The sequence below is a fragment of the Fibrobacter sp. UBA3718 genome, assembly GCF_002371935.1.
GTDB lineage: Bacteria > Fibrobacterota > Fibrobacteria > Fibrobacterales > Fibrobacteraceae > Fibrobacter.
This window is the reverse complement of sequence record NZ_DFHR01000013.1, coordinates 574,309-615,617: the sequence shown is the minus strand read 5'-3', so window position 1 is coordinate 615,617 and position 41,309 is coordinate 574,309. Positions and strand designations below refer to the sequence as shown.

The following is a 41,309-nucleotide window of genomic DNA, read 5'->3' as shown; positions in this document are numbered from 1 at the left end:
AGGTAGGGGATGGTCTTCAACAGGAAGTCCTTCTCGGGGACGAAGTCCGCGTCGAAAATCGCGAGGAATTCGCCCTTCGCGACGGCCATGGCTTCCTTGAGGGCGCCGGCCTTGAATTCCTTGCGGTTCGTGCGGTGGATAAGCTTGATATCGTAACCCTTCGCGGCAAGTTCGGCCACCTTCTTCTTCGCCACTTCGTAGCATTCGTCGGTGGAGTCGTCCAGAACCTGGATTTCGTGCTTGTCCTTGGGGTAGTCAATGGCGCAGACAGCGTCGAGCAGACGTTCCACGCAGTTCGCCTCGTTAAAGACGGGGAGCTGGGTCGTGACCTGCGGGAGGTCATTGATGGAATGCTCGCGGTAGAACTTGAGAATCTTTTTGCGGTCGGTGAGTCGCGTGGTTCGGCTGTTTTTGAGGAACAAGTAGATGCTGTAATAACAGCTAAAGCCGTAAATCACCAAACCCACACCGGCGATGACATATACTACGAACATTGCGTAGAGGAGAAATGTATTCATCGTATCAAAAACCTTTGCATTTGTGATGCTTGGCGCCAAATATAGAAATTGAACCAAAACTTTGCTATGTTCTAGGTCGATTTTTATGTTAAAAAAGTTGGTAGGATAGACTTTTTTGAAAAAAAATCATTTTTACGTATTTTTCTGAGAAAAAAACAGATTTTTATGATAAAAGGAATGAAACGATGGAAGAACGGCAACAGGCAGATGCTCGGGCGGTAGTCCGCTGGATGGAGGCGAACCGCGGTTCGGCTGGGTTTGCGGAGGCGCTTTCGAGGCTAGTTTCCTTTGCTTGTGCGGAGTGGCTCCGCCGGGGATTGGGGGTGCCAGTTCCGCCTGCGGAGGCCCTTTCCCGTGTCGCCCTTGCGCGCCTTCCCGACGTCCCGGTCAGCCGCTGGCTAGAGTCCCCGGAAGAACATCAGGCTGAAATTGCCGATTTTTGCGCAAAATCGAAGTCCGGACCTCTGCCGGAAGCCCTGCAGGGGGATTTGCCTGGCGAACTCGACCTGCGGGGGGTGAAGTGCCCCCTGAATGCGGCTCGGTCAAGGCTCGTGATGGCCGGTTTTCCGCCGGGAAGGGAACTTTCGATACTCCTTGACGAGGGATCCCCGATCGAAAATGTACCGGGAGCGCTGGTTGCAGACGGCTGCCGCATCGTTTCCCGCGAAAAAAATGCGGATTTTTGGAAAATTTCGGTGGTCAAACCCGCCGATAAGTAGTAGATTATAATCGTGGAAAACAGGATCCTCATCATAGGTGACGAATTGCTCGGCGAACAGGGCGAAGTGGCGACCCGCTGTGCCGAGATGCTCCTTTGCAGGGCGCCCAACCGCCCCATGCAGTTTTCCATCAATTCCCCGATTCCGCTCCTGCTTCCGCAGCTCCTGTCGCGTGCGGCGTCCGATATCATCGGCAAGAAGGCGGGGCGCATCGTGCTCGGCCTCGGGCTTCACGACTTGACGAGGGGGGAACACGGCAACGGGGCGAAAACGGCCGAAAACTATGGGAACCTGGTCCGTGAACTTGTTAGTAAGACCCAGTCCGACATCTTTGTCGAGACTATTCCGTGCGACCTGCTCCCGGATGCTTCCGACCAGATTGAGGTCATTAACGAGGCCATCCGAGGCTTCGAAAGCGAGTTCCCGGGACGCGTCAAGGTCCTCGATTTCGCCAGCCACGCGCAATTTTTCAAGGAAAAACAGGTGGAACGCGGCAAGTTTGCCCGGAGCCTCTATTCGGACGAGGCGAAACCCACTTCTTTGTGCATCACGCTGCATTCCCTTTTCCTGCAAGATTGTATATTGAAAGAGATTAAAGAAAACAAGGAGATGATATGAGCCTATTAGATGACGCATTTGCAAGGAAGATTGCCGCCCAGAAACGTGCCTGGGAAATGACCCATGACCAGGACAAGAAGGAACACGTGCGCCGTGAGCCTGCCGCTCCCAAGATGGGTATCTGCGACAAGTGCCACCGCGAGGCGCTGGTGAGGCCGTTCCGCTCCCGCCAGGCCGACAAGATGGACGGCGCTGCAAGCTACGGGACCGTCATCAAGCACTTCTGCGAGGAATGCGCCCCGAAGTCTAGGGCCCAGAAGGACGCTGAGGTTCCGCAGCTTTCCAAGAAGCAGGTGAAGAACCTGATGCGGTCTGCCAAGAAGGGCCTGTTGTAGCCTTCGCAAAGGTCTTCCATTATTTTTTCTTTTTACCCTTAACGGGTATTGTAAAGTTTTCTAAATTTGGCGCCGTTCTTCAATCTCGGAGTGCCAGATGACCAATATCCACGCCAAGGAATCCTTCAAGAATTTCCTATCGGGCGTTAAAGCGACCATTACCCCTGAATCTGTCCGGGTACTGCGTCGAGGCTACACCAAGAAAAACTTCGTGAGCGACCTCATGTCGGGCCTCATCGTGGGCATTCTCGCGCTTCCGCTCGCCATCGCGTTCGCCATCGCCTCGGGCGTGGGTCCCGAACAGGGCCTCTACACGGCGATTATCGCGGGTTTTGCGATTTCTTTGCTGGGCGGTTCCCGCTTCCAGATTGGCGGCCCTACCGGTGCATTCATTGTTATTGTCTACGGCATCGTCTCCCAGTACGGCTACGACGGCCTTGCTTCCGCGACGCTCCTTGCGGGTATTTTGCTCATCATTTTCGGTATCGCGAAACTTGGCGCCATCATCAAGTTCATCCCTTACCCGGTGACGGTCGGCTTTACGGCGGGTATCGCCATCATCATCGCGCTCGGCCAGGTCCCGAATTTCTTCGGACTCCGCTTTTTGGCCAAGGACCCCGCCGATGCTATCGGCAAGATCAAGCTTTACGCGACTTCTTTCGACACTATTAATATATATGCTGTCATCGTGGGCCTTGTGGCGCTTGCCGTATGCATCTTGTGGCCGAAAATTACCACGAAGGTGCCCGGCTCCCTGATTGCGATTATCGTCGCGACCGTGATGGTGAAGGTCTTGGGCTGGGACGACCCGATTACGGGCCACGGCGTGGTGACTATCGGCATGAAGAACCACATTCCGACAGGTTTTCCGACTCCGCACCTGCCGAACATTAGCCTCGAGATGATGCAGAAGGTGTTCCAGCCGGCTTTGACGATTGCCATCCTTGGTGCCATCGAATCCCTGCTTTCTGCGGTCGTGGCCGACGGCATGACCTCTACCAAGCACCGTTCCAACACCGAACTCTTTGGCCAGGGCGTGGCGAATATCCTTTCCCCGATTTTTGGTGGTATCCCGGCGACGGGTGCCATTGCCCGTACGGCGACCAACATCCGTAACGGCGCAGTGAGTCCGGTTTCGGGCCTTGTGCATGCGGTGGTGCTTCTGCTCATTATGCTCGTGCTCGGCAAGTATGCCGAAATGATCCCGATGGCGGCGCTTGCTGCAGTGCTTTTTCAGGTGGCGTTCAATATGTGCGGCTACCGGAGCTTCATCAAGATGTTCAAGGCCCCGAAGAGCGACGTCATCGTGATGCTCGTGGCCTTCTTCCTCACGGTGATTATTGACCTCACGGTGGCCATCGAAGTCGGTGTGCTGCTGGCCGCGGTGCTCTTCATCAAGCGCATGAGCGATGTTTCCGAGATGGAGACGGTGACCGAAGCCCTCAAGGAAGACGACGAGGAGGCCGCCCACAACGAGCTCAGCCGCCAGGTGCCGAAGGGCGTGGTTGTGTACGAGCTTGCCGGTTCGCTGTTCTTCGGTGCGGTCGACAAGTTCAAGGACACGATGGCGCGCATTTCCGACAAGCCGAAAATCCTTATCTTGCGCATGCGTAGCGTGTCGAGCATCGATGCCGCCGGTATTCAGATGATTGAAGACTTGCTGAATCGTTGCAACCGCGAAGGGACGCAGCTCCTGCTCAGTGGCGTGCATGCTCAGCCCGTGGTGGCGCTCACCCGTGCCGGCGTCTTGAAACAGCTTGGCGAAGAGAATGCCCTTGGCAATATCGACGCCGCGCTCAACCGTGCGCGTGAACTCCTGGGGCTCCCCGTGGTGGATACATCGCACGAAGTCCAACCCGCGCCTACGGTTTCTTGGGAAAAGAGCCTCGACAAGCCCTGGATGCCCGAGGAATCTAACGCCGCGGTTGCCGAGGAAACGCCCGAAGTCATCGCCGAAAAGATGATGGACGAACCCATCAAGATTATCGAGAACGAGAAGAAGTAGCGAAAAATTGGGAACCTGGTTCCCGCTTGTCAAGGACCGTTCGTATTTCGCGTGACGCAAATCGCAGTGTGATTTCCATTACTTTGAAGTTGGAATATTCTAATCTATATTGAGACCGTAACCAAAAAAAGGGATAACGGATGATGACACGAATCTTCAAAGACCTCGCCTCCACAACGTTCCTCGCCAACTTCATGCTCGCCTTCATGGGCGTGACACTCTACCTTTTGCAGACACTTTCGTAACTCCTCCTAAAATCTATCCTACCAAAGGAACGTCCCCCATGCACGGGGGCGTTTCTTTTTTTTGCGGTAGGCGGGTCTTAGGCGAGGACCTGTAGCAGGCGCTTCTTGCCTACGGAATCGGGGAGCGGGTAGAACGTTTCCTTTGCAAAACTTGACATGAGCATCCGTTTGGCGGTCTCCTGCGGGATTCCGCGGCTCACGAGGTAGAACATCTGTTCTGCATCGAGTTCGCCCACGGTATTGCCGTGCGTGCATTCCACGTCGTCGTGGTAAATCTTGAGCACGGGCTTCACGGAGACGGAGCTGTCTCCCGAGAGGAGGATGGTGTTCACGAGTTGGCTTGATAGAGCCTTGGTGCAGTTGGCACCGACGATGACGCTGCCGTCGTAGCTCGCGCGGGAACTGCCGTCGAGCAGGTTCCTGGAAAGCTGCGTGCTCGTCGTCTCGGGGGCGTTGTGGTAGATATGCAACCTGTGGTGGCTTTCGGCCGTGCCGCCGAGCATGTTGAGCGTGCGGCATTCGAACTTTGCGCCCGGGGCGTTCAGGAAGTCGTCGATGCTTACGCGGCTAATGCCGTTACCGCGCTCGATGGAGGCAAAACGCACCTGGGAACCTGCCGCCTGTGTGATGCGGAAGTGCCTGAAGGCGAGCGGAAGGTCGTTTGCGGGGTTCGCGAAGAAGATTTCGACGTCGGCGCCTTCGCCCACGTTCACGTCGAAGCGTTCGGCGCATATGGGATGCTGCACCTTGTTGTCGAGAATCTCGATGCTTGCCTTCGCGTTCTTGCCGATGTTGAGTACCGTGCGCCCGAAGTCGTTGTTGCATTTGAGCATCGCGATTTCCTCGGCGTTGTCGGCGATGCTTTGGACCATCGTGCGGGCGTTGCTTGCGATGGGCAGGAGGGCTGCAAAATCCATTTCGTCCGAAAAGTCCTCTTCGCAGGCGCATGCGTCGGGGAATTCCGGCGCTGGAATCTTTGAAACGGGGAAGAATGTCCAAAGTTCGTCGTTACGGCGGGGCATCCCCAGTTGCTTGATGCGGGCAATGGCGTCCATCACTTCTCCTCGATCCAGTCGTAGCCTTGTTCTTCGAGCTTGAGGGCGAGTTCCGGGCCTCCGGAGAGGATAATCTTTCCGTGGCGGAGCACGTGCACGTAGGTGGGCTTGATGTAGTCCAGCAGGCGCTGGTAATGGGTGACGAGGATGACGGCCTTTTCCGGCGCCATGATGTGGTTGATTCCGTTAGCCACGATGCGGAGCGCGTCGATGTCGAGGCCGGAATCCGTCTCGTCGAGGAAGCTTACCTTCGGGTCGAGAATCGCCATCTGCAGGATTTCGTTCCTCTTCTTCTCGCCGCCGCTCATGCCGTCGTTCACGCCGCGTTCGCGGTAGCGCTCGTCCATTTCGAGGAGGGCCATCTTCTCTTCGCAAAGATTCTTGAAGTCGTCGTCACTCATTTCGGGCATGCCCAGGTAGGCGCGCTTGCTGTTGAGCGCCATCTTCAAGAAATCCACGTTGTTCACGCCCGGGATTTCGGTCGGATACTGCGTGCTGATGAAGAGCCCGGAGTTGGCGCGTTCGCTGATTTCCATTTCGAGCAGGTTCTTGCCGTCGAGTTCCACGGAGCCGCCGTCCACCTTGTATGCGGGGTGGCCCATGATGACTTTCGAAAGCGTACTCTTGCCCGAGCCGTTGGGGCCCATGATGGCATGGACTTCGCCGGGTCTTACCTCGAGGTCGATTCCCTTGAGGATTTGCGTTCCGTCTTCGATGCTTGCTTTCAGGTTCTTGATAGATAACATGGTTTTATCCTTGTGTGGCGGCTAGGATTTGTATAAGGGGTTTCTTGCTCTTTATGAGCTGGTCGGCGAGATTGTCGATGGATACGGCGCCGTTCCGGTACTGGTTCTCGAGTTTTTGCATGTTCTGCACGAACGTATTCAGCGAGATGCGCTTTTGCACGCCCTCGTTTGTGCTGAGGTCGATGGTTTTGCGGAACCGGTCGCACAGCCTGGAGGTGAGCACCAGGAGCGTCTCGTAGAACTCGTAGATTTCTTTCGGCGGGGTCCATGCTTCGTCAGGAAGCCCTTCCATGAACTGCTGCTGTAACGGCGAAAGCTGCTCGTAGAGGCTCTGCGGGGAAAATGTGCCTGTTTCGGAGTAGAAGGCGATGACAGTCATCACGAATTCGTCGACGAGGGAGGATTCGAAGAACTGTATGCCGGTCGCAGCGAGTTCCATGTCGAAATATTCGCAGGCACGGTCGAGAAGCGTCGGGTTTTTCACGAGGAGATTCGCGAACCGGGTCTCTACTTGGGCGAGGATGTTCCACGGGACACTTTCGGCTTCCTGCGGAGCAGCAGGCATCTCGCCATATTCCGCGAATTCCGGATCCGGTTGCGGCTGCGGTACGCTTACCTTGGGCGCCCTTTGCGGGCGGATGCTCTGGATGCCATCCAGTGAGCGCGACGTGTCGAAGCGCTCGGCGATGAGCTTTAGATACTGGTTCCTGAGTTCGCTGTCCTGGATGCTCTTGACGATAGACTTTGCGTAAGTGACGAACCTGGCCCTGGACTCGATACTTTGGAGGTCCGTCTTGCGGGCGAGATAGCTGAGCCAGTCATCGGCGTGCTTGAGTTCTTCGCGGAAAGCGTCGGCTCCTTGTTCGTTCACGAAATTGTCGGGGTCGATCTTGGTACCGTCGGGGCGCGACAGCGCAAAGATTCTCGGGTTGATGCCCTTGGGGAGTACGATTTCTAGCGAGCGCATGGTCGCTTTTTGGCCCGCGGCATCGCCGTCGAACACGAGGTAGGCGGTTTTCGCGTAGCGGGCGAGGATGCTCGCGTGAATTTCGGTGAGCGCCGTGCCCGAAGCGGCGACCACGTTCTGCACGCCGCCCTGGTAGAGGCTCATCAGGTCGAAGTAGCCCTCGACGATGATGACCGCGTTCTCCTTGGAGATGGCGGCGCGGCTGTGGTTGAGCCCGAAAAGGATCTCGCTCTTGTTGTAGAGTGCGGTATCCGGGCTGTTCATGTACTTGGGGCGTTCGAAGCCTTCCTGCTTGGGCGCGAGGTCGCGGCCGCCGAACGCGACGACGATTCCCGACTGGTTCTGGATGGCGATCATCAGGCGGTCGCGGAACTTGTCGGCGATGCCCCCGTTCTTCTTCTCGGTGGCAAGGCCCGCCTTCACGCAGTCGCGGGGCGAAAAGCCGTTCTTTGCCGCATAGCCGATAAAGCCTTCGCGTCCATCGGGAGCGTAACCGATGTGGAATTCCTTGCGCGTCTTTTCGCTGATGTTGCGCTTGTTGAGGTACTCGAGAGCCTTCTTGCTGAGCGGGAGCTGCTGCTCGAACCATTCGCAGGCGAGTTCATTCAGCTTGCGGACCATCGCGCGTTCTTCGGTGACCTCGGCATTTTCCTTCGATGTAAATTTCGGGAGGTCGAAACCCACGAAGTTCGCGACCCATTCCACGGCGCCGTTGAAGTCGATTTTCTCGTGCTCCTGCACGAACTTGAACACGTCGCCGCCCGCATTGCATGCAAAGCACTTGTAGATGCCGAGCGTGGGGTTCACGGTCATGGAGGGGGAGTGGTCGTCGTGGAAGGGGCATACGCCCACGTAGCGGTTCGTACCCGTGCGCTTCAGCGGCAAGAACTGCTGGATTACGAGCGAAATGTCCGCTTGGCTCTTGAGCTGCTGAATGACTTCGTTAGGGTAGAATGGCATGCGCCCAAATTTAGCTTTTTTTAGTAAAAATGTTGGCTTCGGGCACGCTCCGCACGCTCGCACAATCACTTCGTTTAAGTATTCGCTTTGTAAGGTTGCCTTCTACGCAAAAAATGACGAGGACTCCAGTAGAAAAATGCTTGTTGTTTTTGGCGCATGTGGGGGGCGGCGGGAGTAAAACCTCGTGACTGCTTGTCCTTTCGGTTTTCCTTTGAACTGCATTTTCTTATATTTCAAAAAAAATAGGAGGAAATATGAAGAACTTATTCTCTAGGTTGCTGCGGGAATTTGCTAGAGCCTGCCACGAGCGAAGCGTGGTGGCGGCAATCGTTTGCCTGACACTTGCTTTTGTCGCGTGTAGCGACGATGATAGCGATTTCGCGACTCGGCCTTCGGACGGGTCGTCGTCCAGCGCCAAGTCCAGCAGCAGTTCGTCTAAATCTTTGGATTCTGTCGTCGGTTGTAAGACCGAAACGGAAGACAACTGCGAATACGGCGAGTTGGTTGATGATCGTGACGGTCAGACTTACAAGACTGTGAAAATTGGTGACCAAGTATGGATGGCGGAAAACCTGAACTACGAAACGGACTCCAGTTTCTGCTATAACAACAATGAATCCAACTGCACCAAGTACGGAAGGCTTTACACGTGGGCTGCGGCGGTAGGCAAGTCGGAAAGCGAATGTGGCTATGGCTATACATGCTCTCTGCTATCAGGAAACATCCAGGGAGTATGCCCGGAAGGCTGGCACCTGCCGAGCAAGGCCGAATGGGAAACTTTGTTCAATGCAGTCGACGGACAATCGACGGCTGGCAGGGTGCTCAAGTCCACATCCGGATGGGAAAGTAATGGCAACGGCACGGATTCTTTCGGGTTCTCGGCGTTGCCTGCTGGTTACAGGGAGAATAATGTCGATTACTACAACGAGGGCGGGCTCGCGCTCTTCTGGAGTTCTACGGAGAATATTAGCTTCAGCGCGTACTACATGGGCTTAGACTTCAACCACGACGATGCGGGCCTGAACTACGACGATAAGAACTCCGAATTCTCCGTCCGTTGTATCCAGGACTAAACTACGGCCTTGCTTTTCCAACGGCCGCTACGCCAGCGCCAGATGTTCGCGAACGAGCGGTAGAATTCGTCGCTCGCCATGCCGAGCCAGAGGCCGGGGAGGCCTAGCCCCACGACAAACGCGAGGATAAGCGAAGTCGCAAGCCCGAGCGTCCACATCATGCCGCTCCCGACAATAGCGGGGAACTTGGAATCGCCTGCGGCACGCAGCGACGTGGTGAGGATGAAGTTCACCGCCTTGAACGGCTGCACGGCTACGTCGCACCAGAGGCATATTTTCCCGAGCCTAAGCACTTCCGGGTTGTCGGTGTAGAGCCGTAGCAGGTGCTCGCCCAAGAGTGCGACGATTATCGAGAGCAAGAGCCCGCTCGTGATGCCCACGGCAAGCGTCTGGTAAACGCGGCGGTTCGCCTTCACAAAGTCGTGGGCGCCTACGAGGTGTGCCACGAGAATCTGGTTTCCGCTGCCGAGGCCAACCCCGAGAATCACGGAAAGGGCGGCGAAGTTACCTGCGAACACGCGGGCGGTCATCGCGGTGGTGCCCACGTACACGACCATCGCGGTAATGAACACCTGGAAAAGCTGGAAACTGATGGGCTCCGCGGCGGCGGGGAGGCCGATGCGCACCCAGTCGGGGAGGAGTATGCGGGAGCGCTTCCAGTCGCGGGCCCTGCTCTGGTGCTTGACCTTGAACTTGAGCACCATCCACAAAATGCACGAAGATATCAGCCAAGAGAGCGCGGTGGCGAGGGCCACGCCGTAAACGCCCATCTTGGGGAGCCCGAAATATCCTTCGAGGAACACGACGTTCAGGCCGGCGTTACTCGCGATGGTGAGCGTGTTGCCCACGAGGTTCCATACGGTAAGGCCGTGCGTGGCGATGAGGGCGGTAAGGATGGTCTGCAGCGCGCGGAAGGCGAACCCGAACGAGACAACGCTCAGGAACATCATCGCGTATTTCGCGGGTTCCTCGGTGAGGCCCATCCATTGCGGGATATGGCCCGAAAGCGGGTAGATGACGAGCGTGAGGGCGACCCCGAGCAAGATGCTCCCGAAGAGGACCATGGTCTGCGTGCTGTTTGCGTGGCTGTTCTGCTTGGCGCCGATGTACTGCGAGACGATACTTGCGCCGGACTGCGCGAAGGCGTGGAGCGCGGTAAAGAGCGCCCCGAGAATCGGGAGCATGGCGCCGACGCCGGCGGCTGCGGTTTCGGAAGTGCGCGAGAGGAACCAGCTGTCCATCATGGGCTGGATCATGCCCACGGCGAACGTGAGGATAAGCGGCCAGGAAAGGCTTATCAGGGAGCGGTCTTTGACGTCTTTTTGGGGTCCGCGCATGGCACAATTTTAGAAATGGGAAGGGGCCCGCGAAAGAGCCCCGAACATAAATAATGGTTCCGCCTGTATACAGTCCGCGCCGCTGTTACCCGAGTTTCTTCCCCAATTCAATCCTTGCTTCGCGGCGGACAAGCGCCTGCTCGTAGCGGCGGCGGGCTTCGTCGGAATCGGGTTCCACGGGGGCCGTGGCGGTGGGCCTGCCGTTGTCGTCGATGGCGACGAACGTGAAGTAGGCGTGCGCGACCGGGAGCTCGGCTCCGTTCTCGGGGTCGGTCTCGGTTATCTTGAGCCCGATTTCCATGGAGGTGTTGAACACGCGGTTCATGCTCGCGTGGATATTGAGGATGGTGCCGACCGCCGTCGGGCGGAAAAACCGCACGCCGTCGATGGAGACGGTGTTCACCTTGCGGCCTGCGTGCTTGAAGGCGACGATGCAGGCGGCTTCGTCCATAAGGCTCATCAGGTAGCCCCCGAAGGCGTTGTTCAGCGCGTTCGTGTCGACGGGGTGCACGATGGCGTGCGATTCCAGCGCGGACTCCGAGACCTTGCGGGGAGTCTTGTCGTTGGCGATTCCGGGTATCAGGCCTGTGTTTCTCATAGGACGGACCTCAGCTTGTTTATGATAAAATCTACATCGGTAAACGCGCAGACGGGGAGGCTTACTGCCTTCTGGCTCGCCATGATGGCGTTCCTGTTTTCGCTGCCCTGTGCGAGCTCCCTGAAGCAGGGCTGTTCGTGCAGCGGCTGCGGATAGTGGATGCAATGGGGGATTCCTGCCTTGTCGAGCTTCTTGATAAAGGTTTCGCGGTCGTCGGCCAGCACGGTGTACTGCGCGTAGGTGCTGGTGCATCCGTGCTCGATGTATTGCGGCACGATTTTTGCACCGGCGCTTGCGCCCGAAATGCCCGCACCTGCGTTGTATTCCGCGAAAAACTCGCCGTATTTGCGGGCGTTCTCGCGGCGCACCTTCAGTTCTTCTTCGAGGTGGCGGAGCTTTACCCGTAGCACTGCCGCCTGCAGTGCGTCGAGCCTGCTGTTCATGCCCACGGTCTCGTGCAGGTAGCGTTCCCTGCTCCCGTGGTTCGCGATTTGCCGGATTTTTGCTTCCAACTTCGGGTCACTGGTGAACAGCGCACCGCCGTCGCCGTAGCAACCCAGCGGCTTCGAGGGGTAGAAACTCGTGATCGAGATGCTGCCGATGGTGCCGGCGCGCCAGGGCTTGTTTGGGGATATGCCTTCCCACGGAGCGAATGTCGCCCCGAATGCCTGTGCTGCATCTTCTAAAAGCCAGAGGTCGTTCGCGACGGCGATTTCCCATAGCTCGTTGAAATCCGCAACTTGCCCGAACAGGTCCACGCCGATAATCCCGCGCGTCTTGGGGCCAATCAGCGCTCTCACGCTTTCCGGGTCGATCAGGAGCGTTTCGGGGTCGATGTCCGCGAAACGCGGTATGCCGCCCAAAAACGCGACGCATTCCGCCGGTGCAATGAACGTGAAGTCGGGTACGATGACCTCGTCCCCCGGTTTGAGCCCGAGGGCCATGAGGGCGATGGTGAGGGCGTCGGTACCGCTTGCGCACGTGATGGCGTGAGTTTCGGGTTCCGCGCGGTCTTTTCCGGCAAAAGAGCCTTGCATTCCGGCGTCCGAATTCCCAGAATTGCAAAAATCCGCAAGTTCCTTCTCGAGGGCTGCCACTTCCGGCCCGCCGATGTAGCATCCGCTGTCTAGAACGGCGCGTTCTGCGGTCTCGAGTTCTTCTCGATAGGCCTCTCTTTGCGCTGTCAGGTTCACGAATGGCATCATAATGGCTAAAATTTAGCAAATTCGCCCAATTTGGGGGCTTGACAAATTCCCATTCTTTACTATCTTTGTCCCTACAAAAAATTTTAAGTAGGTTTTACCCGGAGATTTAAGGTGCCTCAACATCAATCTTGCAAAAAGCGTTTGCGTCAGGCCGAAAAGGCCAATGCCATGAACCGTGCAGCCCGCGCCGAAATTCGCGCAAGCCTCAAGGCCATCCGTACTGCTACCTCTAAGGATGCCGCCCTTGCCGAAATGCCGAAGCTGTTCCGCCTTCTCGACGTTGCTGCCAACAAGAGCCGCGCCGGCTTCAATGCTAACCGCGCTGCCAACTACAAGGCCAAGGTCGCTAAGGTCATTAACGGCTTCGCCTAATCGCGCACGCTAGTTCGACGAATTGCGTACCGGTGCACTTCTGTGCATCGGTATTTCGTGTTTTTTACGGATGCACCTCTCTATTCCGTTGTACGGCAATGAGTTGGACTTGTCTAAATGGGGCTAAATCGTTGCTTCTCATGCTCTTTCCGGCTCCGTTCCTGATAATTTTTTCTAGATTAGCGACAAGTATCAAGGATTAGAAATGTCTTCGATTAATTTTGCTACGCGTGAAATCAGCTGTAAGGTGGTGTATTACGGGCCCGGTCTTAGTGGTAAGACGACGAACCTGCAGGTAATCCACCAGAAAATGCCCCAGGACAAGCGCACGGACATGGTGTCGCTTGCGACCGAGGGTGACCGCACCTTGTTCTTCGATTTCCTTCCGCTCAATCTAGGTGATATTAAGGGCTTCAAGACCCGTTTCCAGCTCTATACGGTTCCGGGCCAGGTCTATTACAATAGTACACGTAAGCTTGTGCTTCGCGGTGTCGATGGAATTGTCTTTGTCGCCGACTCGCAGCGGTCGCGCCAGGCCGAGAATATCGAGAGCCTGCAGAACCTCCGCCAGAACCTCCAGGATTACGGCATGGACCTCGACGACATGCCCTTCGTGCTCCAGTACAACAAGCGCGACATGGAAAACGTGTTTACCCTCGACGAGATGAACGCCGAGCTTAATCCGCGCCAGGTTCCGTTCTTCCCGGCGACGGCTCACAACGGCAAGGGTGTCGTCACGACGCTCAAGACTATCGCGATGCTCGTTATCGAAAAGTTCAACGTGAAGCAAGGGTTCCTCCGCAAGGCCGCCGAAAGCGTGAACAACACGGGCGTGCACGACGTGAGCCTCACCAAGGAAGGGGTGTCCGTTTCCCAGCCCGCTCCCAAGCGCGAACCGCGCCCGGCGGAAGCCCCCGCTGCCACACCTTTCAAGATGCCCTCTTTTGCTGCAAGGCCTACTGCCGGCGCTATGCCGTCTGGCAATGCAGGTTCGGGGCTCTTCCAGAAAAACGTTGCCTCGTCCCCGTTCGGACGTCCCCGTGCGGTTCCGCAGGCTCCGCGCATGCCTTCATTCGGCCGCGTGGTCGACAAGGCGAACCAGGAGGTCTCGGACGACGAAATCGAACTTCGTCCGTATGTCCCGAAGAAGAAGTGATTTGCGGATTTTTCAGGAGTGTTGCTGAATGAGCGATTTTACGATTTTTTCCGATGACGTTGGCAAGGTTCGCCGCCTGATGCTTGCTTACCAGGCTAGCGTGAAGGCCAACTACATTGTGCTGTGCCATCGTGACGGTTCCATTATTGCCGAAGTGGGATCTCTCGGAATAGATGCGACTCCGCTTGCCGTCCTCAGTACGGCGTCGTTCGACTCCGCCCGCCAGGTGGGGATGATGCTCGGTGGCGAAAATTTCCAATCGGTATCGTATTCCGGCGAAAACCGTTCCATCTATATTTCGCCTGTCGATGAATCCCTGCTGCTGGTGCAGGTGTTCCCGGGTTCCAGACTCCCGAACCGTATCGACGATTTCAACCGCCTGCTTGTCGAAAAGCTGGTGGATGCCGTCCCCGCATTTACGCAGAACACGAGCAAGCTCAGGTAACAGGGGTTTTCCGTGGCAGGCATTCCGCCACTTCGCAATTTGAGGAAGACGACCTTCGTCGTTGTCATTGTCTTTTTTGGATTCTTCATCCACCGCTTCGTTGATTTCTTGACCGACGACCTCTCGTTGCAGAATTTCACGGGGACGGACCTCACTCCTGCGCAGAGTGTTGTGTGCCGCGATGTCGTGCGTGGAACGCCGTTCGGTGTCGACAGCGTCTTCGAGGAAAATACTCGACTTTACTTCTATTCTACCGTCTCCAGTTCGGTCCGTTATTCTGCCGATACGTTGCTGCACGTTTGGTACTGGGGCACGGACACTATCCAGAAGGCTCCCTGCGTGATGAAGGCTGCTGAAATCCATAAGGGAATCGAAGACAAGCAGTCTTCGCAGTCCAGCTTTAGCGTCTGCCATACCGAGATTTCCCCGAAACTCCTGAAACCGGGCGAATGGAGCGTGGACCTCGTTGCCGGCAGGGAGCTTCTGTCGAGCAAGCAGTTCCGCATCGAAGCCGATAGGTAGGGCCCATGAGGCGCTTGTTGTGGGCGGGCGTCCTTGTCGCGTGCAAGGCTTTTGCCTTGGATGTGGAACAACTTCCGGTATGGAATCCCGATTCGCTTTTTCGCGACAGCGTCCCTGTTGCTGTAGATTCGGCGAGGCCTGTGCAGTCGCTTGAGACCCATGGCTACAAGACCATGCAGGTGACCGTGGGGGACGACGATACCCAGGTTGACCAGCAGCTTAGGCTTTCCATTACGGGAATGATTGGGGATAGCGTCGAAATAGATGCTTTGCTTAGCGATGTGGACCGCAAGGCGGGAGACCAGACGACCGCGACGCTCCAGGAGGTGGATCAGGTCTATTTCAAGGCGACTTCCAGACACTGGATGCTTCATCTGGGCGACCTCACGTGGCAGGATTCCGACCTTGGACTTTTTTCGGTGGAACGGACCACACTGGGGGGAATGGTCGGGTTTAGGACGAATTTGTCTGAAGTTCGCGCCGTGGCCGGAACGGATGGTGTCCAGCGTATTTCTCGCACTTTTGCGGGCGTGAGTGGCCAGCGCGAGGGCTATTCCCTGAGCGGTGACGGAAGCTTCATTTCGGTGGTTCCGCAATCGGAATCCGTCTGGATCAACGGCGAGAAACTTTCGCGGGGCAAGGATTACGAGGTGAATTATGCTGGCGGCCTATTGAACTTCAGGGGGACGCGGATGCCGCATCCCGAAGACGAAATTCGCGTGGAATATGATGCCTACGAAGCGGACAACGTAATGGGCCTTTACGGCGTGGCGGGGGCGTTCCGGCATCCGAACCTGTATTTGGATTTGTCGGGGTTCCGGCTGGAGCACGATGTGGACCGCCTTAAAAAGGGCTTTTGGAGCGATGACGATTATAAGATGCTCAAGTTCGATGACGGAGGCGAGTTTGTTCGTGATGACTCCCTGGGCGAGTTGCGTCGTCCGATGCGTACCGAGATGGCCGGGGCGCGAATCCGTTTGCAGGGGATGCACCGCTATTTTGCGGATTTCGAGCTTGCGGCGAGCCGTCGCGACAGCAATACGGTTTCCGAAGAAGTGAACGGACCTTCGGGACGTGCCTTCCGCTGGTTCTTGACGACGGATTCCTCTGCCGCGATGCGCGCCCTTCCTGTGGCGTTTTCCGCATACGGAAACTACGTGGCGGAAGGTTTCGACTTTTCGGGATTCCAGGGCGGCGATAACGACTGGAATTCGTACAAGCTAAAGGACGAATGGGACCTGGATAGCGCGCTGCTTGCAAACGGCAGCTATCGCCACGATGAATTCGCCCTGCGCTTTCGTCTGGGGGCGGGCTGGTTCGGTAATGTCGCGTGGGGCTACCGTCAGGGCGACTTTGAACGCTGGAATTCTTCGCGCGTGAAGGGGGGACTCACTCGTAACGTGCAGGGGCATGCGACCGAGCTCTCGCTTATCCATGTGCAGAGCCAGACGGAGGCGGCCGGGGAGCGTTTCCAAGGGTATTTTTCCGAAAAATGGGAACGTGGGTTCGTGCGACCCTTTGCCGGTTCGGATGTGCGCTATACCGAACGCGATAGCGCCGGGCTCGTGGACGAGGAATTTTCGCTCAGGGCGAATGCCGGGATATCGCTGGTGAAGGATTCCTGGAACGTGCGCGAGGCTGCGGAATTCTGGAACGTGGACAGGCGTGGCGATTCCTATGGTGAAGAATGGAGCGATTCCCTGCGGCAAGTGAGGTGGAACCAGTCTGCCGAAATTCACCTGAAGCAAATTGAGTTGACGCATTTTTTGCAGTATGAATACCGCGACCTTGCAGAATCGGGAGACGAAAATAGCTGGGCGGGGGATTTGGCGGGCCGTTTCGGCGATGAAAAGGCGGGAATCCACGGGACAGTTTCGTACAAATTGGGGCTAACGGAAGAACAGACCTACACGCCGGTCTACAAGGCGGTGGCGAAGGGGACGGGCGACGTGCGTTACGATAGCCTGACGGGCGCGTTTATCGAGGGGGTCGACAACGGCGACTTTGTGTACGAGGGAATGGGGCGTAACGATTCCATCGGGGCGGTACTGGCGTCGAATTCGGGATTTACTGCGAGTATGGAAATGTGGCCTGGGCGCCTCTTCGGAGTAAATTCGGGTATCTTGCGCGATATCAAGCTGTCCGGTTCCTTCAATGCGCTTTCCGAGGATACGACGGGACGCAAGCTGTATTTCCCGGCATTGTTGCCTTCGGCGCTGCACCGGGTTTCCTCGGGTGCGCTATCTTGGAGCGGGAATGTGGAATGGGAGCATCCGTCAGGTGCCTTGGCGGTTTACCGTCCGTCGGCGAATTTCGACAAGAAACTTTCATCTATCGAGTATTATGAGTCCGTATTCCGTCACGAGGCGGAAATCGGCTACAAGATCAATGAAGACCATTACATGGGTTTGACCGGGTTTGTCGAGAGCGATGAACTGGATGCGCTGCAGGATCTGGAATGGGATATCAGGAGTGTGTCCGGCAAGTACCGTTTCCATTTTTTGGACGGCTTCAGCCTGGAACCCGGCGGCCGCTACCGCTATGGCGCGGGCGAGGAATCTACGGGTCGCGAGTTCGACGCCTACCTTTGGGAAGCGTCGTTGCGTTTCGGTTATCGACGGATTAACACCTTCGATGGGTTCGTGCGTTTCTCCTATGTGCAGGTGGAAACGGGGGACGACGTCGTTCCCTACCAGATGATGTCGGGCTACAGCGACGGCAATACCTTCAGGCTGGAGGCTTCCGCATCGCTTTCGGTGAACAAGAATATTTCTTTCGGCCTGCATTATGTGCTGCGGTTCGGTGATTCCGAAGAAAATGTTTTCCAGAAACTTTCAACCGAGGCCCGTGCGGTATTTTGATAATGGATGATGTGGAGTGTGAACTTTAAATTTGAAGATTAGGATATGAATCGATTGGTGTTGTACATATTGCTCTTGGCGGCCTTCGCTTTCGCGAAGGGCGAGGGCGCATGTACTATCGATAGCATCGCGTGGAAGGGTGAACATACCGCATTCGACGAGGCGCAAATCAAGGGCGCCCTCGGGCAACCTTGCGACGCGTGGAAGGCGCTGGCGGCGAAACTGGAACGCTATTACGAGGACCAGGGATTTGTCGCAGCGCGCGTGCAGGGTGAAGTCCGGCACGAGGGTGGAACGCATGGAAGGAATGTGCTGGAACTTGAAATCCAGCGGGGCGCGGCTTACGTATGGGCAACGCCCGAAAATCTCGATTCCGGCGGGACAAGGCGCGATGTGTTTGCAAGACTCACAGGCATCGAGGCGGGCGAGGCCGTGTCCCTCACGGACCTGGAACGCAGCGAGCGCAGGCTTTCGCGCATCGGGTACTACAACCGCACGGCTCCCACGCGCCTCTTCCGCGACCCCGCAAGGAACAGGATTGTGCCCGCGTTCAGCATGCGGAAGGCAAATGTGTCGGAAGCGGAAGGCGTACTGACGTATTCCAGCGAAGGCAATGTGTGGGAAGGAAAATTGGATGTTAATTTGTTCAATATCGCGGGGACGGCGCGCGACCTAGAACTGGAAGGCTTTACCGGTGAAAGCACGCGGCACCTCTCGGGCAGCTACAAAGAACCCTGGATTTTCGGGACCGCATGGAACGTGGTGGTGCGCGGTAACTTCGACGAGGAAACTGTCGAGGCAGATGGTTCGCAGGTATCGGATTCGTCTTCGGGAGAGGCCATCGAGAGGGTCGTCGTGGGCGAGGCGGGCATTACGCGCGATATCGGGTTCGATTTCAGCATCGGCGTGTTCCTCGGCATCAGCGAAGACGACAAGCACACCTCCCTCGAAATGTCTTACGTGTCGCTCGACAGGTTTGTGTTACCCCGTAGCGGCATGCGCTTGGATGCCTCCGCTTCATGGAAGATTGACCGGCCCGATTCACTCGACAACTACCTCTCGGCGAAGGCGAACGTGATGGCGTATTACCCGTTGTACGGCAATTTCATTGCGCGCTTTGCCGGCATGGCGGGCGGAATTTTCCCGACGGAGGCTGATCTCCGTCGCTCCGACCTGTTTGCGCTCGGCGGCCCGGGCGATTTCAAGGGAATGCAGTACCGCATGCTCCGCAGTCGCGCCTACGGGCTTTCGGAGTTTGCCCTACTGTGGCAGGACGGTTATGACCTGAGCATCGAGGTGTTCTTCCAGCCTGGGCTATATCGCCGTTTGGCTCCGGGGCATGGCTGGGCGCGCGAGCAGGGCTACGGAATCGGGTTTACGCAGTATCGCGGAAACTGGAGCGTGAACCTGTATTATGCGCTCCGCAACGGCTGCGATTATCTCGACGGTATAATCGGCTTCGGTGTAAAGACGTTGTTCTAGATGGAATTCGTCATGCTCGCGAAGGCGAGCATCTTTTACACAGGCGTCTTGCTCTTTTCGCCCGCAATTTCTCTCACCAGCTTCGGCACGAGGTATCCGGGCAGGCGCTTGCGGATTTCTTCAATCAGCGCGCGCGCTTTCTCGTCGCTCACTTCAAAATGCGCGACGCCGTTTGCGTGGTCCAGCTGGTGCAGGTAGTAGGGGAGTACTCCCTGCGTGAACAGCTTGCGGCTCAGTTTCTCGAGAGTCTCGGCGCTGTCATTTATTCCCTTCAAAAGCACACTTTGGTTTAAAAGCGTCCAGCCGGAGTACTTCAGCTGCCCGAAAACCATCTGCGATTCCTCGTCGAGTTCGTCCGGGTGGTCTACGTGTGCCGTAAGCACGCAGTCAAAGCGCGCGGGCAGTTCGCGTAGCAGTTCGAAGTGCTGCATCGCCACATCGGGCCGCATTACGGGGAGTCGCGTATGGATGCGCAGTGTGGTGACAGAACCATGCATGGCTATCGCCTCCACCAGGTCGCGGAATTCACCGGGGCCCAGCATGAGCGGGTCACCTCCCGAAAGGATGACTTCCCAGATGTCGCTGTGCGTGTCGAGCCAGTCGCTCACCTGCCGTGCCACGTCGGGTATGTTCTGGAAGGGGTAGTTCTTGCGGAAACAGAAGCGGCAACGCGCACCGCAGGTGGCGGTCGAGACAATCAGCGCCCTCCGGTCGTATTTCTGGATGACGCAGTCCGCCTTGCCCGCGGGCAGGTCGCCTACCGGATCGTCCACGAATCCGGCGACGTTCTCGCGCTCGTCGACATGCGGTAGGATTTCGCGCAAAAGCGCCTCGGGTTCGTTTGCCTTCTTGATTAGGTCGGCATAGTGCCTCGAACACACGAAGGGAAACTTAGGGCTTAAGTCTAGTTTGCCGTGCGGGGCCGCATTTGCGATGGCAGGGGAGCATTCCGGGCCCAGATATTCTAAAAATGCAGGAATTTGCGTGAAAATTTTTGGGGATTCGTCCATTGATTCTTCCATTATATTGCTAAATTTAGCTATCAAAAATCAACAAGAGGATAATATGGGTACTGTAAGCACCAACGAATTCCGCAAGAAACTCAAAATCATGGTTGATGGTCAGCCGTACGAAATCATCGAGAACCAGTTCGTGAAGCCGGGCAAGGGCCAGGCCTTCAACCGCGTTCGCATCAAGAACCTGGTGACTGGCCGTACTCTCGAACGTACTTGGAAGAGCGGCGACACTGTCGAAGAAGCCGACGTGACCTACACCGAAATGACTTACCTCTACAACGACGGTTCCACCTGGTACTTCCTCGACAATACCACGCAGGAAACCATGGAAATCGCGAAGGAAGCCCTCAACGGCTGCGAAGTGTGGCTGCTTGACGGTGCTACCGTCGAAGTCACGTGGTGGAAGGACCCGAAGAGCGGTTCTACGCTCCCCATCGAAGTCATCCCGCCGACATTTGTCGACCTGATGATCGTTGAAGCTCCTCCGGCAGTGCAGGGCAACACCAGCGGTAACGTGATGCGCGAAGCTACTCTCGAAACCGGCGCCAAGGTGATGATCCCGCTGTTCATCGAGAACAACACCAAGATCCGCGTGGACACCCGCGACGGTTCTTACCTCGAACGCGCCAAATAAGACCGCTCGTTCGTCGTTTTGTCATGCCCGCGAAGGCGGGCATCTCCCTTTCGCCTGCGCGAAAATGACGCTTTTGTCACCCCCGACTCGTTCGGGGGTCTTTTTTTTACCGCCAAAACGAAAAAATTCTATTATTTGATTGTGTTTTTAGGAGGAAATATGCGTTCCCTTTGGTTTGGTGTTTTTCTTTGTGCGACGATGCTTGTCGCCTGCGGTGACGACGACAGCGATTTTGCGACTCGTCCTTCGGACGGGTCTTCGTTGAGCAGTAGCTCGGCAATGTCGTCTGGTTCTGTATATAGAAGTGGGCCATGCAAAGTTGAAACTGACGAAAACTGCTTTAAGGATGACCGCGATGGTCAGACATACAAGACTGTGAAAATCGGCAATCAGGTATGGATGGCGGAGAACCTGAACTTTGAAACGGATGAAAGTGTCTGCTACAACGATTCTGTCGATTATTGTGACAAGTACGGTCGCCTTTACACATGGGGCGCGGCGATGGACAGTGCTGGCACATGGAGTGTGAACGGCAAGGGCTGCGGATATCTCAAGACATGCTCACCAACCGGTACTATACGAGGAGTATGTCCCAGTGGTTGGCACCTGCCTAGCAACGCAGAATGGGAAACTTTGTTCAACGCAGTCGGTGGAAAGACGATAGCCGGAAAAAAGCTCAAGTCTACATCCGGTTGGAATAGTAGCCGCAACGGCACGGATGCCTTCTCGTTTTCGGCGCTCCCTGCTGGCCGCAGGGACGACGATGGGAATTACAACTATGAGGGCAGCCTCGCGTACTTCTGGAGTTCTATGGAGCTCAATATCGACTACGCATGCTTCGTGAACTTGTACTACGACAACGACGATGCATTCCTGAACAACTACGACTATAAGTACGTCGGTTTTTCGGTTCGTTGTCTCCAGGACTAATTTTAGGAGGAAATATGCGCTCACTTTGGTTTAGTGTTCTTGTTTGTGCGGCGATGTTTGTCGCCTGCGGTGACGACGACAGCGATTTCGCGACTCGTCCTTCGGACGATTCGTCTTCGAGTGTCACACCGAAGTCGAGCGATAGCGAGACAAGTGTGTCCAGCAGCAGTTCAGTGACTGGAAGAACATCGTGCGATGTGAACACTGATAAGAACTGCTTTATGGATTCCCGCGACGGCCAAACGTACAAGACGGTCACCATCGGCACTCAGACTTGGATGGCCCAGAACCTCAACTACGCCTATACTGATGTTCCTTATAAACGTCTAGACTATACCTCTGATTCCACCAGTTGGTGCTACAAAGACAGTGCAAGCTACTGCACCAAATACGGCCGCCTTTATACATGGGCAGCCGCGATGGACAGCGTGGGCACATGGAGCACGAACGGCATGGGTTGCGGCTATAATAAGACATGCTCTCCGACTTATCCTGTTCGCGGTGTTTGCCCCGAGGGCTGGCATCTGCCTGATTCAACGGAGTGGGCAACACTGTTTGCTGCAGTCGGTGGATTATCGATTGCTGGTCAAAAGCTCAAGTTCGCGACTGGCTGGACGACGAAGAGCGGCATCACCAACGAGGATGCCTTCGCCTTCTCCGCGCTCCCTACCGGCGGCAGGGACTACTACGGGAGTTACGACGGCGAGGGCAACTACGCGGACTTCTGGAGTTCTACAGAGGACGGTAGCTACAACGCGTACTACATGTTCTTGTACTACTACTACGGCGGTGCGCACTTGGGCTACAATGGCAAGTACGACGGTTTTTCTGTTCGTTGCCTCAAGGACTAGGGCTAACCCCTTCAAAAATCACCTCATTGACAATCTGTCTATGGAATAAGGGCGCTTTGGGCGCCTTTTTCGCATTTTAGAGGGTAGATTTAGAATGTTGTTTGAAAGGAGTATGTATGGGAATGTTTAAACAACTCACCCGGTTTATGTCCGTGGCGTGCTTTGCCGCGGGCTTTCTTGCGTTCGGAACCGCGCCTGCTGGTGCCGCTCCGGACCCGAATTTCCACATCTACATCGCGTACGGGCAGTCCAATATGGGTGGCACTGCCGATGCCCAGAGCGCCGATAAGGCCGAAAACCCGCGTTTCAAGATTTTCGCCTCGCAAAAGTGCAGTGGCAAGGGCCGCAACACGCTGGGCGAGGTCTACCCGGCGGTGCCTTCGCTGTTCAACTGTGGCAACACGATTTCGATTGCCGACTGGTTCGGGCGCACGATGGCCGACAGCATGCCCGACGTGACCATCGGGATTATCCCGGTTGCGGTGGGCGGCGCAAGCATCAAGCTGTTCGACCAGGACCAATATGCGAGTTACCTCTCTACGGCGGAGGATTGGCTCAAGAACTACGCGAAGGAATACGCGAGCGATGGCAACGTCACCAAGACGATTATCGATATCGCGAAGAAGGCGCAACAGGTGGGCGTCATCAAGGGCTTCATCTTCCACCAGGGCGAAACCGATGGCGGCTATCCGGACTGGCCGAAAATCGTGAAGAAGACCCGCGACGATATCCTCAAGGCGCTCGACATGAGTTCCGACACGGTGCCGTTCGTGGCGGGCGAACTCCTGCGTTCGGGCTGCTGCTATTCCGACCGTGTGTCGAAACTCCCGAACACGATGGACAATACCTACTACGCGTCTTCCGAGGGCCTTGACGGCAACGGCGTGGACCGATACCACTTCGGTCACGACGCCTACGTGACGTTTGGCAAGCGCTATGCAGAGCAGATGCTCAAGGCAATAAACCGCGCCCCGGTGGTTCCCGAACCGCAAAAGCCTTTCAAGGGCAAACCGTTTGAAATTCCGGGCAAGATCGAGGCCGAAGACTTCGACATTCCGGGTGTCGGCTCGGGCAACGACTCCTTCAAGGAAAACGATTCCGAAGACCACGGCGGCACCAATTACCGCGAAGGGACGGGCGTCGACATTTACAAGAAGGCGACGGGTTACATCGTGGGTTACAACCAGGAAGGCGAATGGCTCGAATACAGCGTGAATGTCAAGGAAACGGGCGAATATTCCTTCTACGCGTCGGTCGCATCCGCAAACGAGACTTCGGGCTTCCAGATGTCGCTTGACGGCAAGAATATCACCGACGTGATCTCTGTCCCGAAAAACGAAGGCGAGGACAACTACGACGACTACAACAAGGTGCGTGCGACAGTGAACCTCCCTGCGGGCGAACACATATTGCGCTTTACGGTAACCGGTTCCTGGATGGACGTGGATTACTTTGTGTTCGGAGAAGATGAAATCGTTTGTGTTGACGGATGCACAGACTTTGTAAGGCCTGCGCTATTGCATGCGACCGGAGCCGAAAGCTACCGCATCTTCGACATGAACGGCAACTATCTGGGAATGGTGCGGGCCTCTGGAATGCAGGAACTCCGCGCCAACGCGAAAACCCTCGTGAAAACCGGCGGCACGTTCATCGCAAAATCCCGCGCAGGTTCTGCGACGATACGCGTGACGAAATAATTAGCGATTGTGCGTTCAGTTAGAGACCGAGCGATTTCCTGAACACCCGGGCGACTTCGTCCGGGTTGTCGCTTTTTAGCCAGCTGAGCGTCTCGGTGCCGCGGTAACTCCACGCGAAAATGTTGTCGATACCTGCGGCGCGACTCTCGGAAACGGCGATGGCGAGGTCGTTTTCACGGCCCGCTTCAATCTGGTACGCCTTCACCCACATCTGCACGGCCTTGCCGTACTTGGCGGCGACATCCGTCAATTTGCGGGCGGTCTCGGCGTATTTTTCGCGTACCCATTCCTCGGTGGCGCCGCGTTCCCAGTACGGGTCGCTGGCCACCTCGTCTACGCTTGCAAGGCCCGCGACGCGGCCCCAATCGTCGAGCCCCGCGGGGAACCAGGGCGGAAGCATGCACACGCAGTTGCGCTTGCCGCGCGCGTGAACGTCCTCGGTCATTTCTTTCAGAAAATCAATAAGCGAATCCTCGCGGAACTTCAACACGTCGTTGGTAAGTTCGGCGGGCATCTCGTAGCCGAAACGCGCCTTGAACAGCGCCCGGCACTTTTCACACCTGCAACTCCAGTTCTGCAGTCCGCCCTTCTCGAAATAGAAATGCGGCTCGTCCCAGAAAATCGTGTCGACCTTTGTCGCGCAAACGGATTCAATCCATTTGTGCATGTAGGCGCGGAATTCCGGATGGTTCGGGCAGGCGGCCACCTTGGGCTTGCCGTCGAGCGCCACCTGGCACATGTCGTGATTGCGGGCGGTAAGCTCCGAATATGCCTCGCCACCAAACACGCGCCCAACGCCCCACGGGTTCACGTAGACCTTGAGGCCCATTCCGGCGCTCCCGTCCACGATGTCCTTCATCGTTCCGTAGTAATACTGTTCGTCTTCTTCGCTCCACGTGTGGAGTACCGCGTTGTAGCCTGCTGCCTTGATGTCGGCCATGTCAGCCAAAACATGCTTGGGCGAGCGTACGCCAAAGTAGCTGACGCCCTTGATTTTGAGAATCGGATTTTCCATGTATGGAAATCTAGATTTCTGTGCTCGCCCATTGCGGGGTCGGTGTCTTGCACAGCACCTGTTCGAGCGTCTCGCGCCATTCGTCTTCGTCGAGCGGTCGGCGGATCCAGTAGAGGCTGTTGTCGATGTCCTTCTGGATAGGCATGGAATCCGGGACGATTTCCACAATCCACGATTCCGGGATGCTGCTGTGGAGCCTTTTGCTGAACTCGATGTTTACGTCTGTGGGGCGGTCGGCATGGTCGAAGATGATGAGAGACGGGGTCTCGCCTACGATGAGGGCCGTCTCCAGGATGCCGGAGGCCTCTTCCACGGAGTTGCACGTGTACATGGTGCAGTCCTCGGCCATGTCGTTTTCCAGGAGCCACCGGAGAGTCCACTGGCTCATGCGGTCGAGGCTGCCCGGGGAAGATGGCGTTATGAAGAATATGTGTCCCACGGATTAAAAGATAGGTATTTATTTTGAATTGTGAATAGATTTTTTAGGGTGTTTTGAACTTTTATTTTTTACCCCACGATTATTGCCAACTTATCCACCATTTGTCGCCAAGATGTTTTTTTGGAGGGGGCGCGAGTTATTTAAATTTGGGGTATGTTCCCTAATTTAGGCGAGTTTAATTTTGTTCGCAAGATTCTAGAAAACAGCGTTGCCCCGGACCCGAAAGCACCGGGGAACCGTGACTGGTTGCCCGCGGGAGACGATTGCGCGCTCTTTGACGGGTGGCTCGTGACGAAGGACCTCTCGGTGGAAGGTTCGCATTTTCGCCTGGACTGGTCCACTCCCGAACAGGCGGTCGAAAAGCATATTGTATCGAACGTCTCGGACATATCCGCGATGGGCGGCGTGCCGAAGCTCGCCGTATTCGGCATTTGCGTGAATAAGGCGTGGAATGCCGAGGTGCGAGACCGCATCTGCCGTGCCGTTTCCGAAGGCTTTGCGCGGCGCGGAATCGCCCTGATTGGCGGCGATACGGTTGCGGGGGAGTGCGGCATGTTCTCGACGACGCTTCTTGGCCAGATGGAAGGCGGTTCGCCGCTGCTGCGCAGCGGCGCGCGTCCGGGCGACGGCGTGTATGTCGCGGGAACGCTGGGCAAGTCGGCGGCGGGGCTCTGGCTTCTCATGAACCGCCCGGACGCTCGCGCGGATTTCGCGCGCCTCGCCGACTACCACCTCGCCCCTCAAATCGACGAACGCTGTGGCGCGGAACTCGTGAAGCATGGCGTGTGCGGGGCCTGCATGGATATCAGCGATGGCCTTTCCTCCGAACTGAACCACCTTGCCCTTTCGTCTGGGGTCGCAATCGAAATCGAAGAGGGCCTGCTGCCCGTGGATGCCGATGTTCGCAGGCTTGCGGACCGGTTCGGGCTCGATCCCCTGGAATTTGCGTTGAATGGTGGTGAGGAATATCAACTATTATGTGCATTTTCTTTAAAAAATGATATATTTTTAAAAAATGCCGCCTTGTCGCAGTGCTTGACGCGAATTGGTTCCGTAAAGGCCGGTTCCGGCGTGAGCATGGTGCGTAAGGACGGCCGTGTTGAAATTGTCAAAGCACAAGCGTGGTCGCATTTATGATAAGCAACGTGAAAATGAACTTGGGCGAATTGCTGCTCCGTCAGGGAGTCCTGGACGAAGACCAGCTGGCCCATGCCGTTTCTGAACACAAGCGCACGGGCATGGCCCTTGCGAAGATCCTGGTCCGTCTCGGTATGGTGACGGAAGACGCACTGACAAGCATCCTCGGCGTGCAGATGCAGTCGACGACCAAGATGCGTATCGGCGAGATGCTTCTTGCGCAGGGCTACATCAACCAGGAACAGCTGGAGAAGGCCCTCGAAATGCAGAAGGCGAGCGGCAAGCGTCTCGGCCGAACCTTGGTGGACCTCGGCTACATGCAGGAAGAACGCCTTATCGAGATTCTTTCCAGGCAGTTCGAAGTGCCCTATGTGAAGCTCGAAAACTTCGCCATAGATTCCGAGGCCTACACCTACTTGCCCGAAGACATGTGCAAGACCTACAAGGTGGTGCCGCTGTTCATCTCGAAGAACGAGGACGAACGCAAGGTTGTCCGTGAGGCGCTTACGCTTGCCATGGCGGACCCGACCAACATGCGCGTCATCCAGATCGTCAAGTTCAAGGTCAAGATGGAAGTGGATGTGGTGATGGCCTCCGAGGCCGACATCCAGAAGACTATCGAACGCGTGTTTGCGGGCCACGGCCCCGCCGAAGAATCCCTTGCCGAACTTATCGGCGAAACCAAGGATGGCGAGGAACTCGAAACGGTGGAACGCGGCCAGGGCGGTAACGACGAGCCCGAACTGACCGACGAAGAAGGACGCGCGGTGGTGAAAATCGTGACGACCTTGATTCACGAAGCGATTGCACGACACGCTTCCGATATTCACCTCGAACCGCAGGAGACCTTCCTCAAGCTCCGTTACCGTATCGACGGCGACCTGCAGGTGATGGCTCCGATTCCCGCGCGCCTCATGCCGCAGATCCTTTCGCGTATCAAGCTCCTCTCCAAGATGGACATCGCCGAAAAGCGTCGCCCGTTGGACGGACGCTTCACGGTGCGCTACAAGGGTTCCGAAGTCGACCTCCGTGTGAGCTCGTTCCCTATTTCGCTCCGCAAGCGCGGTGTCTGCGAAAAGATCGTTATGCGTATCTTGGACCCGAACTCGGGTCAGTTCCCGCTCCGCGAAATGGGTTTCGATTCCCGAGTGCTCAAGCAGTTCCTCGAGGCGATTAACCTTCCGAACGGCATTATCCTCGTTACCGGTCCTACGGGTTCCGGTAAGTCCACCACGCTTTACGCTTCCATCCGCGAGATTCTCGATTCTACGATCAATATTTCTACCATGGAGGACCCGGTCGAACTTAACATCGACGGCGTCAACCAGGGACAAATTAACAATGCCGCGGGCTTTACCTTCGCGGCGGGCATCCGCGCCTTGCTCCGTCAGGACCCGGACGTCATCATGATCGGTGAAATGCGTGACCAGGAGACATCGTCCATGGCTATCGAAGCAGCATTGACGGGTCACTTGGTCTTCAGTACGCTCCATACGAACGATGCCGCCGGTTCGTTCCCGCGCTTGCTGGAAATGGGCCTGGAACCATTCCTCGTGTCGACCGCCATCAAGGGCATCCTGGCCCAGCGTCTGGTGCGCCGCATCTGCAAGTACTGCAAGGAACCGGTGGAAATTTCGGACTCCCTGCGCGACGAGTTGCACCTCTCCCCGGACATGCAGTTCTACCACGGCAAGGGCTGCGAGAAGTGCGACGGTTCGGGCTACAAGGGCCGTTGCGGTATCTACGAGTTCCTGGTGCCGAACGAATCCGTGCGCAACCTCGTTATCCGCCGCGCATCCGGCGACGAGATCAAGCGCTGCGCCATGAAGGAATGCGACATGATTACGCTCCGCATGGACGGCATCAACAAGGCGCTGCAGGGCCTCACCACGCTAGAACAGGCGGTGGGTGCGTCCGCTGCGGACGACTGATTGCGGGGAGCACCGGCTCCCTCCTTCTTGCGCGATTCGAAACTGCAAAAGAAAAACGCTCGGCATTCGCCGGGCGTTTTCTCAAACTTTCGTTTGTATGGTTTACTACCTGGAGTAGTATTCCACGACGAGCTGTTCTTCGAGCTTGACGGGGATCTGTTCGCGGAGCGGGAGCTTCACGAGCGTGCCTTCCATCTTGCCGGCGTCGACAGTCAGGTATTCCGGAGCAGCCGGGGCGTTGGCGATGGCTTCCTTGATCTGCACGTGTTCCTTGGAACGTTCGCGCACGGAAATCACGTCGCCGGCCTTCACGAGGCGGCTGGGGGAGAAGCTACGGACACCGTTCACGGCGAAGTGGCCGTGTGCGACGTACTGGCGGGCAGCGAAGATGGTGCGGGCAAAACCCATGCGGTAGACGAGAGCGTCTAGGCGGGTTTCGAGCAAGATCATCAGGTTGTCACCGGCAGAGCCTTCGCGACGGTTGGCTTCCTTGTAAGCCTTGGCGAGCTGTGCTTCGGAAATGTTGTAGGTGAAGCGAAGACGCTGCTTCTCGACGAGCTGCTGCTTGTACACGGAAGCGGACTTCTTGCGGTTCTGGCCATGCTGGCCGGGCGCGAAGTTGCGGCGATCGAGAGCCTTTTGTGTCTTCTGAGAAACGGCGACTCCGAGGGAGCGCGCTACTTTACCTTTTGGTCCACGGAAGGAGGACATAGTTACCTCTTTGAGGAAGCTCTTTGGTTCAGCTTGCAGGTTGGCAGAGCTTGGCGCGACCTGCAAGATTAGGCCCCAAAAATAGTAAAATCGGGGCGGTCTTCAAGGGCTGGTCCGGGCTTTAGCGCACCTGGACGGTCAAAGTGTCCCTCATCAGGGGGTCTGCCATGCTCTGTGCGATGAGCCTGGCCGTCCTTTCTTCTGCACCATCCTGGGCAATCAGGTAGTACGAGGAGATTTCCTGTTCGCCCTTGCAGATTTCCATCTGGCTGATATAAGATTCGGTGCCGAGGGCGGTGAGGTCTTCGCAGGGCACGAACCACTTGACGTTGGAACTCGTCTTGTAGGGGACGGTCTGGAAGGAGAACTTGTCCAGGCGTACGGTGTCGCCGGAATTGACGCTCATGGTCTTGTAGGTGACGTCCTTGGCCTCGTTGTAGAACTTGAGGGAATCGAGCGAGCCCGGGCGCTGGATGAACGTCCGGAGGGTGAGGTTCGAATCGGTGAGCGCCTTCGAGTTGAGCTGGAGGTAGCGCAGGTAGAGCGCACCGTCCTTCTTGGCTTTGTAGCCGTGCTGGAGGCTGTTGATGGTGCCGACGGAATCTCCTTTCGCGTTGATGAGTGCATAGTAGGCTTTCGGCGTGCCGTTGCATTCCATGTACTTGCAGTAGCCCTGCATTTCGTGATAGACGACGATGGAGTCTCCCTTCTTGAGGTCGGCGAGCCACACGTAGTGGTCCTGGCGCAGGTAGTACTTGGTGGAATCGTTTGCCGGGCGCACGATGACGAGGGTGTCGCCGGGATAGACGATGGAATCGGGGTTAGCGAGGTATTCTCCCTGGTTCAGCCTGCGGAAGCGCGTGGCGGCTTCGAAGGTGGCGAAAGGCCCGGAGAGGAAGCTTACCACGTTGCTCGGATTCAGCCTGAGGGTCCATGCGGAAGAATCGTTGGTGACGAGCAGGGTGTCGAGCGCGTTTGTCTCGGGGGAGTAGACATTGCTGTCCTTGTCAATCAGTTCGTACTTGTTGATTCCATCTCCCTGCACGGAGAGGTTCACGCTGAAGCCGGTTTCGACCTTGAAGGCGATTTCGATGCTCTTGGGGGCTTCGCCGATGACGAGGATGCCGCGGACGGTATCGCGCAAGTCGATGTCGATATGGGAGGAGTCTCCGGTGTAATTGTAGTAGGAGGTGTCGACGTCGACCTTGATGCGCAGGTGGGCGGAAGTGTCGAATTTAGCCTTGAGGTCGAGGTAGTAGAAATCCTCGTTGAACACGACGAAGCTGTTTTGGAGCATGTCGGCTCCGGAGCCGGAATGCATGTAGTCCGAGTAGACGGAATCCTTTTTCGTGGAGTTCCAGACGGGTCCGGTCGTCCTGAGATTGACGGATTTTTCGCTCCGGACGCGGATGGTGTCTTCCTCTGTGCCGCTGGTCGCTGCGGCAACGTTGATGCGGGTTCCCTTCGGGAACGATCCGAGGAATAGCGAAACGGTCGTGCTCGAACTGTCGAGACAGACTATGTCGTCGTGGCAGACCTTCTCGACGTAGGTGGAATCTTCGGACTTCTTGTCGGTGGAATCCTTCTTGACCTTGACGGTGTCCCACGTGGCCATTTCCATGTAGAAGTTCATCGTCTCGCCGATGTCGATGGTGTCGCGGTAGTCAATGTCGAGGCGCGTGCTGAGCGAGGAACTCGAACTGAACGATTCCCCCGCAAAGCTTTCGTTGCCGTCGGTGACGGACGATGTGTTTGTATGCGTTGTCTCGCTGCACGCGATAAGGAGTGCGGCAAGGAGGATGAGTGCAGAAAGAAGCTTGTTCATAGGGATACCGGGGAATCGCGTTAGTTGAGGATGAAGAACTTCTGTTCGGCGTTGAAGGCTTCGCCGTTAATCTTGAGGGTGTATTTGCCGGTGGGGAAGGCCTTCGCCTTGAACTTGAAATTGATTTTCTTTTCGCCGGGGACTTCGCGTGCAGCAACCGTGAGCATGCGCTTGCCCGATTCGTTGATAATCTCGATTTGCACGAACTGCGGGTAGCCCACGGTCAGGTCGAAGTTGCATTCCAGGTTCACGATGTCGATGTTGACCTTCGAAAGCGTGTAGCCGCCGTCCATGGCGTCGCCGCCGACGGAACGCGTGTTGTCGTAGTAGCCCACATAGAGCGTGGGGGCGACATCCTTGCCCGAGTTGTGGGAGCGGATGTGCGTTTCGCCGGGCTCGACGGCGGTGAGGATGAGCGTGTAGAGGTTGGAGGGGTGCTTCCTCTTGAAGAACTCGGTGAGGGTCGGCGTGCGGAGGAAGGCTCCGAGGGGAGCCTTCGGATTGAGCGTAATGATACCGAGGAAGTCTGCGTACTTCGTGTCGATACCTCCACCGGAGTTCTTGCGGATGTTGAACTGTCCGCCCGGCTGGTCGAGGTTCGCGGGGGCGTTTTCCCAGGTGAGTTCGTCGCTCTTCCAGTCCACTCCCAGCTTGTCTTCTCCGAAGTTCATTTCCTTGGCGGTTTCCTTGAGACCAAAGATGTTCAGTTGCACAGGCTTCTTGATGGAATCTGGGTCGAAGTCGAGTTTGAGGGCCACATCGAATAGCGGTCCCGGAAGCACGGACAGGTCGAACTTGAGGTAAATCTTGCCGGCATCGTTCTTGTCGTGAGCGACACGGAGGTTTTCGTCGGTGCCGTGCGGGGAATAGTTGTCGAACTGTGAAATCCAGGTGTCGGCGCCGCGCCCGCTCGGGATGTTGTCGCCCGAATGGTCAAACGTGGTGTAGCGCTTGTCGAACACATAGACCTTGCCTGTATCGGCGCCCGTCTGGTAGCCGTCGTTTGCGGTAAAGAGGATGTTGTAGCGACCACTTGCCGTGAACGACACGTCCGTCTCGTATTCGGTGGAATCGGAGAAGGTCACCTTGCCGGGGCCGACTCCCTTTTTCCAGACAACGGGCACGCGGCAAAGTCCGTCGCCACGGCCATCATCCTCGACGGTCCCGGTGAGCTTGAGCCTGTTCGGCTGCACCAGGATGAGTTCCTTGGCCATGCTCGCCTTGGGGGAATCGTTGTGGCCCTGCTTCGGGGCATAGCCTGTGTAGAGGTTCATCATGATTCCGCCGGATTCGTTCTTCGGCAGTTCCGTGTTCTTGAGCACGTAGACCTTCGAACCTTGCCTCGATTCCTCGACAATCTTCACGTAGGGGTTCCCGCGGGTAAGAGTCTCCTTGAGGCCGACAATGGAGAGGTTCGAGTTGTCGTTGATGAACATGGGCGCGTTCTTCGCCTTGTCGCTTGCGATGACGTTCACGCCGAGGAGTTCGGCAGACGCCTTGTTGAAGTTGTTGAGGATGGTGTTGCCGTCCTTGACGGTGAGGCCTAGAATCCAGAGCGTTCCGCCGTTGTTTGTAATCTTGGCTCCCTTGGAGTCGCCGATCATGGTGACCTGGCGCCCCCAGAGTTTCTGGTAGTTCATCTGGATGGTGCCTACCGAGACATCTTCGAGGAATACGTCACCGTTGCCGAATTCGGATGTCTCGAATGACTTCACGTACATGTTCTTCAGGAGCACGGTGCGCTTGGAGTTGTTGATGATGCCGCTTCCGAAGGTGGAAAAGCGTTCGATGGTGATGTCGTGGAAGGTGCCTTCCTCGATAATGAACTTGCCCTTGCCGTCAATCTTTCCTTCGGTTCCGATGATGCGGTGGATTCGGTTGCGCAGGTAGATGTCGCGGTTGATGGTCCAGCGGCCTCCGGGCGGGAAGAAGATGGTTTCTGCGCCGTCGTCGATGGCACTCTGGATGGCCTTGGAATCATCGGATCCGTCGTTTGCCCTGCCGCCATAATCGCCGGTGATGGACGTCCAGTACATGGACTTTTGATCGCTTCCGGTCGGCGTCTCGGTCACGGAAAGCCTCATGGACTGCTTGGGGCTGTGGCAGAGCTGGTGGTTTTCCTGCGTGGAAAACTCGATAATCTCGGTATTGTTGAATTCCTCGTTGTGTGCCTTGACGGTGCTCTTGATTTTGGACTTGAACTTGCTTACGATGACTGCCCGTGCGAAAAGCTGTCCTTCGTTCACGATGGCGGTGGTCGGCTTGGCGACATTCTTGCCGGGGTCATATTCGAGGGTGGCATCGACAATGACGAGGGATGCGTCCGTGCCGTGGTTGTAGACTGCCGGCGCGTTGCCCTTGAATCTGAGCCCGCGCGTGGCAATCATCTGACCGTCGTTGTCGAGACCGTATTTTTTTTGGCCTCCGAGAGTCAAGTGTTCGAAGGTCATGCTGTTGGTCGTACCCGCAGTGTAGACACCCACATCGAATCCGTTGACTTCGACGTTTTTCAGGAGCAACGGGCCGATGTTCTCGGTGAAGCCCATGTCGATTCCGTAGACGCCCGCGCTATCGCCGGACTGAACTTTCACGTTGGTAATGTTGCCTTGGATTGCCGCGTTGAAGCGGATGCCTATGGCGCCGGGGTTCTTTTTGCCGGTGCGGATAGTAAGGTCGCGGATGGCGTTCCTCTGCCGTTGGGCAGGGCCGTCGCCTGTGTAGATGACTGCCTGCGGAAAGTCGGGGTTCTCGAATCCCGGGACATCGTCCTGGAGAGTGATGATGGTGCTACCCATGTTTTCGCCCTGGAGAATAGTACGGCGGTAGTCCTTTTCGGGTTTGCCGTTTGCTGTAGGCCAGGTGAGCGCAGAAGAAATCTTGTAGATGCCATGGGGCAGGTAGATAATGTAGTCGCCATCAGGGTGGTCGTTCAAAGCTCTTTGGATGGCCTCCGTGTCGTCTTCCTTGCCGTCTCCCTTCGCGTTGTAGGGGTCTGCCTTGACGTTAACGACTTCGGCGCCCATGGGAAACTCGACCTGGGCAAAGGCGCCGAGGACTAAGGTGCAGAGAACAGCTAAAAAAGTGCGAAAAGTGCGCAAAAAAAACATGGAAACCTCGCTGGGGGACTTCTTGACTTTAAATATATAAAAAAAGCGGCCAGACACCGCAAGCGCGAACGCTTAGAATGTCTGACCTTGGGGTTGGTTTGGAGTATCCTTAATTATAGAAATTTAAATGCCCTTGGGAAGATATTCCTCTTGAAAAAAGTCACATATGTGATTTTGGTCACTTTGCCTATTTTTCGTAGAAAACAAGGCCGTTGGGGAAGGTGACTTGCTTCATGCCGCTGGTGTTTACCTGTGCGACGGAAGTGACTGAGCCGCCATAGAGGATCATGCTTCCCGAGCCCTTCGGGGCGAATGCTGCGTTGGCGCTACCGTAGGCCGTGCCTGCTGTGTACGATGTTGCCGTGCAGTTCGGGTATTCCTCGGTCTGGCTTCCAAATCCGAGGAACACTCCGCCCGTAATGGTGAACCCGTTGTCGGTGTCGATGAGTCCGCCCGCGCCGTTCGTTGCGCATCCGCCGCTGCTACCGCTCTGACCCGGCCTTCCGCCCATACTGCCGCCCATGCCGCCGCTGCTTGCGGGAATTTCTACGATGACGACTCCGCCGGACTGCTTTGCCGTACCGTTCGCATCGAGCACGTCGATGTCGTTGCCCGAGGCGCTAATGTAGTGGTAGCCGCCCGTGATGACGATGTAGCCCTTGCTGCTGCTCATCATGCCGCCACCGAAACCGCCCCACTGCGAGCCGCTGGAGGTGCCTGGGTCTGCAGAACCGCCTGCGGCGTTCCAGCCGTCGTCGGTGCCGTAGGTTGCGGTGATTCCGCCTTCGGCAAAGATGTAGAACGCTTCCATGCCTTCGGAGGCCTTCGTGACGTTGATGGTGGATCCTGCGAGGTGGAGCGCGGAATCGGCGTGGATGCCGTCGTCGCCGGCGCTCACGGTCACGTTTCCGCCGTTCATGTAGACGTTCAGGTTGGAATGGATGCCGTCATCGTTCGAGGTGACATCGATGTCGCCAGCGTTGATGTAGATGCGGTCGTCGGAGACGATACCCTTGCCGGTGCTCTTGACCGTGATTTTCGGGGCGGAGACGGAGTCGTTGACGAACACGTAGTTGTAGGCCTGGATGCCGTCGTCGCCCGCCTTCTCGATGTTGATGGTGCCGCCCTTGATGTTGACAATGCCCTTGCCTTCGGTAATCGTTGTGTCGTTTCCGTTTATGGTACATTCGTCGCTCTTGATGCCGTCGCCGCTTGTGGCCGTGAGGTTAAGGGTGCCGCCCTCGATATCGACCAAGTCCTTGCCCTTGAAGGCGTTGTTCTTTGCGGTTACGGTGATGGTCGGATTGTCGCGGACGCGCAGGTCGTCGCTGCTGTGGATGCCGTTGTTGTAGTTGCCGGTCACCTTGATGGTGCCGGAACCCTTGATGGTAAGGTCATCCTTCGAGAAAATGCAGGCGCCCGCGTAGGTCGTATCGGATGCCCCGTTTGCGTTTGTAAATGAGATAACAGAATTTCTCGTCGATGCGTCAGAGAATGTGCTTGTTCCCTCGTTTGCGACGATGAAGGTCTTGTTGCTGTTGAGTGATACAACCGGTGCCGAAGTCGTATTCGAAAGCGTGACCGAATTCATGAAGAGATACACGTTGTCCTGTGCGCCGGCGAGGACCTTGATCTGTCCGTTACTGCTGCTTCCGCTGAAGAAGTAGTTGCCTGCGCAGGTGACGGTGACGTTGCTTCCTTCGATGCTGACGCAGCCGTTGTCGTTTACGACGGTTGCGCCCGTGGCGGCAAAAGCGATGGACGGCTCGTTGCCATTGGATACGGCTTCGGGGGTGGGGGTGTCGTTGGAGCCTGTTTCGGAGTCTCCCGAAGATGCTACGGCGACATCGGCAGAAGATGCGATGGCGGCTGCTTCGCTGGAAGAAGAACCGACCGCCTCGGCCAACATGATCTTGTTGCAGCCATTGTCGAAGTAGAAGGTCTTGCCCTGTGCCCGGTAGTAGGTGATTCCGTCCAGGACATACAACATTGTTGCTCCGCGAGTGTCGCAATCGATTGCAGCCGCGGAACTGGAGGTGGGTTCGACGGGTGCCGTTCCTGTGTCCGCCGGGGTGTCTCCGGAGGGCGTCCCTGCTTCGGATTCGGGGACGCCGATAATGCCGTCCTCTCCAATCCAGAACGAGAGATTCCCTGCGGCATCGAAGCACATGACGGTAATCCCGTCAGCGGCGTAAAATCCCGTGTAGTTCTCGTTGAGGCAGATGTTATCGGCATTCCCGTTAGTTTCGATTCCTTCGAAATCGCTGTTTGCCGGCGCTTGGGTATTAGGAGCGTCGTCCGAACAGGCGGCGAGCAGGCCGAAGGCGAGTGCAGAAGAAACCGCGAGCTTTTTTTGAATTCTTGATGTCATGATTGTATCCCTTTTCCAAACAACAATCCTGAATGGGCTTGTTCGTTTTCAAAAATACCAAGTGAAAGTCCGGATTTTAAGTTTTTTTTCGCTTGTTTTGAAAAAAGTCGATTCGATATTTGGGGGCTTTCGTTCCGTTCGGAACGAATGCGGTCAGAAAAGACCTGTTGTGCTTTTGACAACGGCACGGACTCTTTTTAAAAAACTAAATTGCAGTTATGTTCGTAAAAAAAACTCGTTCTCTTGCTCTTGTGGCAATTATTTCTTCGCAGGTGATTGCTGCATCCCCGGTCGTTGGCCCCGAGCACACGCGCAATTTGCGGACGCTTGAAATGGCTCCGATGCTTTTTGAATACCATCGGCAGACAACCGGTAGCGATCGCCAGTTCTTTACCTATCCGCGACGTGATGCGGAATTCCGCAAGCATTTTGTCGAAACGGAATCGAACGCGATTCTCTATTACGACAATGCGAACGGCGTGGGTATTGCGGGCCACGGATTCGATGATGATTCTGTCAGGGCTCCGCGCATAGGAATTGCGACGAGTGTTGTGGGTGGAATCGACTATCGCGGAGGCGAGGCTTTGGGCGATACCATTTGGCCTGGAATCGACGGGGGTATCTACCTGCGCGGCTTTGCCGATTCCGTCGAGTTCATGCTCGATGCGAGAATCTACGACGAGGGTCATTCGGCCAAGTCGCCCAAGTCCTGGGATCGTGAATTTCTGGAAGTGCAGAAGGAAGAGAACAATTCCGGCGTGGAATACACGAGCTATGCGCGCTACCGTACGCACCTATCCTTCAACTACGACTGGTTCCGCCTGGATTTCGGCCGCGACGTGATGCACTGGGGCCCTGGCTACTATAACAACCTCACGTTGAATCAGTTCTCGCTCCCGTTCAATTCGATGAGTGTGGATTTGCAGTTCGGACCGCTCCGCGTGATGAGTTTCTACGGTGACCTCCGTATCTACGGCAGCATGAACATAAAGAACGCGGACTCGACGAGGAACCTCTTCGGTCACCGCTATGAACTTGCCGTCGGAAACGCGACTATCGGCATCAGCGAACTCACGGTGCTCCACAACGACATGAAACCCTGGCTCTTCGTGCCGACGGTGCCGCTCTTCATGGAGAAGGGCAATTACGCCGAGAACAGCAACAACGGCGCCCTGGCGATGGATTTCAACTACCGCCTGTTCAATTTGGTGCGTATCTATACTGAATTCTTCCTCGACGACATGGAATCTCCCATCAGCCTCGTCAAGAATGACAATATCGAGGCCAAGTGGGCATGGATGGCGGGTTTGCAGGCCGGGTATGATTTCGATATCAAGGGCCACAAGCTCGAAACCGGTACGATTGCTGAATACGCCCGCGTGGAACCCTACGTCTATACGCATTTCGTGAAGAATACGGCGCAGATGGCCCACCTGGGCTATCCGCTCGGCAACCAGGGCGGCCCGAACAGCCAGACGATAGACTGGAGCGTGTTCGCACGGCTCGATGGCCACATCTTCGCGTCGCTTCGCAATACCTGGTTCTGGAAGGGAACGGATTACGGCAGCGCCGTGAACGACACGACTCCGCACCATAACCACATGAAGATACACAAGAAGTTCCTCGACGGGGCGAAAATGCAGTATTCTCTCACGCCGGCGTTTGCCTACGAAGGTCAGTATGTGAGCTTTATGGGCGAGGTGACGCTCATTGACGACCGCAAGGTGTACCTCCGCGCCGGATTCAAGTGGTAGCTTGTATGAAAAAACCAGAACTGTTGGCTCCTGCGGGTGACCTTGTGCGCATGAAGTATGCGTATGCCTATGGTGCGGACGCTGTATATGCGGGCCAACCTGCTTTTAGCCTCCGGGCCCGCGAAAACGGGTTCAGGAGCTTGGATGACCTGGCGGAAGGTATCGCTTATGCGAGGAGCCTCGGGAAAAAATTCTACCTCACGAGCAACGTGATTCCCCGTAACGTGAAGGTCGAATCGTTCCAAAAGGCGCTGCTTGCGGCGATAGAACTCAAGCCTGATGCGCTGATTGTCGCTGACCCTGGATTTGTCGGCTGGCTTCGTAAAGAACGTCCCGATGTGGAAATCCACCTTTCGGTGCAGGCGAATACCACGAATTACCTCGCCGCAAAGTTCTGGCACGATTTGGGAGTTCGCCGAATCATCTTGAGTCGTGAATTGCGTTTGTCTGAAATTTTGGAGATAAAGGAAAAGCTGCCGGACCTCGAACTGGAGGTGTTTGTTCATGGTGCCGTGTGTATGGCAATGTCCGGACGCTGTATGCTCAGCAACTGGGTGACCCACCGCGATGCGAACCAGGGGGCCTGCGACAACAGCTGCCGTATGCCTTACCGGCTTTATGCCAATTCCGGGCCTCAAGTGGAGGATTACCGCGAACACGAAGGCGAATTCTGCTTGCAGCGGACGGATAGACCCGAACTTCCACCGGTGGCCCTGGACGAGGATACTTGGGGAACATACTTTATGAGTAGCCGGGACCTCTGCGCCCTGGACGTGATTCCCGAACTGGTGCAGGGCGGACTCGACTCGTTCAAGATAGAAGGCCGCACGCGCTCGGTATATTACCTTTCCCAAGTAGTGCGCGCTTATCGCATGGCCATCGATGCGTCGGTTGCCGCCCTGGAATCGGGATGTCCCTGCTCTCAGGACCTTGTTCCGCAGGAGTCCCGCAGGGCGATGCGCTTTGTGGACGGCCGCGGGTTCATGCCGGGATTTTTACGTGGCCCCCTGCCGCAGAATTACGAGGCGACACATGTGGATGCCGAAGGCGGGTGTGTCGCCGCACAGATCCTCGATTATGACGCTACGACGAATTCCTGCCGCGTGAACGTGAAGAACCCGTTCTGCATGGACGATTCGCTCGAAATCATGACTCCCGCGGGGATGGATCCGATCCAGGTGGAAAGCCTGATGGATTTCCGGGGTGCGGCGGCCGACCGCTTGAACCCGGGGACGGAAGGGCGCGTCTTTTTACAGGAAAATGTGCTAAAAAACACGGAAAAGGCCAATTTCGGGTTCATTGTAAAGAAAATCACAGCGCATAGGGCGTCTAATACGTAAATTTTGAATATGGCAGTCGACGAAGCGACGAAAAAACAGGACGAGTTGGAACTTTATCAAATAGACGATAAGGCAATCGTCCCTTTTTTCAGGGATCATTTGGATGACTTGAAGAACTTCATCGAATTGCACAAGGGGCAGAACCTTTCGCTCCTGGTCCTTCTGAAGCAGTTTATCCGCACCTACCGCTTGCCTTTCAATATGCACCGCTATATGGAAGTGCAACGGACCTTTATCCAGCAGACGTTGCGTAGCCAGCTCGAAAACAGGCAGGCCGCCGTGAGCAACTGGATTCAGGAACACGCTGGGCGTCATCGCGACCGCATGATTCAGCTGCAGTGCCTTTACCTTGAGCGCGTGAAAGGCTCGCTCCTGCCCGAAATCGAAAAACTGCTTGGACATTCTGTTGAAACTCTGTGCCATCACGAAAAGAGCAATCAGTAGCGGGCTCCTGGTCCCCGTTTCGGTTGCCCTGTTTGCCCTGTTTCCTCTGACGGATACGGATATCTGGTGGCATCTGGCTTGTGCCCGGGAGTGGTATCTGACGTGGTCCCCGGTGCGGCTTCCCGCAGCGAATGTTCACGAGTATTTCCAGCAGGTCGTCTATGCGGCGTATTCTCTCGGCGGGGCGCCGTTGCTTGTCGCTTTCAAGGCGTTGCTTTGGGGAACTGTGTTTGCGCTGTTCCTTTGGCCGTTCCGTAAGGCAATCCGATGCAATGCTGTGACTGCCGCTACTTTGACAGTGACTTTGTTTGTATTCCGCTATTGCTTCGAAATACGGCCGGTGCTGTTCAGCCTGTTGATTCTGGGTGTCTATTGGAATCTGCTGCCGGGATTGCGCCGTGTTCCCGTGGCTGTCGCGATTCTCATTTTGCAGTGGCTGTGGTGCCGAGTGCAGGGCCTCTATATATTGGGGCCGCTCTTTGCGGCGGCCGTGCTTTTGCCGCAGATTGTAAAAAGTGCGAACGCGCGCGAACGCCTTCTGAAATCCGCATTCCTCCTTTCGATGTTTGCGATGCCTTTGTTGCACGGGGATGGATTGCGTCTGTTTCTGTACCCGCTTGGGCTTTTGGATAGGCTTCTCGGCATTACTCCGTCGGCGGCCGTGTTTGCATCGTCCATCGCCGAGAACCGTAGCCCGTTTTCGATACTTGCGGCGGGTGAAAACGTCTTAGGATGTGTCTTTACGGTTGTAATGTGCGCTGTGGCGTGTGCTTGGTCGCTTCGCAACATCCTGTACCGTCGGGAGTGGACTTTGTCTGCTTCCCTTTTGACGACGGCGGTACTCGCGTTAGTCGCAGAACGCAATATGGCGCTGTTCTTACCCGTATT

General features: G+C 56.3%; 34 protein-coding genes and 1 pseudogene (1 of these 35 running past the window's edge). 21 read left to right on the top strand and 14 right to left on the bottom strand.

Annotated elements, in window-relative coordinates; all coding sequences use genetic code 11:
* Positions 1–518: glycosyltransferase (locus B4A77_RS05925; RefSeq protein WP_290739163.1), on the bottom strand; the 518-nt coding region annotated here is incomplete at its 3' end.
* A 185-nt stretch (positions 519–703) separates the two neighbouring features.
* Here B4A77_RS05925 and B4A77_RS05920 point away from each other — a divergent pair.
* The 4 genes from B4A77_RS05920 to B4A77_RS05905 all read left to right on the top strand — a co-directional run bounded on the left by B4A77_RS05920 (position 704) and on the right by B4A77_RS05905 (position 4,195).
* Positions 704–1,237 (top strand): sulfurtransferase TusA family protein, encoded by a 534-nt coding sequence (locus B4A77_RS05920; protein ID WP_173381264.1) that lies wholly within the window; start codon positions 704–706, stop codon positions 1,235–1,237.
* A gap of 12 nt (positions 1,238–1,249) precedes the next feature.
* Positions 1,250–1,855, top strand: a complete 606-nt coding sequence (locus B4A77_RS05915) for a hypothetical protein (protein ID WP_173366136.1) — start codon at positions 1,250–1,252, stop codon at positions 1,853–1,855.
* Positions 1,852–2,190: a hypothetical protein gene (locus B4A77_RS05910; RefSeq protein ID WP_173366135.1), complete on the top strand. Its 339-nt coding sequence runs from the start codon at positions 1,852–1,854 to the stop codon at positions 2,188–2,190. Before B4A77_RS05915 ends, B4A77_RS05910 begins: the two co-directional genes overlap by 4 nt.
* 97 nt (positions 2,191–2,287) lie before the next feature.
* Positions 2,288–4,195, top strand: coding sequence for a SulP family inorganic anion transporter (locus tag B4A77_RS05905; protein WP_290739161.1), 1,908 nt, complete (start codon positions 2,288–2,290; stop codon positions 4,193–4,195).
* Between the two features lie 322 nt (positions 4,196–4,517).
* On the opposite strand, the gene B4A77_RS05900 is transcribed toward B4A77_RS05905, so the two are convergent.
* Genes B4A77_RS05900 through dnaG form a run of 3 tightly spaced genes read right to left on the bottom strand, consistent with a single transcriptional unit; the run spans position 4,518 to position 8,168 of the window.
* On the bottom strand, positions 4,518–5,495 hold the full coding sequence (locus tag B4A77_RS05900; RefSeq protein WP_173381262.1) for a SufB/SufD family protein: 978 nt from the start codon (positions 5,493–5,495) through the stop codon (positions 4,518–4,520).
* Positions 5,495–6,241, bottom strand: coding sequence for a Fe-S cluster assembly ATPase SufC (gene sufC / locus B4A77_RS05895; RefSeq protein ID WP_173381261.1), 747 nt, complete (start codon positions 6,239–6,241; stop codon positions 5,495–5,497). The genes B4A77_RS05900 and sufC overlap by 1 nt, the downstream gene beginning before the upstream one ends.
* Before the next feature lie 4 nt (positions 6,242–6,245).
* Positions 6,246–8,168 (bottom strand): DNA primase, encoded by a 1,923-nt coding sequence (dnaG, locus tag B4A77_RS05890; protein WP_173381260.1) that lies wholly within the window; start codon positions 8,166–8,168, stop codon positions 6,246–6,248.
* 254 nt (positions 8,169–8,422) lie between these two features.
* On the opposite strand from dnaG, the gene B4A77_RS05885 reads away from it, so the two are divergent.
* Complete coding sequence (locus B4A77_RS05885) at positions 8,423–9,241, top strand: fibrobacter succinogenes major paralogous domain-containing protein (RefSeq protein ID WP_173381259.1); 819 nt, start codon at positions 8,423–8,425, stop codon at positions 9,239–9,241.
* Here B4A77_RS05885 and B4A77_RS05880 read toward each other — a convergent pair.
* From B4A77_RS05880 to B4A77_RS05870, 3 genes are all read right to left on the bottom strand, one after another.
* The gene (locus B4A77_RS05880) at positions 9,238–10,578 is read right to left on the bottom strand and encodes an MATE family efflux transporter (protein ID WP_290739155.1); all 1,341 of its coding nucleotides are present in this window, start codon (positions 10,576–10,578) and stop codon (positions 9,238–9,240) included. The two genes, B4A77_RS05885 and B4A77_RS05880, sit on opposite strands and share 4 nt — an antisense overlap.
* 85 nt (positions 10,579–10,663) lie before the next feature.
* Positions 10,664–11,176 (bottom strand): acyl-CoA thioesterase, encoded by a 513-nt coding sequence (locus B4A77_RS05875; protein WP_173381257.1) that lies wholly within the window; start codon positions 11,174–11,176, stop codon positions 10,664–10,666.
* The gene (locus B4A77_RS05870; protein ID WP_290739152.1) at positions 11,173–12,381 is read right to left on the bottom strand and encodes a DegT/DnrJ/EryC1/StrS family aminotransferase; all 1,209 of its coding nucleotides are present in this window, start codon (positions 12,379–12,381) and stop codon (positions 11,173–11,175) included. The genes B4A77_RS05875 and B4A77_RS05870 overlap by 4 nt, the downstream gene beginning before the upstream one ends.
* A 111-nt stretch (positions 12,382–12,492) precedes the next feature.
* Here B4A77_RS05870 and rpsT point away from each other — a divergent pair, with 111 nt between their 5' ends.
* The 6 genes and pseudogenes from rpsT (at position 12,493) to B4A77_RS05840 (ending at position 19,219) form a co-directional block, all read left to right on the top strand.
* The gene (gene rpsT / locus B4A77_RS05865) at positions 12,493–12,753 is read left to right on the top strand and encodes a 30S ribosomal protein S20 (RefSeq protein WP_290723061.1); all 261 of its coding nucleotides are present in this window, start codon (positions 12,493–12,495) and stop codon (positions 12,751–12,753) included.
* Positions 12,754–12,958: 205 nt separating this feature from the next.
* Positions 12,959–13,522: pseudogene (locus B4A77_RS12845) on the top strand (GTP-binding protein); the annotation flags it as partial.
* Positions 13,523–13,937: 415 nt separating this feature from the next.
* Positions 13,938–14,354 (top strand): roadblock/LC7 domain-containing protein, encoded by a 417-nt coding sequence (locus B4A77_RS05855; RefSeq protein WP_173364846.1) that lies wholly within the window; start codon positions 13,938–13,940, stop codon positions 14,352–14,354.
* Positions 14,355–14,366: 12 nt separating this feature from the next.
* Positions 14,367–14,876: a hypothetical protein gene (locus B4A77_RS05850; protein WP_173364847.1), complete on the top strand. Its 510-nt coding sequence runs from the start codon at positions 14,367–14,369 to the stop codon at positions 14,874–14,876.
* 5 nt (positions 14,877–14,881) lie between these two features.
* Positions 14,882–17,737, top strand: a complete 2,856-nt coding sequence (locus B4A77_RS05845; RefSeq protein ID WP_290739149.1) for a hypothetical protein — start codon at positions 14,882–14,884, stop codon at positions 17,735–17,737.
* Between the two features lie 45 nt (positions 17,738–17,782).
* Positions 17,783–19,219, top strand: coding sequence for a BamA/TamA family outer membrane protein (locus B4A77_RS05840; protein WP_290739146.1), 1,437 nt, complete (start codon positions 17,783–17,785; stop codon positions 19,217–19,219).
* A gap of 35 nt (positions 19,220–19,254) precedes the next feature.
* Here the strand turns inward: B4A77_RS05840 and B4A77_RS05835 are convergent, their stop codons facing one another.
* On the bottom strand, positions 19,255–20,241 hold the full coding sequence (locus B4A77_RS05835; protein ID WP_290739143.1) for a KamA family radical SAM protein: 987 nt from the start codon (positions 20,239–20,241) through the stop codon (positions 19,255–19,257).
* Positions 20,242–20,284: 43 nt separating this feature from the next.
* Here B4A77_RS05835 and efp point away from each other — a divergent pair, with 43 nt between their 5' ends.
* The 4 genes from efp to B4A77_RS05815 all read left to right on the top strand — a co-directional run bounded on the left by efp (position 20,285) and on the right by B4A77_RS05815 (position 24,347).
* Entirely contained in the window at positions 20,285–20,869 is a 585-nt protein-coding gene (gene efp, locus B4A77_RS05830) for an elongation factor P (RefSeq protein WP_290723049.1), read from the top strand.
* 159 nt (positions 20,870–21,028) lie between these two features.
* Positions 21,029–21,799, top strand: coding sequence for a fibrobacter succinogenes major paralogous domain-containing protein (locus tag B4A77_RS05825; RefSeq protein WP_290728890.1), 771 nt, complete (start codon positions 21,029–21,031; stop codon positions 21,797–21,799).
* 14 nt (positions 21,800–21,813) lie between these two features.
* Entirely contained in the window at positions 21,814–22,650 is an 837-nt protein-coding gene (locus B4A77_RS05820; protein WP_290728888.1) for a fibrobacter succinogenes major paralogous domain-containing protein, read from the top strand.
* Between the two features lie 116 nt (positions 22,651–22,766).
* Positions 22,767–24,347, top strand: a complete 1,581-nt coding sequence (locus B4A77_RS05815) for a sialate O-acetylesterase (RefSeq protein ID WP_290739140.1) — start codon at positions 22,767–22,769, stop codon at positions 24,345–24,347.
* Between the two features lie 19 nt (positions 24,348–24,366).
* On the opposite strand, the gene B4A77_RS05810 is transcribed toward B4A77_RS05815, so the two are convergent.
* Positions 24,367–25,362 (bottom strand): hypothetical protein, encoded by a 996-nt coding sequence (locus B4A77_RS05810; RefSeq protein WP_290739137.1) that lies wholly within the window; start codon positions 25,360–25,362, stop codon positions 24,367–24,369.
* Positions 25,363–25,372: 10 nt separating this feature from the next.
* Positions 25,373–25,801, bottom strand: coding sequence for a hypothetical protein (locus B4A77_RS05805; RefSeq protein ID WP_173364853.1), 429 nt, complete (start codon positions 25,799–25,801; stop codon positions 25,373–25,375).
* A gap of 153 nt (positions 25,802–25,954) precedes the next feature.
* Between B4A77_RS05805 and thiL the strand changes: the two genes are divergently transcribed.
* Together thiL and B4A77_RS05795 are read left to right on the top strand one after the other, a co-directional pair.
* Positions 25,955–26,938, top strand: coding sequence for a thiamine-phosphate kinase (thiL, locus tag B4A77_RS05800; protein ID WP_290728882.1), 984 nt, complete (start codon positions 25,955–25,957; stop codon positions 26,936–26,938).
* Positions 26,939–26,952: 14 nt separating this feature from the next.
* Positions 26,953–28,869 (top strand): GspE/PulE family protein, encoded by a 1,917-nt coding sequence (locus tag B4A77_RS05795; RefSeq protein ID WP_290729090.1) that lies wholly within the window; start codon positions 26,953–26,955, stop codon positions 28,867–28,869.
* 105 nt (positions 28,870–28,974) lie between these two features.
* On the opposite strand, the gene rpsD is transcribed toward B4A77_RS05795, so the two are convergent.
* The 4 genes from rpsD to B4A77_RS05775 form a co-directional block, all read right to left on the bottom strand.
* Entirely contained in the window at positions 28,975–29,580 is a 606-nt protein-coding gene (gene rpsD / locus B4A77_RS05790; RefSeq protein WP_173364855.1) for a 30S ribosomal protein S4, read from the bottom strand.
* Positions 29,581–29,701: 121 nt separating this feature from the next.
* The gene (locus tag B4A77_RS05785) at positions 29,702–31,405 is read right to left on the bottom strand and encodes a hypothetical protein (protein WP_290739134.1); all 1,704 of its coding nucleotides are present in this window, start codon (positions 31,403–31,405) and stop codon (positions 29,702–29,704) included.
* A 20-nt stretch (positions 31,406–31,425) separates the two neighbouring features.
* Positions 31,426–34,428 (bottom strand): glycosyl hydrolase family 28-related protein, encoded by a 3,003-nt coding sequence (locus B4A77_RS05780; protein WP_290739131.1) that lies wholly within the window; start codon positions 34,426–34,428, stop codon positions 31,426–31,428.
* 271 nt (positions 34,429–34,699) lie between these two features.
* Positions 34,700–36,883 (bottom strand): carbohydrate-binding domain-containing protein, encoded by a 2,184-nt coding sequence (locus tag B4A77_RS05775; RefSeq protein WP_290739128.1) that lies wholly within the window; start codon positions 36,881–36,883, stop codon positions 34,700–34,702.
* A gap of 218 nt (positions 36,884–37,101) precedes the next feature.
* On the opposite strand from B4A77_RS05775, the gene B4A77_RS05770 reads away from it, so the two are divergent.
* The 4 genes in view from B4A77_RS05770 to B4A77_RS05755 are tightly spaced (at most 9 nt apart) and all read left to right on the top strand, a layout consistent with a single transcriptional unit that may run on beyond the window.
* A complete protein-coding gene (locus tag B4A77_RS05770; RefSeq protein ID WP_290739125.1) occupies positions 37,102–38,637 on the top strand; it encodes a hypothetical protein in 1,536 nt (511 codons plus the stop codon).
* Between the two features lie 5 nt (positions 38,638–38,642).
* Positions 38,643–39,977, top strand: coding sequence for a U32 family peptidase C-terminal domain-containing protein (locus B4A77_RS05765; RefSeq protein ID WP_290739122.1), 1,335 nt, complete (start codon positions 38,643–38,645; stop codon positions 39,975–39,977).
* 9 nt (positions 39,978–39,986) lie between these two features.
* Positions 39,987–40,421 carry a hypothetical protein gene (locus B4A77_RS05760; protein ID WP_173364860.1) on the top strand — a complete coding sequence of 145 codons (435 nt, stop codon included), beginning with the start codon at positions 39,987–39,989 and terminating at the stop codon, positions 40,419–40,421.
* Positions 40,384–41,309, top strand: the 5' portion of a protein-coding gene (locus B4A77_RS05755) for a hypothetical protein (protein WP_290739120.1). It continues 502 nt past the right edge of the window; the window shows 926 of its 1,428 coding nt (coding positions 1–926); the start codon lies at positions 40,384–40,386; its stop codon lies beyond the right edge, outside the window. Before B4A77_RS05760 ends, B4A77_RS05755 begins: the two co-directional genes overlap by 38 nt.

Coding starts and splice junctions, on each gene's coding strand:
- B4A77_RS05920 (WP_173381264.1), top strand. CDS start 704: ATGGAAGAACGGCAACAGGCAGATGCTCGGGCGGTAGTCCGCTGGATG.
- B4A77_RS05910 (WP_173366135.1), top strand. CDS start 1,852: ATGAGCCTATTAGATGACGCATTTGCAAGGAAGATTGCCGCCCAGAAA.
- B4A77_RS05905 (WP_290739161.1), top strand. CDS start 2,288: ATGACCAATATCCACGCCAAGGAATCCTTCAAGAATTTCCTATCGGGC.
- B4A77_RS05900 (WP_173381262.1), bottom strand. CDS start 5,495: ATGGACGCCATTGCCCGCATCAAGCAACTGGGGATGCCCCGCCGTAAC.
- sufC (WP_173381261.1), bottom strand. CDS start 6,241: ATGTTATCTATCAAGAACCTGAAAGCAAGCATCGAAGACGGAACGCAA.
- dnaG (WP_173381260.1), bottom strand. CDS start 8,168: ATGCCATTCTACCCTAACGAAGTCATTCAGCAGCTCAAGAGCCAAGCG.
- B4A77_RS05885 (WP_173381259.1), top strand. CDS start 8,423: ATGAAGAACTTATTCTCTAGGTTGCTGCGGGAATTTGCTAGAGCCTGC.
- B4A77_RS05880 (WP_290739155.1), bottom strand. CDS start 10,578: ATGCGCGGACCCCAAAAAGACGTCAAAGACCGCTCCCTGATAAGCCTT.
- B4A77_RS05875 (WP_173381257.1), bottom strand. CDS start 11,176: ATGAGAAACACAGGCCTGATACCCGGAATCGCCAACGACAAGACTCCC.
- B4A77_RS05870 (WP_290739152.1), bottom strand. CDS start 12,381: ATGATGCCATTCGTGAACCTGACAGCGCAAAGAGAGGCCTATCGAGAA.
- B4A77_RS05855 (WP_173364846.1), top strand. CDS start 13,938: ATGAGCGATTTTACGATTTTTTCCGATGACGTTGGCAAGGTTCGCCGC.
- B4A77_RS05845 (WP_290739149.1), top strand. CDS start 14,882: ATGAGGCGCTTGTTGTGGGCGGGCGTCCTTGTCGCGTGCAAGGCTTTT.
- B4A77_RS05840 (WP_290739146.1), top strand. CDS start 17,783: ATGAATCGATTGGTGTTGTACATATTGCTCTTGGCGGCCTTCGCTTTC.
- B4A77_RS05835 (WP_290739143.1), bottom strand. CDS start 20,241: ATGGAAGAATCAATGGACGAATCCCCAAAAATTTTCACGCAAATTCCT.
- efp (WP_290723049.1), top strand. CDS start 20,285: ATGGGTACTGTAAGCACCAACGAATTCCGCAAGAAACTCAAAATCATG.
- B4A77_RS05825 (WP_290728890.1), top strand. CDS start 21,029: ATGCGTTCCCTTTGGTTTGGTGTTTTTCTTTGTGCGACGATGCTTGTC.
- B4A77_RS05820 (WP_290728888.1), top strand. CDS start 21,814: ATGCGCTCACTTTGGTTTAGTGTTCTTGTTTGTGCGGCGATGTTTGTC.
- B4A77_RS05815 (WP_290739140.1), top strand. CDS start 22,767: ATGGGAATGTTTAAACAACTCACCCGGTTTATGTCCGTGGCGTGCTTT.
- B4A77_RS05810 (WP_290739137.1), bottom strand. CDS start 25,362: ATGGAAAATCCGATTCTCAAAATCAAGGGCGTCAGCTACTTTGGCGTA.
- thiL (WP_290728882.1), top strand. CDS start 25,955: ATGTTCCCTAATTTAGGCGAGTTTAATTTTGTTCGCAAGATTCTAGAA.
- B4A77_RS05795 (WP_290729090.1), top strand. CDS start 26,953: ATGAACTTGGGCGAATTGCTGCTCCGTCAGGGAGTCCTGGACGAAGAC.
- rpsD (WP_173364855.1), bottom strand. CDS start 29,580: ATGTCCTCCTTCCGTGGACCAAAAGGTAAAGTAGCGCGCTCCCTCGGA.
- B4A77_RS05785 (WP_290739134.1), bottom strand. CDS start 31,405: ATGAACAAGCTTCTTTCTGCACTCATCCTCCTTGCCGCACTCCTTATC.
- B4A77_RS05780 (WP_290739131.1), bottom strand. CDS start 34,428: ATGGGCGCCGAAGTCGTTAACGTCAAGGCAGACCCCTACAACGCGAAG.
- B4A77_RS05775 (WP_290739128.1), bottom strand. CDS start 36,883: ATGACATCAAGAATTCAAAAAAAGCTCGCGGTTTCTTCTGCACTCGCC.
- B4A77_RS05770 (WP_290739125.1), top strand. CDS start 37,102: ATGTTCGTAAAAAAAACTCGTTCTCTTGCTCTTGTGGCAATTATTTCT.
- B4A77_RS05765 (WP_290739122.1), top strand. CDS start 38,643: ATGAAAAAACCAGAACTGTTGGCTCCTGCGGGTGACCTTGTGCGCATG.
- B4A77_RS05760 (WP_173364860.1), top strand. CDS start 39,987: ATGGCAGTCGACGAAGCGACGAAAAAACAGGACGAGTTGGAACTTTAT.